Source organism: Brevundimonas sp., from assembly GCF_016463485.1.
Taxonomy (GTDB): domain Bacteria; phylum Pseudomonadota; class Alphaproteobacteria; order Caulobacterales; family Caulobacteraceae; genus Brevundimonas.
In genome coordinates, this window is sequence record NZ_JAEMRD010000015.1 from 1 (window position 1) to 41,157 (window position 41,157).

Annotated in this window: 33 protein-coding genes and 2 pseudogenes; 18 read left to right on the plus strand and 17 right to left on the minus strand. The window is 60.8% G+C overall.

Going from position 1 to position 41,157, the window contains the following annotated elements; translation table 11 throughout:
* The first annotated feature begins 958 nt into the window (after positions 1 to 958).
* From JHC99_RS04150 to JHC99_RS04160, 3 genes are all read left to right on the plus strand, one after another.
* On the plus strand, positions 959 to 1,600 hold the full coding sequence (locus tag JHC99_RS04150) for a TetR/AcrR family transcriptional regulator (RefSeq protein WP_292152199.1): 642 nt from the start codon (positions 959 to 961) through the stop codon (positions 1,598 to 1,600).
* 70 nt (positions 1,601 to 1,670) lie between these two features.
* Positions 1,671 to 4,094, plus strand: a complete 2,424-nt coding sequence (locus JHC99_RS04155) for a membrane-bound PQQ-dependent dehydrogenase, glucose/quinate/shikimate family (protein WP_292152229.1) — start codon at positions 1,671 to 1,673, stop codon at positions 4,092 to 4,094.
* Between the two features lie 73 nt (positions 4,095 to 4,167).
* Positions 4,168 to 5,313, plus strand: coding sequence for a Gfo/Idh/MocA family oxidoreductase (locus JHC99_RS04160; protein ID WP_292152200.1), 1,146 nt, complete (start codon positions 4,168 to 4,170; stop codon positions 5,311 to 5,313).
* On the opposite strand, the pseudogene JHC99_RS18740 reads toward JHC99_RS04160, so the two are convergent.
* The 7 genes and pseudogenes from JHC99_RS18740 to JHC99_RS04185 all read right to left on the minus strand — a co-directional run.
* Positions 5,253 to 5,561, minus strand: a pseudogene (locus tag JHC99_RS18740) (IS3 family transposase); the annotation flags it as partial. The gene JHC99_RS04160 and the pseudogene JHC99_RS18740 sit on opposite strands and share 61 nt — an antisense overlap.
* Before the next feature lie 202 nt (positions 5,562 to 5,763).
* On the minus strand, positions 5,764 to 6,423 hold the full coding sequence (locus tag JHC99_RS04165) for a nitroreductase (protein WP_292152201.1): 660 nt from the start codon (positions 6,421 to 6,423) through the stop codon (positions 5,764 to 5,766).
* A 101-nt stretch (positions 6,424 to 6,524) separates the two neighbouring features.
* Positions 6,525 to 7,001 (minus strand): MarR family winged helix-turn-helix transcriptional regulator, encoded by a 477-nt coding sequence (locus JHC99_RS04170; RefSeq protein ID WP_292152202.1) that lies wholly within the window; start codon positions 6,999 to 7,001, stop codon positions 6,525 to 6,527.
* A 104-nt stretch (positions 7,002 to 7,105) separates the two neighbouring features.
* A complete protein-coding gene (locus JHC99_RS04175) occupies positions 7,106 to 8,443 on the minus strand; it encodes an NtaA/DmoA family FMN-dependent monooxygenase (RefSeq protein ID WP_292152203.1) in 1,338 nt (445 codons plus the stop codon).
* A 13-nt stretch (positions 8,444 to 8,456) separates the two neighbouring features.
* Entirely contained in the window at positions 8,457 to 8,720 is a 264-nt protein-coding gene (locus JHC99_RS04180) for a hypothetical protein (protein ID WP_292152204.1), read from the minus strand.
* Between the two features lie 165 nt (positions 8,721 to 8,885).
* Complete coding sequence (locus JHC99_RS18745; protein ID WP_366927706.1) at positions 8,886 to 9,386, minus strand: MerR family transcriptional regulator; 501 nt, start codon at positions 9,384 to 9,386, stop codon at positions 8,886 to 8,888.
* Positions 9,387 to 9,425: 39 nt separating this feature from the next.
* On the minus strand, positions 9,426 to 10,523 hold the full coding sequence (locus JHC99_RS04185; RefSeq protein WP_292152205.1) for a CaiB/BaiF CoA-transferase family protein: 1,098 nt from the start codon (positions 10,521 to 10,523) through the stop codon (positions 9,426 to 9,428).
* Positions 10,524 to 10,695: 172 nt separating this feature from the next.
* Between JHC99_RS04185 and JHC99_RS04190 the strand changes: the two genes are divergently transcribed.
* Positions 10,696 to 11,601: a LysR family transcriptional regulator gene (locus JHC99_RS04190; protein WP_292152206.1), complete on the plus strand. Its 906-nt coding sequence runs from the start codon at positions 10,696 to 10,698 to the stop codon at positions 11,599 to 11,601.
* A 54-nt stretch (positions 11,602 to 11,655) separates the two neighbouring features.
* On the opposite strand, the gene JHC99_RS04195 is transcribed toward JHC99_RS04190, so the two are convergent.
* The 6 genes from JHC99_RS04195 to JHC99_RS04220 all read right to left on the minus strand — a co-directional run bounded on the left by JHC99_RS04195 (position 11,656) and on the right by JHC99_RS04220 (position 19,818).
* Positions 11,656 to 13,818, minus strand: a complete 2,163-nt coding sequence (locus tag JHC99_RS04195) for a TonB-dependent receptor (protein WP_292152207.1) — start codon at positions 13,816 to 13,818, stop codon at positions 11,656 to 11,658.
* Positions 13,819 to 13,999: 181 nt separating this feature from the next.
* Complete coding sequence (locus tag JHC99_RS04200) at positions 14,000 to 14,902, minus strand: SDR family oxidoreductase (RefSeq protein WP_292152208.1); 903 nt, start codon at positions 14,900 to 14,902, stop codon at positions 14,000 to 14,002.
* Between the two features lie 71 nt (positions 14,903 to 14,973).
* The gene (locus tag JHC99_RS04205) at positions 14,974 to 16,119 is read right to left on the minus strand and encodes an acyl-CoA dehydrogenase family protein (protein ID WP_292152209.1); all 1,146 of its coding nucleotides are present in this window, start codon (positions 16,117 to 16,119) and stop codon (positions 14,974 to 14,976) included.
* Positions 16,120 to 16,150: 31 nt separating this feature from the next.
* A complete protein-coding gene (locus tag JHC99_RS04210; RefSeq protein ID WP_292152210.1) occupies positions 16,151 to 17,389 on the minus strand; it encodes a thiolase family protein in 1,239 nt (412 codons plus the stop codon).
* Between the two features lie 43 nt (positions 17,390 to 17,432).
* Positions 17,433 to 18,227 carry an enoyl-CoA hydratase/isomerase family protein gene (locus tag JHC99_RS04215; RefSeq protein ID WP_292152211.1) on the minus strand — a complete coding sequence of 265 codons (795 nt, stop codon included), beginning with the start codon at positions 18,225 to 18,227 and terminating at the stop codon, positions 17,433 to 17,435.
* Between the two features lie 46 nt (positions 18,228 to 18,273).
* Entirely contained in the window at positions 18,274 to 19,818 is a 1,545-nt protein-coding gene (locus tag JHC99_RS04220; protein ID WP_292152212.1) for an AMP-binding protein, read from the minus strand.
* A gap of 293 nt (positions 19,819 to 20,111) precedes the next feature.
* Here JHC99_RS04220 and JHC99_RS04225 point away from each other — a divergent pair.
* Positions 20,112 to 20,363, plus strand: a pseudogene (locus JHC99_RS04225) (transposase); the annotation flags it as partial.
* A gap of 256 nt (positions 20,364 to 20,619) precedes the next feature.
* On the opposite strand, the gene JHC99_RS04230 reads toward JHC99_RS04225, so the two are convergent.
* Genes JHC99_RS04230 through JHC99_RS04240 form a run of 3 tightly spaced genes read right to left on the minus strand, consistent with a single transcriptional unit; the run spans position 20,620 to position 22,541 of the window.
* Positions 20,620 to 21,120: an Lrp/AsnC family transcriptional regulator gene (locus JHC99_RS04230; protein WP_292152213.1), complete on the minus strand. Its 501-nt coding sequence runs from the start codon at positions 21,118 to 21,120 to the stop codon at positions 20,620 to 20,622.
* Positions 21,117 to 21,635 carry an Lrp/AsnC family transcriptional regulator gene (locus JHC99_RS04235; RefSeq protein WP_292152214.1) on the minus strand — a complete coding sequence of 173 codons (519 nt, stop codon included), beginning with the start codon at positions 21,633 to 21,635 and terminating at the stop codon, positions 21,117 to 21,119. The genes JHC99_RS04230 and JHC99_RS04235 overlap by 4 nt, the downstream gene beginning before the upstream one ends.
* A gap of 9 nt (positions 21,636 to 21,644) precedes the next feature.
* Positions 21,645 to 22,541 (minus strand): alpha/beta hydrolase, encoded by an 897-nt coding sequence (locus JHC99_RS04240; RefSeq protein WP_292152215.1) that lies wholly within the window; start codon positions 22,539 to 22,541, stop codon positions 21,645 to 21,647.
* 435 nt (positions 22,542 to 22,976) lie between these two features.
* Here JHC99_RS04240 and JHC99_RS04245 point away from each other — a divergent pair, with 435 nt between their 5' ends.
* The 6 genes from JHC99_RS04245 to JHC99_RS04270 are packed head-to-tail and all read left to right on the plus strand — an operon-like array spanning position 22,977 to position 30,939.
* Entirely contained in the window at positions 22,977 to 24,080 is a 1,104-nt protein-coding gene (locus tag JHC99_RS04245) for an NAD(P)-dependent alcohol dehydrogenase (RefSeq protein ID WP_292152216.1), read from the plus strand.
* A gap of 5 nt (positions 24,081 to 24,085) precedes the next feature.
* Complete coding sequence (locus JHC99_RS04250) at positions 24,086 to 25,492, plus strand: aldehyde dehydrogenase family protein (protein WP_292152217.1); 1,407 nt, start codon at positions 24,086 to 24,088, stop codon at positions 25,490 to 25,492.
* A 58-nt stretch (positions 25,493 to 25,550) separates the two neighbouring features.
* Positions 25,551 to 27,368 carry an NAD(P)/FAD-dependent oxidoreductase gene (locus JHC99_RS04255; RefSeq protein WP_292152218.1) on the plus strand — a complete coding sequence of 606 codons (1,818 nt, stop codon included), beginning with the start codon at positions 25,551 to 25,553 and terminating at the stop codon, positions 27,366 to 27,368.
* A 19-nt stretch (positions 27,369 to 27,387) separates the two neighbouring features.
* Positions 27,388 to 28,929, plus strand: a complete 1,542-nt coding sequence (locus tag JHC99_RS04260) for an acyl-CoA synthetase (protein ID WP_292152219.1) — start codon at positions 27,388 to 27,390, stop codon at positions 28,927 to 28,929.
* On the plus strand, positions 28,917 to 29,939 hold the full coding sequence (locus JHC99_RS04265; protein WP_292152220.1) for an NAD(P)-dependent alcohol dehydrogenase: 1,023 nt from the start codon (positions 28,917 to 28,919) through the stop codon (positions 29,937 to 29,939). The genes JHC99_RS04260 and JHC99_RS04265 overlap by 13 nt, the downstream gene beginning before the upstream one ends.
* Before the next feature lie 22 nt (positions 29,940 to 29,961).
* A complete protein-coding gene (locus JHC99_RS04270; protein ID WP_292152221.1) occupies positions 29,962 to 30,939 on the plus strand; it encodes a nitronate monooxygenase family protein in 978 nt (325 codons plus the stop codon).
* 10 nt (positions 30,940 to 30,949) lie between these two features.
* On the opposite strand, the gene JHC99_RS04275 is transcribed toward JHC99_RS04270, so the two are convergent.
* A complete protein-coding gene (locus JHC99_RS04275) occupies positions 30,950 to 31,681 on the minus strand; it encodes a helix-turn-helix domain-containing protein (RefSeq protein ID WP_292152222.1) in 732 nt (243 codons plus the stop codon).
* Positions 31,682 to 31,839: 158 nt separating this feature from the next.
* On the opposite strand from JHC99_RS04275, the gene JHC99_RS04280 reads away from it, so the two are divergent.
* From JHC99_RS04280 to JHC99_RS04310, 7 genes are all read left to right on the plus strand, one after another.
* Complete coding sequence (locus tag JHC99_RS04280) at positions 31,840 to 32,745, plus strand: SDR family NAD(P)-dependent oxidoreductase (RefSeq protein ID WP_292152223.1); 906 nt, start codon at positions 31,840 to 31,842, stop codon at positions 32,743 to 32,745.
* A gap of 3 nt (positions 32,746 to 32,748) precedes the next feature.
* On the plus strand, positions 32,749 to 33,621 hold the full coding sequence (locus tag JHC99_RS04285; RefSeq protein WP_292152224.1) for a MaoC/PaaZ C-terminal domain-containing protein: 873 nt from the start codon (positions 32,749 to 32,751) through the stop codon (positions 33,619 to 33,621).
* A 154-nt stretch (positions 33,622 to 33,775) separates the two neighbouring features.
* The gene (locus JHC99_RS04290) at positions 33,776 to 35,059 is read left to right on the plus strand and encodes an OB-fold domain-containing protein (RefSeq protein WP_292152225.1); all 1,284 of its coding nucleotides are present in this window, start codon (positions 33,776 to 33,778) and stop codon (positions 35,057 to 35,059) included.
* Position 35,060: 1 nt separating this feature from the next.
* Positions 35,061 to 36,266 carry an acetyl-CoA acetyltransferase gene (locus JHC99_RS04295; RefSeq protein ID WP_292152226.1) on the plus strand — a complete coding sequence of 402 codons (1,206 nt, stop codon included), beginning with the start codon at positions 35,061 to 35,063 and terminating at the stop codon, positions 36,264 to 36,266.
* A gap of 12 nt (positions 36,267 to 36,278) precedes the next feature.
* The gene (locus JHC99_RS04300; protein WP_292152230.1) at positions 36,279 to 37,433 is read left to right on the plus strand and encodes an acyl-CoA dehydrogenase family protein; all 1,155 of its coding nucleotides are present in this window, start codon (positions 36,279 to 36,281) and stop codon (positions 37,431 to 37,433) included.
* Complete coding sequence (locus tag JHC99_RS04305; RefSeq protein WP_292152227.1) at positions 37,430 to 38,284, plus strand: enoyl-CoA hydratase-related protein; 855 nt, start codon at positions 37,430 to 37,432, stop codon at positions 38,282 to 38,284. The genes JHC99_RS04300 and JHC99_RS04305 overlap by 4 nt, the downstream gene beginning before the upstream one ends.
* A gap of 253 nt (positions 38,285 to 38,537) precedes the next feature.
* Positions 38,538 to 40,952 carry a TonB-dependent receptor gene (locus JHC99_RS04310; RefSeq protein WP_292152228.1) on the plus strand — a complete coding sequence of 805 codons (2,415 nt, stop codon included), beginning with the start codon at positions 38,538 to 38,540 and terminating at the stop codon, positions 40,950 to 40,952.
* Positions 40,953 to 41,157: the final 205 nt, after the last annotated feature.

A 41,157-nucleotide genomic window follows, 5' to 3' on the forward strand; every position in this document is an offset into this window, starting at 1 on the left:
TATTCCCACTCGATTACTTGAAAGTCAAACAAGTAGTTGACGACATTAGCTATTTTGCATTGAAAGATTTACGATACCCGCCAATCAGCCGTCGGATTTGATGGCCGTTGAAAAACCTGAAGAATTAGTCAGGATCAAAAATCCGTGATGACTGTATCTTTCGAGACGTTTTGGAGCAGCTTAGGCCAAAATGACGCACCAAAGGCAGTATGGATAATTCAAATCCCAACTTACATCTCTTCGTGAGAGCATCACGGCGAGTCGTGTAAGTGCGCCTTTCTGTCCCCTCTATAACTATCGGCGGCGCTCGCGACCGGTGAACTCATTCCCAATGCGTGCTGACATCTGATAGCAGAGGGCCGCCGATCGGACGACAAACCTTTGGCGGGGAGCAGTCGGAGTGGGGTCGCGACACCATCCTAAATCTACTGCGCTCGCAAAAGACGCGATGAGAACGATACAGGACTTTCTTGACCAACTGCGTGCGCACGGCTTATCCGCCACGACCGTGGCTGTGTCGCAGACTAAAGGCGCCGGCACGGCTGCACCAACGAACTTCAACACCTGCTACCCGTCGGTGACGTACCCGCAGTGGGGCATGCTGGTGGTCCATGGTGTGCTGGCCCCCGCTGCAACTCGCAATCCTGAACGAGGAGATCGCCAGCTACGCGCCGCTGGCCCAAGCCGGCATTTCTGTCCCCCGGGTCGTTGGCGCTGCGGAAGTTTTCGCCGATTGCACTCCATGAGGCATCGCACCCGGGTTTGTGATCGAGCATGTCGACGGGCTTGGTCCGTTCAAAATGAGAACGGGCTTTCCAGCACTCCAGGCAAAAGCTCTGGCTCAGGGCAGCGTCCTCGCGCATCCACGCACCACGACTTGCACATCGGACCACCTCCTGCCAGTCCCACTTGATCGAGCCACCTGTTCTAACTCGCCTCAGGCTCGGAGCTCACAGCCATGCCTACTTCGCCCCCTACCAAGCGCCGAGGCCGCCCCAGTTCGAAGCAGGCAGCGGAGCTTACCTCAAGCATCATTTCTACCGCGCTGCTGATGTTCCTCGAACAGGGCTACGAGACGACATCCATGGACGCGGTCGCCGTCGCATGCCGAGTGTCCAAGCACACGGTCTACCGGCGTTATCCATCCAAGGCCTTGCTGTTCCAGGACGCACTGGAACTGCACACCCAAGAGCTAGTCAGCGAACTGCAAACAGCGGTGCCGCGTGACGCCGATTCGATCGAAGCGATTCGGCAGGCTGCCAAGGTGGCCTTAACGTTCGCGACGTCGCCGTCTGCGATCCAAATGTTCCGCATATGCATCGGAGCGGTAACCCGCTTTCCGGAAGTCGGGGCGCAACTCGCCTCCGTTGAGGAGCGCATTCTCGACTTTCTCGAACCTCACGTGCGGCACGCTCAGGATGAGGGTCGGATCCATCCGGGACCGTCCCGACGCATAGCGACGCATCTCTACTACGCACTGACTGGCGAAAGCTGGTCTCACGTTCTGAACGGTGCAGCGGTTCCCGAAGAGGTTCTCTCCGACGAGGCCTTCGAGGAAGCCTGGGTCATCGCCATGAGAGGTTTTGCTGTCCCAGCATAAAGGCACGACCTTGTGCTTTATTTTGACGGGATCTACGTTGGCTGAAAGGTAGCCGCGAGACACCGCCATGATGCAGCAACATTTGACGCCAGGTTCCGCTTGGATACGGCGAGCCTACGCCGCCCTCCTTATCGCGATAGGCGTGTTCCTGGCGGGTGGCGGCGGCTGGCTCGTGGGTCTAGGCGGATCACCCTACTACCTCTTGACTGGCCTTGCTGTGATCGCAAGCGGCATGCTGCTGTGGCGAGGGGATCGACGCGGCGTGTGGGTCTACGCCGCTATGCTGATCGCCACTATTGGCTGGTCGCTCTGGGAGGTCGGCTTTAATCCGTGGGGCCTCGTCCCGCGTTTGGTTGCACCAACAGTCTTGGGCCTTGGCCTCCTCGTGCCGGCCATCGGTCGACTGCCCAGTCGGGCGAACACTGCCGCGTTGCGCAGACGTTGGGCATCGCCGAAATTGGTCGCCCTCGGGGGTCTCGTGGCGGCGATCGTGCTCGGCTCAGGTCTTCATGCTCTGAAGCCGCCGGTCATCGACCCGATCTTCCAGGCAGGGACTCAGGAGAGACTTCCACAAGCAATTCCAGCGTCCGCTGGAGACGCCTCCGGCGACTGGCTCCATTGGGGCGGCGATCAGGGCGGATCGCGTTTCAGTCCGTTGGACCAACTCACGCCCGACACGGTTAGCGGGCTGAAGGTGGCCTGGACCGCTGACCTTGGTCCCGCCCCGGGGGGCAAGATGGGCAGTCTCGAAGTAACGCCGCTCAAGATCGGCGATACCCTCTATGTCTGCACCCCCTATGATACCGTCATCGCCCTCGACGCGGAGACGGGTCAGCGTCGCTGGACTCACAGCGAACAGGCGGCCGACGGGGCTGCGTCACCGGGCGTCTGCCGTGGGGTCGCCTATTATCGACTGCCCGACCCTGCGGCGACCGGCGCCTGCGTCGAACGCATACTGTGGGTGAGCCGCAAGGCCAATCTGCTCGCCCTCGACGCCCGCACCGGCGCGTTGTGCCCTGGCTTCGGCGACGACGGCAGGACCAGTCTAATGACCGGCTTGGGCGAGGTTAAGCCCGGCTACTACTACGTCAGCTCGGCCCCCCAGATCGTACGCGGCAAAATTGTTCTCGGCGGCGCCGTGATGGACGGCCAGTATTGGGGAGAGCCCTCGGGCGTGATCCGGGGTTACGACGCCGTCACCGGTCGCTTTTCCTGGGCCTATGACGTCGGCCGCCCCGGCGAGCACGGCGAACCGGAACCGGGCGAGCACTACACCCTGTCGACCCCGAACAGCTGGGCGCCGATCAGCGCTGACGAGCAACTGGGCATGGTCTATCTGCCGATGGGCAACGCCGTGCCGGACTACTACGGCGCCCAGCGGCGACCGTTCGACGAGGACATCACCTCCTCAGTTCTCGCGCTCGACGCCCAAACCGGCGAACGCCGCTGGCGCTTCCGCACTGTCCATCACGACCTGTGGGATTATGACCTCGGCTCGCAGCCGACCCTGATTGACCTTCCCCTAAACGGCCAAGTCGTTCCGGTCCTGATTCAGCCGACCAAGCGAGGAGACGTGTTCGTTCTCGATCGCCGCACTGGCCAGCCCGTTCGCGAGGTGCGCGAGCTCCCCGTCCCGCAGGGCCCCATCGCCCCCGGCGAGCGGCTGTCGCCGACCCAGCCCTTCTCGGTCGCCATGCCCTCATTCCGGGGACCGCTGATCACCGAGGCCGACATGTGGGGCGTCACCCCGCTGGACCAGATGATGTGCCGCATCAAGTTCAAGCAGGCACGCTACGAAGGCCTCTTCACCCCGCCCCAGATCGAGCGGCCCAATCTGGTCTCGCCCGGCTATCTGGGCGGCAGTGACTGGGGCAGCGTCTCGGTGGACACCGACCGCATGGTGATGATCGTAAACTCCAACCGGATGCCCAACTACGATCAACTGATCACGCGTGCGGAGGCCAACCAGCGCGGCGTGGGCATCGTCGGTGTCGATCCACACGCCAACCCGGCGCTGGCCCAGGCGATGTTGAATACCCCCGTTGCGGCTGATATCCAGCCCTTCCTCGGCGTGCTGAAGACGCCGTGCAACGCTCCGCCATGGGGTCTGATCACCGCGGTCGATCTTCGCTCCGGCAAGGTCATCTGGAACCGGCCCCTCGGAACGGCGCGAGACAGCGGGCCGATGGGGATCGCGTCCCAACTGCCAATCACGATGGGCCTGCCCAACGTCGGCGGCTCGGTGGTTACGCGCGGCGGCCTCGTCTTCATCGCCGCCGTTCAGGAGCGCACCTTCCGCGCCATCGACATTCGGAACGGTCAGGAAGTCTGGAGCGCTCGCCTTCCCGCCGGCGGCCAGGCCAACCCGATGACCTATCGGTCAAACGCCAGCGGACGCCAGTTTGTCGTGCTCGCCTCGGGGGGCCACGTGCCAATGGGCACCAAGTTGGGCACGTCGCTCATCGCCTACGCCCTGCCCGAGAATGGCGAGTGACCTCTCTGTCTGTTCTGACGCGCCCAGGGCTCGATGAACCGGCCTGGTCCAATCCAGCTTACTGGAGCCTTTCATGACTGACACCCCGATCCGCGTCGGATTCATCGGCCTTAACCCCGGCGCCCACTGGGCCGCCACAGCCCATATTCCTGCGCTGAAGGCCTTGCCAGACAGTTATGAAGTGGTCGGCGTCGCCAACACCAGCTTGGCCAGCGCCAGGAACGCCGCCGACGCCTTCGGCCTGCCGCATGCGTTCGAGAACGCGCAGGCGCTGGTGAATTCGCCCGCGATCGACCTTGTCGTCGTCACGGTCAAAGTCCCGCATCACCGCGAACTGGTGACGGCGGCGCTGAACGCCGGCAAGCACGTCTATTGCGAATGGCCGTTGGGCAACGGTCTTGCCGAGGCGAAGGATCTGGCTGACCTGGCCGAGGCGAAGGGCGTGGTGGCCGCTGTCGGTACCCAGATGCGCGTCGCCCCGGAGGTCGAATACCTCCGCCAACTCATCGCTGACGGCTATGTCGGCGAGGTGCTCTCGACGACCTTGGTGGGCAGCGGCGGCCAGTGGACTGCAGAGACTGACGCCGCCCATGCCTACCTTCATGAGAGAAACAACGGCGCCACCCTGCTCAGCATTCCGCTGGGCCACACGCTGGCGGGTGTTCACGAAGTGCTGGGCGGTTTCAGCGACCTGGCCGCGCGCATGATCAATCGCCGAACCACAACTCGTGTTACCGATACGAACGAGACGATTCCCATGACTTCACATGATCAGGTCCTGGTGCAGGGCCTGCTTGAAAGCGGCGCGGCGGTCTCGATCCACTATCGCGGGGGCCTGTCGAGAGGAACCAACCTGTTGTGGGAGATCAACGGCACGCAAGGCGACCTCCAGGTGACGGGCGTGACCGGCCATGCGCAGATCGTCCAGCTGTCGATCCGGGGGGCCAACGGCGAAACGAGCGAAATGGCGCCGCTGACGCCGCCTGCCTCGGCCTATGACGGCTGGCCGGACAATTCGGTCGCCCGCAATGTCGCCCACCTCTACGCCTTGATCGCCCAGGACATCCGATCAGGCACGCGCACGGCGCCCAGCTTTCGCGACGCCGTAGCCTTACATGAGACGCTCGACGCCATCGAGCGGTCCGCAGCTCGGAATAGTCACTGGCATGGTCGCTCGAACGTTCCGCCTGCAGCGCTCCGCACGCCCGTCGAATGCTGACTTGCCAGGTCGCCGGCAGATGATCCACGAGCTGACGACACCGGGCAGGTCCTGGCTTTTGGCCGATGATCCTGCAGCATCTTCCGATCCAGCGTCAGATCCGCCACAATGCGTATTAGCCAGCCGTTCTCGTCCCCAAGCTGCTTCAGCCGCCCCATCTCCGATGGCGTCCGGTTAGCGTACGTCTTGCGCCAGACATAGAACGTCATTTCGGAAATCCCGGCCTTGCGATAGATTTCGCCGACCGTGGCGCCTTCGTCTGCCTACCGCAGGATCAAGGCCACCTGGGCCTCGCTGAACTTCGACCGCTTCATCGTCTCTCCTCGTTCGAAGGCCCAGGGGCAAAACGAGAAAATTGTAGCGCAGACTGGTCCAGTTTTTCAGGGGCAGGTCATGTGAGAACAGATCGGCGAGCATCGGGAAAGCAGGGTTCGATCGTCGTCATCCGGATCAGAAGCCCTGGAACGTCACATGCTCGGTCAGCGGCACGCGCTCGCGCTGGAAGCCGTTTGCCGGCGCTTTGGGATCACGCTGGCCGATGGCCAGGCCACAGAACAGCAGCGTATCGTCGGAGAGCCCGAGCTGATCTTTGATCGTGCGACCGTACATGCCAAGGACTTCCAATGGACAGGTGTCCAGGCCCTCGCCGCGCGCCAGCAGCATGATCGTCTGCAGCCACATGCCCATATCGGACCATTGCGCGGACTTCATCATCTTGGGGAAATGACACAGCAGCAGTACCGGCGCATCGAACGCCCGAACGTTGCGCCTCCCCCAAGCCGCACGCCCTTCGGCGTCGTCGCGCGCGATGCCGTTCGCGGCATGCATCGCTGATGCAAACGTCGTCAGTCTCGACTTGTACTTGTCCACCTGCCCAGGTGCCGCAAAATCATACTCCTGAGGATCGTCGGGCAGGCTGGCCATTAAGCGCTCCCTGAGCGCCGTGAGCGGTGCGCCCGTCAGCACCGTCGCTTCCCAAGGCTGGAAATTGCAGCCGGACGGCGCCCAGCGCGCCTGCTCCATGACATGCCTGATCGTATCAAACGGGATGGGCTCGTCCGTAAAAGCACGGATCGATCGCCGGCTGGCGACGGCTTCGGCAACGGTCATCGTAGGCGCCTCGTGGCGAGGTTCGGCCGCGATCGGCGAGGGTCGGTCTTCGAGGTTTAATATCATCCGGTTTTTCCACATCGATAGGGAGATTGAAAAGATCAGGCGGTCTGCAAGCTCGGCTCTGTCGGGTCGGCGATCGGCACGGCCGGACGTCCCAACTGGTCGAGCTCCTCGCGAAGATTGTCCGCCCGCTGTTCGGTCATCCGGCATGCCGAGGCAATCCGGTCGGGCACTGCCCAGACGGCGTTCTGCAGTGCAGCTCCTGCAGGCGTCAGTTCCACGAGAACGCGCCGTTCATCCTGCGAGTCACGCTTCCGGGTAACCTGGCCGAGCTGTTCCATCCGTTTGAGCAGCGGCGTGATCGTGCCGGTGTCCATCCCGAGCCTGGCGCCCAGTTCACCCACGGAGCGCGAGACACTGTCAAGCAGTTCGACGATCACCAGATATTGCGGAAAGGTCAGCCCGAGCGGCTCGAGCAACGGCTTATGCATCCGCACCATTCGGCTTGCGGCGCCATACAGCGCGAACGACAGCTGTTTATCGACCTGCCGCCGGGAAGAGCTTTTCCGAACCATGCCGGTTCTCTAGCAGGCCTGTATCTTGCACACTAGATAGTCCGAGCGGTCGACTAATCTGATGAGTTCTCCGCATGCAGACTTCTTTGCGAAAATAGCTAAGCTCAGGCAGAGGTCGTTGATAGACGGGAATCTATCCCGATCTGGTCCCGAAGCCCGAGGTGGTCGCGCAGGGTAGCGCCGCGGTATTCGGCCGGCCGTAGACCGCGGCGGCGCAGGATGGGGACGACCTGATCCACAAAGTCATCAATGCCGTCCTGCTGGCTGTCTGGGACGATGGTGAAGCCATCGCAGACGCCTGCCCCGAACCACTGCTGCAGAAGATCGGCCGCGTCCTCAGGCGTGCCCACCAGACCGGGATTGGGATCAAAGACGCCGTGAGCGATGATGTCGCGCGGGGACCAGCCCTCCCGCGCGAGTTTGACGGCCTTGGCCGCAGGGGGAGCAGCAGCGTGTGCCTGTATCTCGTCCACCTGTCCCGCGGTCAGTGGCGCGTCGGCCCGCTCGGCATCGAGGCGAACCCCGAGCATCATGGACAGACGGGACAAACTTGGCGCCAGGCCGGCGCGCTCGTCCAAGGTGCGTCGACGGTCCAACGCCTGACGCTTCGTGGCGCCCAACCCGAAGCTCATGAACGGCACGAACTTCATCTCGTCCGCATCGCGGCCCGCCCGTACGGCCGAGGTCCGGACGATATCCCGCTGGGTGCGGCTCTCCTCAATCGTCCTCGGCATGGCCAGGATGCCATTGGCATACATTCCGGCCGCCTGAAGCCCGCGGCCGCTTGCCAGCGGCATGAAGATGACCGGCTGCCCCTGTTCCGAAGGCGGGATCTGAAGCGGCCCACGCGCGCCGACATGTCGCCCCTGCAGGTTGACCGGCCTGATATGCGCCATGTCCGCAAACCTGCCTGCCTGCGGATCAGGCAGTCCGGCCTCGCGCGCCCAACTGCCCCACAGCGCCTGCGTGATCTGGATCACCTCGTGTAGACGCTCGTATTTCTCGTCACCCGAAGGCACCGGGCGTCCATGGTTGGCAAACGCCTCGGGCTCATAGCTGGGGATGGCATTCCAACCGGCCCGGCCATGGCTCATCACATCAAGCGCCCTGAACTGGCGCGCCAGGGTATAGGGCTCATTGACCGAGGTCGATGCTGAGGCGACCAAGCCGATACGTCGGGTCTCCCGGGCTACTGCCGCAAGGACGAGCAACGGCTCCATCGTGAACATGGGTGGGGCGGCCAACAGATCCCCGTGCAGGAAGACGCGGTCCGGGAAGAACACGAAATCGAGCCCCCCCCTTTCGCCTGCGCGGGCGCCGCGCACCTGCACGTCGACGTTCGTGTATGCTAGGGGGTCAACCCCGGGCATGCGCCACGCGCCGGGGTGGACGCCATAACTTTCGCCGAGCGCCAGGCCCAAGATCATCGGTGTGTCGCTCATGTGAACTCTCAGCCTAGCCGGGGGTCAATACCGCACTGGCCAGGGACGCGGTCAGATAGCAGATGCCGGCCACGCACATCAAAACGCCGATGGCGCACGGCAGATGACTGAGCGCCAGATCAGTACACCGATCAGCAGGCAGGCGGCGCCCAAGAAGATCAAGGCGATGTTGATAGGCGCCGGCTGGGGCTCCGTTGGACGCCAGCGGAAGGATCATGAACCGGAACAGCTTGCTGACTCCCTCTACCGAAAGCGAGGCGAGGTTTAGCAGGAACAACAGGGCGAGCCCCGCCCGGCGTGGCACAACAGCATGGACTCGACCCGGAACTGCACAACGGCGCTGAGGGGACGACAAGCGCGGCTACGCAGGGACTGGCATTTGAACCGAAGAAGGAGAGGGTCTCGTCAACCCACAGGGCTCCCAAGGCCCATGCCGACTAATTTAATCCGACGGAACTAGGCGGGCCTCATCCAGTTGGCCGGTCGGCTCCACTTGTGCGAAGCGACCCGATCCGAACCACTCGCCAAGAGTAATATTCACCTCTTCCAACTGCTTGGCTAAGGTCGCAGCTCTGGCTTCCAGTGCGTCGCGCAAGTCAGCAAGCCGCTCGCGGTCAGAACGTACGCAATCCAGTATTAAGCGAATCTCGGAAACAGGCACGTCAAGCCTGCGCATAAGAACGATCGCGGTGGCTACGTCACACTGGTGGGGAGAAAAAAGCCTCTTGCCGGCGGCTGTCCGAGCCGGCCTCAGGAGGCCTACCTCTTCGTAGTAGCGTAGCGCTCTGCAACTGGCCCCGGTCAGCGTCGATAAGCGCGAGATGCTAGTGAGAGCCAACGTGATGGACGACGTTGTTATGCGGTTCGGCAAAAGGCCGGGATCTATAACCATAGGCTGTTCAGACATTTGGGAGATTTCGGAGCGCGAGTATTTATCAGGCATCCGTAAGAAATCTTCGGAGTTGCGGGCAACCACCGCAGTTCAAGCCCAGCTTTCAAAAATGCTGGCAACGTTCAAACGACGCATCGGAACGCTCTCGCCGGTAGAGACTGGTGTTGCCGAAAAGCGGGGCGCTGGCATGGCCTGAAGGACACCGTCCACTTCTTGATAGACGCCCCGGGCGACCATGTGGGGGTGGGTCGAGGCCTCCAGAGGATCAAGCACTGGGGCGAAGCAGGCGTCGGTCCCTTCGAGCAGGTTGCACCACTCTTCCCGAGTTTTGCCCGCGAATACCTCGCTAAACCGCTGCCTTAGATCCGGCCATCTCGTCCTGTCTGCGGCAATATCCAGATCAGGGTCCGCAGTCAGCCCAAGTTTATCCAGCAGTAGAGCGTAGAATTTGGGTTCGACCGACCCCAAGGAAACAAAATGCCCATCCAGACATCGATATGTTGCATACCAGTGCGGGCCATCCAGTAGGCTTTCGCCGCGTTGCTCGACAAACTGCCCTGCGGCTCGAAGGCTCAGAAGGAGATTGGTCATATGTGCGCTTCCGTCAACGATGGCGGCATCGACAATCTGGCCCTTTCCGGTCGTCTTGGCGTTTGTTACAGCAGCCAATACTCCGACAGCGAGATAGAGGGCGCCGCCCCCGATATCGCCAATCAGACTTGGGGGCGCCATCGGCGCGTCGCCGGCCTGTCCGGAATACCAAAGCGCCCCGGAGAGTGCGATGTAGTTGATGTCATGACCCGCGGCCTGCGACAGCGGACCAGTCTGACCCCAGCCCGTCATTCGACCATAAACCAGCCGAGCGTTTCGCTGGATGCAAACTTCCGGCCCCAAACCAAGCCTTTCCATGACGCCGGGGCGCATACCTTCAATCAAAGCGTCGCAATTCTCAATTAACTTGAGAAAAGTTCCAACATCTTGATCCGATTTCAGATCGAGCGTTGTCATTCGCTTTCCGCGGTTGATGATTGTGTCAGGTGCCAGCTTAAATCCATCAGAACTGGATGGAGGGCGGTCGACCACAACGACGTCTGCACCCAAGTCGGCCAAGAGCATTCCGCAGAACGGTGCCGGGCCGATGCCGGCCACTTCGATCACGCGAAGACCGGCAAGTGGACCAAATGTCATTTCGCTAACTCTGCTTGCGCAACCGCCATCCGAGCTGACGGCGGAATGCGGGTTACGGCTACGCCGGACAAGGCGTCTCTCCTTCGGCACAACAATGCTAAAAAGATTGCCAAGCTATCGCCACGAGCGCTAGTTCATTATTGTATGTTCCTATTCCATCGGGGAATGAAAAATGTTGGACTCTCGGCTCAAACACGCCGTTTCCGTCGGGAAATTGAGTTCTTTTTCCCGGGCGGCGGAAGCCTGTGGCCTGTCCCAGTCTGCCGTTAGCAAGAGCGTCGCAGACCTCGAGCGCCAACTCGGATACTTGCTTTTTCATCGCACGTCACGCTCGGTCATGATGACGGAGGAGGGTCGAGAGTTCATTGACCGAGCCGCTCGTCTGCTCGCTGACAGCGCAGAGCTACTGGGCGGTGTCGATCAAAATGCAAACCCCTACGCTGGCCCTCTGCGGGTTGGGCTATTTCCAGGCTCGCTTGATGGATTGCTGACTGACCCCTTGATTCGCCTGCTACGTCGCCACACCGACGTACGATTTGAAATCGTGGTCGGAGATAGCGAAAGAGGAACGCGACTACTCTCCCGCGGCGATATCGACATTGCCTTTGGGCTAGAGGCCGCGTTGTCCATATGGCCTGAATTCAAGTGCGAGCGCGTCGCCACGATCGAAATCGTACCCTTCGTCAGGCTTGGCCATCCGCTTTTATCCCAGGGTCCCGTAGGCAGAGATGCATTGGTTGAATACCCATTCATCGTTCCTTCCTCTTCGGAACCGTACACTTCCATTATTGAACAGTTGTACGAAGACGCAGGCCAGCGACCAGGAAGCAAAATTCACGTGACCGATCAGTTTTCGCACGTGCGCCAGATTGTGGCGTCGTCACAGGCCATAGGTATGATCGCCCGGCAGTTTACAGCGAAGCCTTGGTTTGACCAAGGCTTCGCCACCCTGGAGGACACTGAGATTCTTGACCCGCTGACACTTTGCTATGCCGTTCGAAAACGCTGGCCTGTAAAGCCTGCTGCGCGCGCGCTCGTTGGCTACATCCGTCAAGATTGGACCGGTCAGTCAGGGTAAGTCTTTTTGCGCGAACGAGTGCGCTGACCTGGCGGTCAACGCACTCAAACTCCGCTAGAATCGCGCTGCGACTTCAGCGCCGAACACACGGCCTCGATTCAATGGCGACAGGCTAGCTCCCACACCACCAAATGCCGCTGACAACGGGGTGTCGCCACCGATCGTCACTTCATCAAGCAGATTTCGTCCGTAGACCGACAAACGCCAGTTCGCACCGGTATTGAGCGTCAAACTAGCGTCGACCATCTCGGATTCATCCAGAAATCCGACATTATTGTCCGTGAACGCAGAGCCGTCACGGTATGTGTAGTTTACCCTGGCCGTGACCGTACCCCACGATCCTGCGTCGCGGTCATAGGTCAGCCCCGCACCGTAGGTCCAAGGCGACAGGCGAGGCAGCTCTAAAGCCAGATCGGTGCTGTTCACTACACCATCGCCGGTGAGATCAAATCGGACATCAGTGTATTCGCCGTCCGTGTAACCCAACTGCGCGGTAAGCACCAGACTTGAAAGCAGCAAGAACTGCCCTTCGGCCTCGACGCCATTAAATTCCGCATCGGCCGTGTTGCGAATGACCTGGCTGACGCCCAGGGGGCCCGGAACAATAATCTCCCGCTGGAGGTCGTTCACAGTGTTGTGGAAAATAGCGATATTGGCACGGTGCGGACCGATCTGCTTTTTGGCTCCGATTTCGAAGCTGTCCTGCGTTTCCTGGTCAAACGGACCGGGCGGCACCGCAGGATCGGTGTTTCGCAAATTGTAGCCGCCGCTGCGGAATCCCCGCGTGTACAGCCCGTAGATTTGCGTGTCCTCGTCCGGTTCCCATTGCAGACCAATCTTGGGAGTAAAGCCTTCCCAACTCGCATTGTCAGCGAAGTTGACAGCGCACGTTACGGTGTCAAGATTACATTGGTCGGCACCAAGCGTCCCGACTGCGGCCTCTTTTCTCTCCCAAGTATAGCGGCCGCCGAGGTTGATCGTAAGCTTGTCAGTCAGATGCCAGTCGGTCGACACAAAGACACCCCACGTCGTTTGGTCTTGGGTGCCGCCACCAGAAATGACACGGGTTCCACCGAGCAATTCTCGTAACTCGGCGTAGTTGAGGTCCTGCGTGAAATAATAAAGTCCGCTGGTGACCTCGAAGTCGCCGAATGTACCAGCGTAACGTAATTCGTTGCTGAACTGGGATTGGTCGATACTGAAGTATGCGTGGAAGAACGAAAGCGGCGTTCCGTCAAGGTCCCCTGCCGATCGCGAGCTGAACTGCCGATAGCCGGCGATGTTAGTTAGCACGCCATCGCCAAACCCAACGTCAAGATTGGTTTCGAAGATCGCCTGATTCCAGTCCGCCTTATAGAAACCCGGAAAATTGATCGAAATATCGAAGGTACTGTTGCGCGGAAAGATGGCATGGCTCTGAAACGGGGGGCCATCGGCATCGACCTCCCCGTGCTCGTAGCGAAGATCCATTCGAAGACTGTCGCTGGCTTGGAAAGACAGAGCGGGTCGGATTATCAAGTTTTTCGATTTGCCGAATTGGCTGTCGGTGAAGCTATTATGGAAATAGCCGTCGTCCTCGCTGTAGTAGACAGCCAGTTTCATCGCGAGAACATCGTCGACGATGGGGCCTGTCAGCGTCGCGCTAGCGGTAACCTTGGGTCCCGACTCGATGGACGCCTCGGCGTTGGCACGCCTGTCAAAGCTCGGGCGTGTCGTACGAACGACTACCGCCCCGCCCGTGACGTTTCGTCCGAACAACAGACCTTGCGGCCCGCGGAGGATCTCGACGCCCTCAAGGTCGAAATTGTCTAGAACAACGCCGGCATTGATGCCGAGATAAATGCCGTCTACAAAAACGCCGACGGTCGGGTCGATCGATGGAATGGTGCTGTTGATGCCCAGGCCACGGATCGTAAAGTTGGCATATCCTGGTGCCGTACCTACGTCCTCGAGCTGAACGTTAGGAACTTCGTAGCTGAGGCCTTGAAGGTCTTGCACGAATTTGGCATCCAGTTGCGCAGCACCGAACGCCGTGATCGCCATCGGCACGTCCTGCACGTTTTCGCCGTATCCCCTCTTGGTTGCGGTGACGATGATCTCATCAAGAAGCGAAGCCGTCGAACCCGTGGACTCCTGTGGGGGGGCGGTGGCAACCTCTTGTGCGACGGACGATCCGGCACAGAAAAGCGCCGCCGATGCCAGTAAGAATGTTTTCATAGAACAGCTCCCTAAGTTTTTTTTGTTCGATATTTTTTGGAAAGTTCTGGCCCAGCGTCCAATGCAAAATTCGACCCACTTATTCCTAGCCCTCATCACGAAGAGCGGTTGTAGGTGGGCGATTGATTGAAGCGACGTGGAAATCCGACGAATGACGCTTCATGTCTTTCTGAATCGAGTACTAGGCCTTCAGAGCTCTTGAGATGGCCTCTAGGCTAGCGTCGAGGTCTGTAGGGTGTTCGGCGTCAGTGAAATCAGTCACGCTGTCCCACTCACGCGCAACATCTTCGATCGAGAACGATGTGCTGGACCCGAAACAGTGACCCAGCGAACGCTCCCAGCGAAGCTTGGCGATATAGCCAGCCCCTACTTCGAACAGGCCCTTGGTTTCCGTGCATCGATCGTGCGCCAGCCAGCCCACCAACGGACTGATCGCCTCCGGTCGAAGGTTATCGAGAAACTCGGGAGAGAAGGCCGTTGCGGTCATGCGCGACGCTGCGATCGGGGCGATGGTGTTGACCAGGATGTTCTTCGAGCGACCTTCTTGCGCCAACGCATTGGCTAGGCCCAGAATGCCGAGCTTGGCCGCTGCGTAGTTCGCCTGGCCGAAGTTGCCGTAAATCGCCGCAGCCGAGGTCGTCATGACGACGCGGCCATAGCCCTTGTCACGCAGGATCGGCCAAGCCGCCTGCGTCACCGATCGTGATCCGTTCAGGTGCACGTTCTGGACAAGAGACCAGTCGCTCTCGGTCATTTTATGAAACGAGACGTCGCGCAGGATGCCGGCATTGTTGATGACCACGTCGACGGTCCCGAAGGCATCGACGGCCGTCTGAACGATGCTCGCACCGTCAGTCACCGAGGCGTGACTCGCCACCGCTTCGCCGCCGAGCTTGCGGATTTCTTCAACGACCTTGTCGGCGGCGTCTGCGGCCTGCCCGTTGCCCTTTTCATCTCCACCCAGATCATTGACGACAACCTTGGCGCCGCGTGAGCCGAACATCAGCGCGTGCTGTCGGCCCAGGCCGCCACCCGCACCCGTAACAATCACGACCTTTCCATCGAAACGAAGAGTTGAAATCATAATCCGTCCTTCTTGCGCCATCGCGCGAGGGCCACGTCGACCGAGTGCAAAAAAATCGTCTGCCGTACCGACTATCGAAATGCCTGGATGCCGGTCAGCGACCGCGAGATGATCAGCTTCTGAATTTCAGTCGTGCCATCCGGGATCGGGCAGATGATCGCCTCTCTAACAAGACGCTCCACAATGAAATCCTTGGTTACGCCATTGCCGCCGTGGATTTGAAGCGCGTCACGCGTCGCCTCAACCGCCATCTCAGTGGCGTACCATTTTGCCATTGCGCATGCCGTATCCCCGCGCTTTCCGGCATCGACCATCATGATCGCGCGATAGGTCAGAAGGCGCGCAGCATCGATCTTCGTCGCCATGGACGCGATCTTGTCGGCGACAAGTTGGTGGCCAGCGATTTTTTTCCCGTGCTGGGTTCGCTCGCGCGCATAAGCGATGGCTTCGTCCATCGCTCGTCTCGCGATTCCGATGCTCCACATCGCCATATGGCAGCGAGCAATCTCGAAGACCTGGAGGGTGTTGCGCAGGCCGTCACCGACGCGGCCGAGCGTGTTGGCCACCGGCACGCGGCAATCTGCCAGAAATATCTGCGCCGTCGACTGGCCATTAAGTGCCATTTTTCGAATATCGCGGACCTCATATCCACTTTCCTCGCGGTCGATCAGAATATGCGAGACTTCGCCCTCACCTGTCTTGCAGGTGCAAATCAGAAGGTCGGAATAGGCACCATTGGTAATCCAGGTCTTTTCGCCATTGATCACCCAGTAATCGCCATCGCGAACCGCACGCGTGGCGACCGCGGCGACATCAGATCCGACATCCGGTTCGGAAATGCCCATGGCAATGAACTTTTCGCCCCTAATGACGTCGGCTAGATAACGCTCTTTGATTTCCTCCGACGCGAAACGCCGCACCAGATCGGCGCCGACCGCGTTGATGAAGCCCGGGATCGCTACGTCGAGCGATGAGTAGACGACCTCTTCAAACACCAGCAGATGAGTCAGCCAACCCATTTCGAAACCGCCCCATTCGGCAGCCTGCGGCGCGGTGATATGGCCGTAATCGGTCAGCGCCTGCGTCCATTTTTTCATGAGCGGCTTTGGAATGAACCCTTCGCCATGCTTGCGGATTTCAGGTTCGAGGTCAGTGTCGAGAAAACGGCGTATATTCTCCACCGTCATCCGCTGCTCGTCGGACATATCAAGGTTCATGCGGGTATCCTGATTTGCTGTGTTGGAGGCGCTAGCGCCCCAATATCGTCACGGCGACCACGGCTTCTTCGATCCCGATAACGCCTCCACCATTTTGCGCGATCGCAAGACGAGCATCCGGTACCTGTCGCGAGCCGGCTTCCCCGCGCAGTTGGAGCACAAGTTCATAGACCTGACCGAGTCCGGTAGCGCCGATGGGATGGCCCTTGCACTCCAGGCCTCCTGACGGGTTGACGGGAATGCGTCCGCCAAGACCTGTCTCTCCGCGTTCGGCCGCCAGCCCACCCTCGCCAGGGGGCGTCAGACCGATCGCCTCGATCTCGATCATCTCTCCGACCGCAGTCGCATCGTGGACTTCAGCGACGTTCATTTCGCCCGGACCCACACCAGCTATTTCGTAGGCTGTTGTCGCAGCTAGCTTGCTGACGTGACGGTCATAGTCGGTGGGATCACGCTCTGTCCCGGTTCTGAGAACCGAGGCCAGGATCTTGATCGTCCTGTCACGCGACGCTCTCAGCTTGCGCACACCGGCTGCATTGCAGACGATCGCGGCGGATGCGCCGTCACTGATCGGCGAGCACATAGGCAACGTGAAGGGAAAGACAATCGGCGGTGCGGCCAGCACACCGTCTACAGTGAATGGCATGCGGTATTGCGCGAGCTCGTTGTGCACCGAATGCATATGGTTCTTGGCCGAGATCGCGGCGATCTGAGCCTGCGTTGACCCATATTTCGCCATGTGCGCGCGGGCCATTCCGGCATAAACGTCCATGAACACGCTATAGGGTTGATCCGATGTGCTCCCTGTCGGGACATCGACGCCCTCGCCCATGACCAGCAAACGATCGCGGGTGCTGTCCACCTCATGCACATCCCATGCGCCGTCGAACGCTCCGAACATCAGGGCCTTATCAGGCGAGAACATTTTCTCTGCGCCTAACGCGAGGACAATGTCCGCAGCGCCCGAACGGACGTACGCCGCCGCCATATGCAAGGCGGTCGATGCCGTCGCGCAGGCGTTCTCGACATTCACCACAGGAATGCCGCCGATGCCCATGGCGCGCATCACGATCTCTCCCCGGATCATGTCCTGGCCTTCCATGTGGCCCTGAACGCAGTTGCCGAAAAAAACGGCTTCCACGGCGCTGGCTTCACAACCCGCATCCGCTAGGGCCAGGACCGTGGCGTCGGCGCACAGTTGCTTCAAGCTGGTGCTTAACTGTTTGCCAAAGGGGGTCATGCCGACCCCCGTGATGAAAATATCGCTCATCGTTCGACCTCTGTCTGTTTGTCTAGGGAGGCGATCACACTTGTCATCGATCCGTAAATTGGGGTTTCCGCTTTTCGCGGAACGCGGCCAGCCCTTCGGCCATGTCGCCGGAAGATGAGTGAGTCTGCATGATCTCAAGCTCGCGGCGTAGGCTCGTTTCAAGCGAAGCGTCCTGGGCCGCCAGGACCATCTCTTTGATCAAGGAAAGGCCAGGTCTGCTCTTTTCCGCCAAAGTTTCAGCCAGCGCCTGAGCCCGCTGCACGAGATCTTCGGGCGCGGCTAGTTCGGCCACAAGGCCGGCTTCTTTCATTTCCGCAGCCGACACGCTCTTGCCCGTCATCATCAGATAAGCCGCGCGCGGCATGCCGATCTTGCGAGGCAGCCGGACTGACCCGCCCCCGCCCGGCAAAAGTCCGTAGTTCGCATGAGCATCACCAAACTTCGCGTCGTGGCTGGCGATAACCAGATCGCAGCAGAGCACGAGCTCCAGTCCGCCGGCTAAGGCCAACCCGTTCACTGCTGCGATGACGGGAAGAGGAGACGCTTCGATCCGGCTGAAAACCTTGCCGAGCTCATTTAGAAACGCGCCCAAGGAAACATGGGGCGTATCTCTTTCGGCATTTCCGCCAATCGAAATTAGATCGGCTCCTGCACAGAAGGCCCGACCCGCGCCCGAGAAAACCAAAGCATGCACGGCCGGATCGGACTCGCCCAACTCGATCGCCGCGCCGATTTCCGCTGCCAATTCCGAGGACAGGCTGTTGAGGGCATCTGGCCTGTTTAACGTGATCCAGAGAGCCGGCCCCTGCTTCTCGATCAGGATATTCTTGTAGGGCATTATTCCTCACGCACCGATCGGTGTCTGGTTCGGGCTCGAAGCAGCGTCAGGCGCCCGAGATGCGCTGGGCCCGACCGACCCAGTACGGTTCTCGAAGCTTGGAGCGCAAAACCTTGCCGACGTTGCTGAGCGGCAAAGGATCGGTTGTGAATACGATCTGACTGGGCTTTTTCGCGGAACCCAATCGTGCTGAAACGATCGCTACCAGCTCAGCTTCGGTGACTTGGGCGTCCGATCTTACGCGTACAGTCGCAAGTGGGGTTTCGCCCCATTTCTCATGCGGAATGCCGAAAACCGCCACCTCGAGCACTGCGGGATGGTCGGCGATGACGCTTTCAATCTCCGTTGGATAGATGTTGAAGCCACCAGACACGATCATGTCGTTGCTGCGATCGAGCAGATACAGAAACCCGTTTGCGTCGATCGTGCCGACGTCGCCGGTCTTTATCCAGCCATCGACCATCCGGCTTGCCGTCTCCTGAGGATCGTCCCAGAAGCCATCCATCTGCGCGCCGTCGTATCGGGCGACGATCTCACCGGGCTCGTTTGGCCCAAGAGTTTTCCCATCCTCGTTGCGAATTTCGACATCCACACCGCGTTTTGGCCGACCGACGGCCCGTAGTGGTGTGGACCCTTCGATCTGGGCAAACCACTCGTGCGGACCCATGGTCGCAATCGGCAGGATCTCGGTCTGGCCATAGCCCGAATGGAGGACGTGATCACCGAAAATCTCGCGTGACTTGCGGATCGTGGCTTCCGAAATCGGCGCCGAGGCGCTGAACAACCATTTGAGCCTCGGAAAGCTTCGGCCGAAAGACCCTTCGTAATGTGTCAAAGCGTTCAGCATTGTCGGAGCAACAAAGCCGTGCGTGATCTCTTCCCGTTCAAGCAGGTCGAGAAATGACCTTGGGTCGAAGCTGTCCATCATCACCGTCCGGGCTCCGCCGTACCAGCCGGGCAGAAACATAAAACCCGAAGCGTGGGAAAGCGGACCGACATGCAAAACGGCGTCGCCGGGGTGAATGCTTGGCCCTCCCTCGATGAACGCCGCACAGATCATCATCCATGCGCGATGGCGATAGGCGACACCCTTTGGTTTGCCGGTAGTGCCGCCGGTGTGACGAATGACGCAATAGTCGTCCGGCGAAACGACTGGATCGGGGTCCCTATCTGACGCGGACGCCAGCCAATCTTCGTAACCTTCATCTCGAATGACGATCCGTTCCAACAATGCGATCTCGGTGTCGAGGCCCGCAACTTCGGATGCCAGATCGGAGTCTACCAGTGCCAGCCTACACCCGGTGCTCTGCATCATGTGGCCGTGCGCTTCGCGTCGATTGCGAGCATAAAGCGGGACGCGAACGAAGTTGCCGATGGCAGACGCAATGAAGCTGTCGGCTGCCGCAATCGAGTTCTTCTCAAGCGTCGCAAACTTGTCGCCCGGCTTAAGTCCCAACGCCGCCAAGGCATTGGCAAGACGAACGCCACGCGACCAGGCTTCTGCAAACGTCAGACGTCGCTCGTTGTGAACCAGTGCAACTTCGGACGAAAAATAACCGGCTGCACGTCGCAGTTGAGTACGGACCTCCATTAAACGTCACCCGCACAAACCCAAGAGCCTCGGAATAGAACCGCCATTACAAGATGATTAGGCATGGAGCTCCTCTCCCGGTCAAAGACTTCTCGCCTTGTTGAAACCCACATTTCGCCAAAAATTGATATGTGTCCAACTCGATAGACACCATATCTATTCCTTTTATTCATAGCTCGCTGGTTGGTGGTAAGAGGTCGTTAGGTCACAACCTGACTCCCGAGAACTCCTTCCGGAACCTCTCGAGTCCGCCCCGCGAAAGGACGCGATCACGGTTCACAGCAGAATAGAACATTCTGGGCAAGCAGGAGTCTGGTGTTCAGGTGGCGGACCTATGCAGGAAGCATGGCCTGAGCTCGCCGACCTTCTACAGTGGAAGGCCAAGTGTGGCGGCACGGACGTGTCGGAGGCTTGGCGGCTGAAGGCGCGGGAAAATGAGAACGCCAAGCTGAAGCGGATGCTGGCGGACTCGAAGCTGGACAACGTCGCGCTGAGGGATTCGCTAGGAAAAAGTGGTGACGCCGCCAGCGCGTCGAGAGGCGGCGGCGCCTGCAGTTGGCCTACGAAATGATCCTTGACGCCTATGACGACGTGTTGGACCTCTTGGTCGACAGCGTCCCGATCCTGCAGAAGCGGGGCTATGTCACCGCGACTACGAGGGCGCGATCTTGCGCGAGCATCTTGGTGCACGAGCCCAGTACCGCATCGACCCCCGTCGATGAGCAGTTAAAGGGGGTTGACGCTATCCGGCCTGGGTAATGAGGGCGATGATCCAACCAGTATCGAGATGGAAGGCCCTGTCTAAATGGATGCCACTCGCCATCGATCGATGTGTTCGCTCTGCGACAGGATGACGTACTCGTAGCGGTGGCGCGTATGCCCGACGGTGGGGCGAAAATGCGCTCCGATGACACCGTCACGACCGAGAAGTTCCTCGAGGTGAAACGCCATTGCCGCGGCGGTCTCGGCATAGACGTAGGCTCTTATTGCCCATTCGCCCGAGGTGATCGCGCAGAGAACGCACTGGTCCGACCCCGCCAGTAAGTCGGCGACTTCCCTCGCATGGCCCGGCTTCACCTTGACCTTCAACCAGCCCGCAGAGGTCATCCCAGACGCACTGACGTCGACAATCAGGCCGTAGGCGATCGCGTTGGCATCGATCATACGCTTGAGCCGCTTGCGAACGGCGCTTTCGGAAAGATCGAGTTCGCGGCCCACCGCACGATTGCTCATCCGACCGTTGTCTCGCAGCAGCGCGACGATTTTCTCGTCGGTCGCATCTAGCGTGATTTCTATGGTCAAAGCTGGCCGATCCCCGGGCGTATGAACAACATGTCCATGAAGACTGAAGTGTCCGCGCGCGCGACCCCGTCGATCAATCCGATGTCGTGCTCCACCAGATGGTTGAAGTGCGGCAGGTCCTTTGCTGCGAACAGCGCGATGATCTGCGGATCGTCGACAGTGATGGTCACGGCGATGGCCTCGGGCATTTCGCCAAGGGCTTCGGCAACGTTTTGAACGGATGTTCCCCTGACGAATATTTCGACCGTCCCAACAACTGCATAGCCCGAGGTGCGGATATCTTTCTGCACCGTCAGTTTGATGACGCCGTCAACGATCAGGGACTCGATCTTCGACGCAACGGTAATCTCGGAAACCCCCAGCTCCTCTGCCATATGGCGATTAGGGATCTGGGGGTTACGAGATAGGATACCGATTATCTGCCGATCAAGCGCGCTGATACGCCTCAAGCCGTCTCTGCTCGGGGTGTGGTCGGCCGTCTCGTTGGCAACAGGCTTGCGTCCTTCCCGTTTCAAACTCTGTTCCTATGCCGATATTACCCGCTTCCGAATGAACTCGGCACCGCGACCCAAGGCTTCTCGACCCTCTGGCAGTGCCGGAAAGAAGAACGGCCAGACGTGCAGCATGTCCGGCGCGATTTCCAGCGTAATCTCGACTCCTGCCTTTCCTGCGCGCTCCGCAAGACGGATAGCATCGTCCAGAAGGATTTCTGCAGATCCCGCTTGGATCATCATAGGGGGCAGGCCCCTAAGATTCGCGAACAGGGGATTGGCAAGCGGATCCTGGCCTGACCGGCCGCCCAGATATCGCTCGGCCTGGACCAGCAGGAAGTCACGGCGAAGCAGGACATCTGCGTCTGCAATGGAGTCCATGCTTTCGCCAACACATTCGAGGTCGACCCAAGGCGACTGGCAATAGGCGCACGAGGGATTAGGCAACGCTTGGTCGCGGATCGCGACAAGGGCATCGATGACCAGTCCGCCACCCGCGCTGTCGCCCGCCAGGACGATTTGCTCAGGCTTATAAGTCAGCAACAGGTCACGATAGGCGGCAACGGTATCGTCGGTGCTTGCCGGGCACGGATGTTCAGGCGCAAGGCGGTAATCGAGGACGATCGCTACTCCACCCGTCAGGAATGCGACCTCTGCCCCGACATGACGGTGCGTCTTAGGAGAGCCGATCGTATAGCCGCCCCCATGAAGATAGAGGGTGACTGGAGCGCCATTCGCCAAGGCAAGGGCACGGTCGCCGAAGATTTCGCACGGCCTGCCTCCTAGTGTCGAGAGTTCGGCGACGATGCCATCCCGGACCGGAAATTGGCCGCCGAGCGCGTCATACTGAATCCGTGATTCAATCAGGTCATCCGGGAATGGCTGGGCCGCAATTTGGCGCTTCAGTTCAACAAGAGCTTGGCTCGCCATCAGATGGATCCCCGCACAATACGGCCCGGTATCACATTGCAGGAATTCATATTTATCGTCCCTATTTTTGATAAGTGGGACGCGTTATCTGCTCCCATTGGATTTATACCTCTATATGCGCACCATCCTGTCAATATGTGTCGCCGAGAAATTACATGAAGACACGTCGGCCTGCCCAGCCAGACGCTTAGCGAGTCCGCAAAGATGCTAGTTCTTCGTTAGATATATAACTATGCGCACATTTATGGGCTTGACGAGAGCGCATATTGAGATTTCATTGATGGAACGGCGGGATCACAGGACCGCGTCGCATTTCGGCAATGAGAAGCGAAGCTTCCGGTCCAGGGACGAAACAATGACGAGCGAGACGGAAAGCTACGTTTCATCGCAGACGGCGAGACCAGGGCTCCCGGCGTTTGACCTCGGTGCGATCAGATGAAGATCACCGCAGCGCTGGTCGCAGCCAGCGGGGAAGACTTCATACTGTCTGACGCCCTGCTTGACGACCCACGTCCTGATGAAATCTTGGTGGAGATCAAGGCTGTTGGCGTGTGCCACACTGACATTTACGCTCAGCATGGGGGATTCCCCGGCTTCAAGCCGCCCGCTGTCCTGGGGCATGAGGGCGCGGGCATTGTCGTCGCGACCGGAGACGCCGTTTCCAAGGTGACGGTCGGCGACCGTGTCGCCCTGACGTTCAGACATTGCGGCGCATGTCGAAAATGCAAAAGTGGCCACCCCGCCTATTGCACGACGATGCCGAATCTTAACTACGCCGGCAGCAGGCCCGACGGGACGCAATCCATCTCCGTTGAGAGTGTTGCAGTCAGTTCAAGCTTTTTCGGGCAGTCCAGCTTTGCAACTCACGCCCTGACCTATGAGACCAATGTCGTCCGGCTCGACGGGTGCACCGATTTCTCGCTGGCCGCGCCGATGGGATGCGGCTTTCAGACCGGGGTCGGCGCGGTGCTGAATTCGTTCTGCTGCAAGGCGGAGTCCGCCCTGCTGGTGGTGGGTGGAGGAGCGGTTGGGCTTAGCGCGGTCATCGCGGCGAAATACGTCGGCTGCGAAACCATCATGGTCGTCGAGCCTGTCGCCGCCCGGCGCGATCTGGCGATGGAGCTGGGCGCGACCCTGGCGATCGATCCGCTTGCCGAGCATGACTGGGTCAAGATCGCCAGGAAGAAACGCCCGGAAGGTCTGGACTTTGTGCTGGACACGACAGGTCGTGCCGACGCACTGGAATCCGCCATGCAGGCCTTGGGGCCTCAGGGCGTTCTGGGCTGCGTCGGCATTCCGCAAGGCGGACCGCCGCCCGGCGATATCAAGGCCATGGTCGTGTATGGCCAGTCGATCCAAGGCATCATCGAGGGCGACAGCCTGCCCGACGTGCTGATCCCTCAGATGATCGCCTTGTGCGCGTCGGGCCAGTTGCCGCTGGATCGGCTGATCACGACCTATCCCTTTTCGCAAATCAATCAGGCGGTCGCTGACCAGGCCGCGGGTCTCTGCGTCAAGGCCGTCCTGACGCTGGATTGACCACGATGACCTTCAAGATGACGATCGATGGCCAGTCCGTCGCCGGGCAAAGCGCCCTGCGAGTGGTCAACCCGGCGACGGCAAAGGTGTTCGCCCAGGCGCCCGATTGCACGCGAGCCGAACTCGACAGCGCGGTCGATGCCGCCCGCAGGGCTTTCCCGAAGTGGGCCGCGCGGCCCCTTGAGGATCGACGCAATTTGATGATCGCCTTTGCCGACGCGATCGCAGCCCGGGCTGACGAGTTGGCCAACTTGCTGACCCGCGAACAGGGCAAGCCGCTGAACGATGCACGCAGCGAGGTCGCCGCGTTAGTCGGGGTTATCAAGACGCACGCTCGCATCGACCTGCCGGTTCATGTCGCAGAGGATGGGCCGGATCGCCGGGTCGAGACACGCCACCTGCCACTGGGGGTCGTGGGCGCGATCTCGCCGTGGAACTATCCCCTGCTGCTGGCGGCCTTCAAGATCGCCCCGGCCTTGCTGACGGGCAACACCATGGTTCTTAAGCCCTCGCCATTCACGCCGCTGGCGACGCTTCTGGTTGGTGAGATTTCCGTTGGCATTCTCCCGGACGGGGTCTTCAACGTCGTGTCCGGCGGTGACGATCTGGGCCCCTGGATCACCGAGCACCCGGGTATCGACAAGATCAGCTTCACCGGATCGACCCAGACCGGTCGACGAGTCATGGCAAGCGCCTCGTCGACCCTGAAGCGGTTGACGCTGGAACTGGGCGGCAACGACGCAGCCATCGTCTTGCCGGACGTCGATGTGGAGACCACGGCGGAAAAGCTGTTCTGGTCAGCGTTCATGAACAACGGGCAGGTCTGTATCGCGACCAAGCGTCTCTATGTCCACGACGCGATCTATGACCGGATGGCCGAGGCACTGTCGGCCTATGCTGCAAACACGCCCATGGGCGATGGCGCCACGCCCGGCGTTCGCCTGGGGCCGATCAACAATCGACCCCAGCATGACCGGATCGCAGGCCTGATCCGCGAAAGCCATGCCGAAGGTCATCGTTTCCTGACGCCTTGTGGTCCGCATGAGGGCGACGGTTTCTTCAGCCCCGTCGTCCTGATCGACAATCCGCCCGACACTAGCCGGCTGGTCCGGGAAGAACAGTTTGGGCCCATCCTCCCTCTGCTTCGCTATCACGACATCGATGAAGTTGTGGCTCGGGCGAACGACGTCGATGTTGGGCTCGCCGGTTCGGTCTGGGCCGCCGACGATGAGGTGGCCATCGGCGTGGCAAGGCGGTTGGACACTGGCACGGTCTTCATCAATCACGGGCAGTACCTTTCACCCTTCGCGGCCTTCGGCGGACGCAAACAGTCCGGCATCGGCGTCGAGAACGGCGTCGACGGCCAGAGGGAATACGTCAGCCCCCAGACCTTCGTGATGGCGAAGCGATAGCCATCTGCAGTTCCCAACGACACGCGCGATCCATCGCCGCCGCCCCCTGCGAGAAGACATGAACGACACAGTATCAAAGACCGTCGAACTGGCCACGCCCGACCTCGACCAGTTGCGTGCGCGATATGCCGATGAGCGCAAACGCCGCACCGAACAAGGGACGTACGGCGACTACATCGAGCTGAACGGCGCTTTCTCGCGGTTCACCGACGATCCCTATGCGCAGGACGACCTGCGCCGCGATCCTGTGTCGGAAGATGTCGACGTCTTGGTCGTCGGCGCCGGTTTTTCTGGACTCCTGGCCGGCGCGAGGCTGCGCCAGGCCGGGATCGAGAACTTTCGCATCATCGACAAGGCGTCCGACTTTGGCGGAACCTGGTACTGGAACCGGTACCCAGGCGCGGCCTGCGACGTCGAAGCTTACATCTATATGCCGCTGCTCGAGGAGATGGGCTATGTCCCCTCCGAGAAATACGCCAAGGGGCCAGAAATCCTGGAACACAGCCGGGCGATCGGCAGGAAATTTGGCCTCTACGACAAGGCCTATTTCCAGACCCAGGTCTCCGATGTCCGCTGGAACGACGAGCAACGGCGCTGGACGGTCTCGACCAATCGCGGTGACAAAATCCGGGCGCGGTTCGTTATGCTGGGAAGCGGCCCGCTCAACAAGGTGCGCGTACCCGATATTCCCGGCATCGAAAGCTTCGAGGGCCATACATTCCACACGTCGCGGTGGGACTATGACTACACCGGCGGCGACTCTGCCGGTAACATGGAGCGGCTGGGCGACAAACGTGTCGCCGTCATCGGAACGGGTGCGACGGGCATCCAGTGCATCCCACACCTCGGTGCGTCGGCCCAGCACCTGTATGTCTTCCAGAGGACGCCCTCTGTCATCGAGTCGCGCGGCAACGCCCCGACCGATTCCGCGTGGTTCGCCGCTCAGGCACCCGGTTGGCAGAAGAAAAGGATGGAGAATTTCGATCTCCTCATGGCCGGCATTCCCCAGCCCGAGGACATGATCGGCGATCGCTGGACGTCGATCTGGGCGACCCAGCCGCTTGTGACCGAGGCGGAAGCCGAAACACTGAGCTTTGCCGACCAGATGGAGCTGACAGATGCTCGCAAGATGGAGGGCGCGCGAGCGCGGATCGACGCGATCGTCAACGATCCTGAAACCGCAGCAGGCCTGAAGCCCTACTTCGGTCGTTTCTGCAAACGCCCCTGCTTCCACGACGGCTATCTAGAGACCTTCAATCGTCCCAACGTCACTCTGGTCGATACTAAAGGGGTAGGCGTCGAGAGGGTGACGCCGACTGGCTTGGTGGCCAACGGCAAGGAATATGAGGTCGACTGTATCGTCTTCGCCACCGGCTTCGAGTTAGGAGCACGCACCGACAAGTCCGGTGGCTTCGGCCTGCATGGACGCGACGGCGTGGCGCTCGGGGACAAGTGGGCCAATGGCGTGCAGTCCGTTCACGGCATCCTGACCAACGGCTTTCCCAACCTGTTCGTCATCGGTGGGCTTCGCCAGGCTGCGATCACCATTAACCTGCCGTATATGTTCGGCGAGCAGGCCAGCCATGCCGTGGCCATGATCAAGGACGCGCTGACCTCAGGGCGTGAAACGATTGAAGTCACTCAGGCCGCCGAAGCAGCCTGGGGTGAAGCCTTCGCCGCTAAGTCCCATTACAGTCCCGCCTATACTCTGAGCTGCACTCCCGGCAGCTACAACGGTGAAGGCAAGGCCGGGAGCGATCCCCTGTTCGCCGGCGCCTATGGCGGCGGACCTATCGAATACGTCGGTCTGCTGGAGGAATGGCGGCGTTCCGGTATCCAGAACGACCTGTTGCCGACAAGCGCGCCCAAGACCTGAATCGGCTCCAGAGACAAACATGCACCCCTCGATTGTGGCGCGGAGCCATCCTGACAAGGTCGCCTACATCATGGCGGCGACCCGAGAAGCCGTTACCTATCGCCAGCTTGATGAGCGATCCAATCAGGGAGCCCATCTGTGGCGATCCCTTGGCCTGGAAATCGGTGATGTCATCGCCTTTTATTTCGACAACCACCCCCGTTTTCTGGAGCTGATCTGGGCCGCGCAGCGTGCAGGGCTTTACTATGTGTGTGTCTCCAACCGTCTGACGCCCGCTGAAGCGGGTTATGTCGTGATGGATTCCGGCGCGAAGGCGCTGATCGTCTCCGCCTCGGCAGGCCCTAACGTTCACGCCTTATCAACAGAGATGCCGGCAATCGCCCTGCTCGCAGTCGGCGGCGCAGTGAATGGCTTTCGCGCCTTGGAACCGGTGATCGCTGATCTTCCGACCACCCCGATCAGCGATCAGCACCCAGGTCAGGATTTTCTCTACTCTTCAGGGACAACCGGACGACCAAAAGGCGTGAAGACGGCGTTGTCGCCATCTTCGGATCTAGGCGCGGATCACCCATACACCGGCCGGCTGATCAAGCTGTACGCCATCGATGGAGACACGAGATATCTTTCGCCAGCCCCGATCTATCATGCGGCACCTCTGCGGTGGGCGATGGCGGTCCAGCGTGTCGGCGGCACGGTCGTGATCCTTGAGAAGTTCGATCCCGAGAACGCACTGTCGCAGATCGAGATCTTCAAGGTCACGCACTCCCAGTGGGTGCCGACCCATTTCATCAGGATGCTGAAACTGCCCGCCGAAGTCCGGGCTCGTTACGACCTGTCGAGTTTGAAAGTCGCCCTACACGCCGCCGCGCCCTGCCCTATACCGGTCAAGGAGGCCATGCTCGCGTGGTGGGGGCCCGTCATCTATGAATATTACAGCGGCACCGAGGCGATCGGGATGTGCGCTATCTCCCCCTACGAGTGGGTGACACATAAGGGTTCCGTAGGACGAGCCATGCTTGGCAAACTGCGGATCTGCGACGATGCTGATGCCGTGCTCGGACCAGGCCAGGTGGGCGACGTCTATTTCGAGGACGGGCCTGCATTCGAATACAGCAATGCGCCGGAAAAGACCGCATCGAGCGTGAACAGCCACGGCTGGCGGACGATGGGTGACGTCGGATACGTCGATGCCGAGGGCTTCCTCTACCTGTGCGATCGCAAGGATTTCATGATCATCGTCGGGGGCGTCAATGTATATCCCCAGGAGATCGAGGATGTTCTTGTCGAACACCCATCGGTGGCGGACGCCGCGGTGATCGGTATGCCCGACGATGACATGGGCCAACGGCCCCTGGCTATCGTGGAACTGACACCGAGCGCTGCGCCTGGGGACGCGCTTCGCGAAGAACTGATGGCGTTCATGAAGACGCGCTTGAGCACCGCAAAGATGCCTGCGGCGCTCAGGTTTGAGCCCTGCTTACCTCGTGAACCAAATGGAAAGCTGATGAAACGCCGCCTACTCGCACCGGCACAGCAAATGCAGAAAGAATGGTCACGATGATCGAGGCCAGAATCGGGCAGCCAGCGACCATTGATGGCTTGATGATCGGCGCGTCAAATCGCAGCGCTCCTTGTCCAGGGGAAGTCACCTTGGAGATTCACGCGAGTTCGCTGAACTACCACGACTTAGCCGTTGTCAGGGGCATGTTGATCGCAGAAGCGGGGCGTATCCCACTGTCAGATGCTAGCGGTGTTATCGTGGAGGTGGGTCGCGGGGTGACCAACGTTCAGATCGGCGACCGTGTCACGAGCACCTTCTACGCTGACTGGCAGGATGGTTTGGGCCGCCAAGAGCGCCACAGCATTATGGGCGATCACCGGGATGGGTACGCCCGGTCTTACGCCAATGTTCCTGCCCGATGCGTCATGCGAGCCCCCGCAGGTTACAGCCATTCAGAAGCTGCTACTCTACCTTGCGCGGCCGTCACGGCGTGGCGAGCATTGGCAGTCAACGGCCAGGTGAAGCCGGGCGATACTGTGCTGGTGCAAGGCAGCGGCGGGGTCTCCTGCTTTGCTCTCCAGTTCGCGAAGGCGATGGGTGCGACCGTGATTGCCACCTCATCTAGCGACCAGAAACTGGAGCAGTTGCGCGCCATGGGGGCTGACTTCGGAATCAACTACCGCGACCAGCCTGACTGGGCCAAAACGGTGTACGAATTGACCGACGGGCAAGGTGTCGATCACATCGTCGAAGTGGGGGGCAGCGGAACCTTTGGGCAATCTCTCCATGCCGTGCGAAACAACGGACATATAGCGGTAATCGGTGTTCTGACCGGTCGATCTGCAGAGATTCCCACAGCCCTCATAATGCGCAAACAGGCGCGCTTGATCGGCCTGACGGTCGGAAGTCACCAGCATCAGCGAGACATGATCCGCGCGATCGAGGCGACCGGCATTCGTCCGGTCATCGACCGCCATTTCGATTTGGCAGACTTGGCGCATGCCTTCCGGCATCAGGCCGCCGGCGCTCACGTCGGCAAGATCATTATCGACGTCAATCCGGTCGGTTGACGCCGCACCGAAGGGGATCCGTATGGCTATTCGTACACGCATCACCGAACTGCTTGGCATCGAGCATCCCATCGTCCAGGGCGGCATGCAATGGGTGGGCCGGGCCGAGCTTGCCGCGGCGGTGTCGAACGCCGGCGGCCTGGGCCTACTGACGGCATTGACCCAGCCAGACCCGGACGCCCTGCGTGCCGAGATCGCGCGCTGTCGGGACATGACCGATAAGCCTTTCGGCGTAAACCTGACGATCCTGCCCTCGATCACGCCGCCGCCCTATGCGGCCTATCGGGACGCCATCATCGAAAGCGGCGTCACCATCGTCGAGACCGCAGGTTATGCGCCTCAGGAACATGTAGAGCATTTCAAGCAGCACGGGGTCACGGTAATCCACAAATGCACGGCCGTTCGCCACGCTCTCTCGGCCGAGCGCATGGGCGTGGATGCGGTGTCGATCGACGGTTTCGAATGCGCCGGGCATCCCGGCGAGGACGACATTCCCGGGTTGATCCTGATACCCGCCGCCGCCGCCCGCATTCGCATCCCGATGCTGGCGAGTGGCGGCTTCGGTGACGGGCGTGGTCTTGCGGCCGCCTTGGCCCTGGGGGCCGACGGCATAAACATGGGCACACGGTTCTGCGCCACGCGCGAGGCCCCCATCCATCAGAACTTCAAACAGGCGATGGTCGATGCGGACGAACGTGCGACAGACATTATCTTCCGCACCTATCGCAACAGCGCACGGGTGGCCCGCAACAGCATCAGCCAGCAGGTCATCGCGCTGGAACGTGAAGGCAAACCGTTCGCCGAGGTGGCCCATCTGGTTAAGGGCGCAAGGGGGTTGGAGGGCCTGACAGGAGGGGACACGGAACACGGCGTCTGGACGGCCGGACCGGTGATCGGCCTGATCGACGACATTCCCACGGTCCACGATCTGGTCGCACGGATCGTCAGCGAGGCCGAGGCGGTGATCCATCAGCGTCTCGTACCGATGATCCACCGTTAGCGTATCCAGACTATAGGCGCGCCTCTCCTTGCCTGGCCAACTCGGCGGTGCGCTGGCCGAGTGTCTCCAGTTCCGACGTCGTGAGTTGTCCGGCGAAGGCGATGCTGCTGATGCAATGGGACACGCTGTCGGGCGACGGTCCGAGCGCTGCTGCGACGGTCGTGACGCCACGCATGTAGGTCCCGCTGTCTATCGCCCATCCCGTCCGCGCGGACGCCTGAACTTCGGCCCAGTGGGTCGCCGGATCGGGAGCCTGCTGCCAACGCAGCCCCTTGATCGCCTCGGCAGTCTGCTCGCGCGTCAGTCCCTTTCGGGACGCGATGCAGCGCCCCATCGCGCCGATATAGGTGGGCAGCCGCTGGCCGACAGAAAGATGGATCCGCGTCGACAATGGGCTATCGATCACTTCGACCAGAACGACGTGGTCGAACTGCAACCGCCACAGGCCGCAGGTGATGGAATAATCCTTCGCCAAGGCCGCGAGCTCTTCGCGCATCCAGTCGGTCCACTGGATGGCGCCAGGCTTTTGTCGGAATAGCCGCCCTGGCTCCTGCCCCAGTGAATAGGTCTTGGAAACCGGATCGAAGGCGACGAAATCCTCGACTACCAGCGTTTTCAGGATGTTAAAGCAGGTGCTCGGCTGCAGGCCCAACTCTCTCGCGATGGCGTTGACGCCCGATGGCTCGATGGTCGTGAGGTGCCGCAGGATCGCGATGGCATTGGTTACCGAGCCGACAGCCATGAGATCTCCGAAACGCGCGTGGGGTCACCCCTCATACGACCAGAGCCCGCAGGCGCCAATCGCGCGTCATTCTTTATGCGGAATGATCCTATTCGGTATATTGAATAACCGAATGCGGACACGTAGAAGGCTTTCAACAAGAAGCGTGGGAGGCGGATATGCTGCAGGATAAGGTTGTCGCCGTTACAGGAGGCGGGCGCGGTATCGGGCGCGAGATTGCTCTGCTGGCCGCCAGTCGCGGCGCTTGCGTGGTCGTCAACGACCTTGGCAGCTCCACCGAGGGCGGTGGCCAGGATCGGGGCCCTGCCCAGTCCGTGGTCGACGAGATCGTCGCATCGGGTGGCCGGGCCATCGCCAACACTGCCGACATCTCTGATCCGAAGGGGGCAGACTCCATCATCACCGATGCGGTCAGCGCCTTTGGCCGCATCGACAGCCTGATCAACAACGCCGGCATCCTGCGAGACCGCATCTTCCACAAGATGAGCCAGGTGGACTGGGATGACGTCATTCGGATTAATCTGAACGGCTATTTCTACACCTCGAAGGCGGCCTGCCTGCAATTCCGCGAACAGGGCTCGGGCGCGTTCGTGCACTTCACCTCGACCTCGGGTCTGATCGGTAACCTAGGCCAGGCCAACTATGCCGCGGCCAAGATGGGAGTGGTTGGCCTGTCAACGTCCATCGCTCTGGACATGGCGCGCTCGGGCGTGCGTTCGAACTGTATAGCGCCCTTTGCCTGGAGTCGCATGACGGCATCAATCCCGGCAGAGACGGACGCCGACATCAGGCGTGTGGAACGCATGAAATCGATGTCGGCGGACAAGATCGCACCCCTGGCCGTCTTTCTGGCTTCAGACGCCGCCAAGGATGTCACCGGACAGATCTTCTGTGTCCGCAAGAACGAGATCTTCCTGTTCTCGGTCCCGCGCCCGATCCGATCGACGCATCGATCGGAAGGCTGGACCCCCGAAACCATCGAATCCGACATGCTTCCGGCGCTGCGCCCCAGCTTCCACGACCTCCAGCGGACCGGCGACGTCTTCTCCTGGGATCCGATCTGATCCATGGCGATCGATCCTCACTTTTTGGTGGGTTTGCCGCCCAGGATCACCCGGCACGTCGTCTCGCGGCGCGACACGGTTCTCTATGCCCTGGGCGTCGGCGCAGGATCAGATCCGGAGACGCGCGATGATTTGGACTTCGTCTACGAAGAGAGGCTTGTAGCCCTTCCGACTATGGCGGTCGTCCTGGCCTATCCCGGCTTCTGGCAGCGAGAACCCCTGTACGGCATTGGCTGGAAGGCTCTGTTGCAAGCAGAGCAGTCGATTACCTTGCACGCCCCCCTGCCGGTAGAGGGCGAGGTCCGAGGCGAACTGATCATCGAAAGCGTCGTGGACAAGGGCGTGGACAAGGGTGCGCTCCTGACCAGTCGCCGGGATATCTTCGACGAGGCCAGTGGCGCGCTATTGGCTAGTGCAAGACAGGTTTCAATTCTCAGGCACGACGGCGGGTGCGGCAACGCAGGCAATCCCCCGGCATCCCGCACGGCCGAACCCATGCCGCAGGGCAAGCCGGACAAGATCAAAGCCCTCACAACCCGACCTGAGCAAGCCCTGATCTATCGCCTGTCCGGTGACCTTAACCCCCTCCACGTCGATCCGGCGATCGCGGCCGAAGCAGGTTTCTCACGGCCAATCCTGGCCGGGCTTTGTGTCTATGGCGTCGTGGGCAAGGCATTGCTGAGCTTGTTCTGTTCGAATGACCCGGGGCGGTTACGCCAGTTGGACTGCCGTTTCACCAGCCCGGTCTATCCCGGCGAGGACATGGAACTTCAGGCCTGGCGCATGGGTCCGGGGCGCGTGCGGTTTCGCCTGTGGGTTTCCGGACGCGACGTGATGGCGCTCAACAACGGACATCTTGAATACGAGGAGGCCTGAGATGGCGGGCATAGCTGCAATTGGGGCCTATATTCCCCTGCTTCGCCTTCAGCGAAGCGCCGTGTTCGAGGCCAATCGCTGGTTCGCCCCGGGCCTGAAAGGTCTGGCCAAAGGCGAGCGTGCGATCGCCAACTGGGACGAAGATGTGGTGACCATGGCGGTCGAGGCCGCGCGGTCGTGCCTTCAGGCAGCGCCGGTGGCGACCGGTGATCTGATCCTGGCATCGACCAGCTTTCCCTATGCCGATCGCCAGAATGCGGGGATCGTCAAGGAGGCGCTCAATCTGGGGGACGACACGGGCACGCTTGATGTCGGCATGAGTCAGAAAGCGGGTACGGGCGCGCTTCTACAGGCCTTCGCCACCGCGACCGCCAGCGAGAAGGCCGTGCTGGTCATCGGCTCGGAGCGTCGACGCGCTCGACCTGCCTCCGAAGACGAGTTGACGAATGGCGACGCGGCCGCAGCCCTGTTGGTCGGGCCGGAAGACGGCATCGCCAGACTGATCGGGTCCTTCAGCCTGTCGGTGGATCTGGTCGATCATTTCCGCGGCGAGAATGACGCCTACGGACAGGGTTGGGAAGCGCGTTGGGTTCGTGACGAAGGGTTGGCGCTGACAGTTAAGGCTATCCGCAGCGCGCTTGAACGTGCCGGCATTCAGGCCGACGCCGTGTCGAAGCTTATCGTTGGGATGCCCGGCAGGGGCGTGGGAATATCTATTGCGAAGGCGGTTGGGGTACCGGTTGCCTCGGTTGCCGACGACCTTTCATTGAGCGTCGGCCATGCCGGATCGGCTCATCCGTTGTTGCTTCTGGCTCATGCCCTCGAGGACGCAAGGGCTGGTGAGGTTCTGCTGGTCGTCGGCTTTGGACAGGGCGTCGATGTCCTGGTGCTAGAGGCCACGGACGCAGCTCGGCGGAAACCGGTCTCGGAGGCGCTCGCAAGGGCGCGCACGGACACGAATTATCTCAAATACCTGACCTTCACCGGGGCCTTGAAGCTGGAACTCGGCAAGCGCGCCGACTTCGAACAGAAGCCCGTGCTGACCGCTCTGTACCGCAACCGCAAGACCGTGCTGGGCCTGGTGGGAAGCCGTTGCACAGAGACCGGCGCGGTGCAGTTTCCCCGCTCTGAAATCAGCGTCTCTCAGGGTGTTGGGCGACGGGGGACGCAGGAAGACTACCCGCTGTCGGACAAGGCCGCACGGATCATGACCTTCACGGCGGACAGCCTGACCTACACGCCGGATCCACCGAATTTCTACGGCATGATCGAATTCGAAGGGGGCGGCCGGATGTGGTCCGAGTTCACCGACTGCGACGCCCACACCGTCAGCGTCGGCGCGACCATGCAGATGATGTTCCGCATCAAGGCGGCCGACGAGCGCAGCGGCTTCGTCAAATATTTCTGGAAGGCGGTCCCAACCGCAGGGAGCAACTGAGATGGCCAGTGGCATCAGGGACAAGGTCGCCATCCTCGGGATGGGATGCGCCAGATTTGGCGAGCGTTGGAACGACGACGCCGAGCAGTTGATGGTCGAGGCCTATCTGGAGGCGATCGGCGATGCGGGGATCGAAACGAGCCAGATCGACGCGGCGTGGCTTTCCGTCGGTTTCGACGCAATGAACATCGGCCCCTCCGGCGTCCCGGCGGCGATGGCGCTGCGGTTGCCGAACATTGCCGTGACCAAGGTTGAAAATTTCTGCGCCAGTGGGACCGAAGCGTTCCGTGGGGCGGTCTATGCGGTAGCGAGCGGGGCCGCAGACATCGCTCTTGCCGTCGGTGTCGAGAAACTGAAGGACACCGGCTACGGCGGCCTGCCGGTGCGCACGCGCGGCACCATGCTGGACATGATCGGGGTCGTCGGCTCGGCGCCGGGCAGCTTCGCCCAGCTAGGCTCCGCCTACCAGGCCAGGCACGCCATCGATCGTGCCGACTTGAAGCGGTCCATGGCCCATATTTCGGTCAAGAGCCACGCAAACGGCGCCAAGAACCCCAAGGCTCACCTGCGTAAGGTGATCGACATCGACACGGTGCTCAACGCGCCGATGATCGCCGATCCCTTGGGGCTGTACGACTGTTGCGGCGTCTCAGACGGTGCATCGGTGGCGATCGTCACCACGCCCGAGATCGCCCGCGCCCTGGGCAAGAAGGATCTGGTGACGGTCAAGGCGCTGCAACTCGCGGTGTCGAACGGCTGGGAACTGCAAGGCGCCGGCTGGGACGGCAGCTATGTCCACACGACACGGGTGGCGGCGACACGCGCCTATCAGGAAGCCGGCATCACAGACCCCGGCGCGCAGATCAGCCTGATGGAGGTCCACGACTGCTTTTCCATCACTGAACTGGTGACGATGGAGGATCTCCACATCTCCAAAGAGGGTCAGGGCTGGAAGGATGTTCTCGACGGCCGGTTCGACGCCGACGGGGCCAATCCGTGCCAGATCGATGGTGGGTTGAAATGCTTCGGTCATCCGATCGGGGCTTCGGGCCTGCGGATGATCTACGAAAACTATCTCCAGCTACTGGGCCGCGCCGGTGATCGGCAACGCAGCACACCTCCGGTTTTCGGCCTGTCACACAATCTGGGCGGCATGCCCAATCAGAACGTCGCGGCCATCGCGATCGTCGGTCTCGAAGGAGCATAGGTCATGTCATCGATGGACAAGGAAACTCTGGCGCATTTCGTGGACACCGTGCGCCGCTACACGCGCGAAAAACTGGTTCCGCTCGAGGAACAGGTCGCTGAACAGGACGCCATTCCGGACGAGATCATCGCTGACTTCCGGGAAATGGGCCTCTTTTCCCTGACAACCCCAGAGGAGTACGGCGGGCTTGGGCTAGGGTCTTCGGAAGAAATCGAGATCGTCAAGGAGATCACCTGGGCCTCGGCGGCGTTCCGAAACATCTTCGGCCTGAACCTGGGTCTCGGGTCCCAAGGCATCCTGATGGATGGCACCCCGGAGCAGAAGGCGTTCTGGCTTCCCAAGATCGCGAGCGGCGAGGTCGTCACCAGTTTCTGTCTGACGGAGCCGGACTCAGGCTCCGACAGTGCGGCGCTCCAGACGCGCGCCGTCCGCGATGGCGACGACTACATCCTTACGGGGACGAAACGATACATCACCAACGCCCCGGTCGCAGGACTCTTCCTGGTCATGGCGCGCACGTCTGAGGAGAAGTTGCCGAAGAACGGGCATATCAGCGCCTTTCTGGTCCCAGCCGGCACGCCAGGCATGCGGATCGGCAAGAAGGAGCGCAAGATGGGGCAACGCGGCGCGTTGGTCGCCGACGTCTACTTCGACGACGCGCGCATACCCGCCTTGGCGCTTCTGGGCGGACAGGAAGGCAAGGGCTTCATCACCGCGATGAAGACGCTGGATCGCGGGCGGATCAACGTGGCCTCGGTCTGCGTAGGTCAGGCTAGGCGAATCCTGCACGAGGCAGCGACCTATGCCGTCACGCGCCGCCAGTTCGGCGAACCGATCGGAAATTTCCAGCTGATTCAAGCCATGATCGCCGACAGCCAGGCCGATCTCTACGCTGCGGAATGCATGCTATCGGACGTGGCCCGCCGCTACGACAGCGGCGAGCGGGTTTCGCTTCAGGCTTCCTGCGCCAAGCTGTTTTGCTCCGAAATGGTCGGTCGGATCGCTGACCGGGCGGTGCAGATACACGGCGGGGCAGGATATATGACGGACAGCCCGGTCGAGCGGTTCTATCGCGACGTCAGAATCTTCCGGATATACGAAGGCACGACCCAGATCCAGCAACTGATCATTGGCAAGGAAGTGCTTGCACGGGCGGCCGCCGCGTGACGGATCCCGTTCCGTCCGCGGATGAATGCCTCAACTATTCGGTTGATCAGGGCGTCGCGCTGATCGAGTTGAACAGGCCCGCCCGATTGAACGCGTTCAACGCCGATCTGTATGAAGCGGCCGACCGAGCCTTCATCCGGGCAGGTCTGGATGATGACGTTCGTGTCGTCGTCCTGACGGGCGCAGGACGCGGGTTCTGCGCCGGCGCAGATGTCGAAAGGCTAGGTGATCTGTCATCGACCGGCGGCTCGACTTACAAGCGCCGCGGGCCGGATGATCGGGATCCGAAATTTGATGCGCTGGACATTCCGCAGCCCGAGACGGCGAACGGATTGGTCATCCCGATCGCCCTGCGCAAGCCGGTCATCGCGGCGGTCAACGGTGCGGCGGCGGGCATGGGGCTTTTGTTGGCCTGCGCCTGCGATATCCGGTTCGCAGCACAGAGCGCGGTCTTCCTTGCCGGCTTTACGCAAAGAGGCCTTGTCGCAGAATACGGCCTAGCATGGTTGCTCCCCCGGATAGTCGGCATGAATGCAGCCTCGGACATCCTCCTTTCAGGACGTCGCATCGATGCCCAGGAAGCTAGGGAGATCAACCTTATAACCCGGGTCATCCCCGACGAAACATTTAGGGAGGAGGTGATCGCTTATGCGCGCAAGATGGCCGCGACGGCTTCGCCACGCTCGACACGTCTGATCAAACAGCAACTCTGGACCGGACAGCACGCCAGTTTCGGCGACAGCGCGAGGGAGGCTCACGCCCTGCTCATCGACAGTTTCTCCAGCGCCGATTTCGCCGAAGCACTGCTTAGCGCGAAGGAAAAAAGGTCTCCCTGTTTCACAGGTGACTGACCTCGTTCGGCCCAGTCCGCGCTCACCCGATTACCGTCACAATCACACCATGTTGCGCCGCAAAAACTATAACGATGGGGGCGGATTCTAGTTTTTGCGCACCATATATGCGTTGACAGGATCGCAATTTGATCGTCAATGTCATCTGAACGCGCAGAGGTTGGACCGATCAGGCCACACTTGGATTGGTCATTCACAGCGTCAATGGAAGGCATCGCGGCAGAGAACGCGAGCCAATGAGAGGGAACACAGGATGCAAGGCTTCACGAAATTTGGGTTTTCACGCGCACTGCTCGCCACCGGCACGGCGATGGCGGCGATCTTGGGCTCGAGTGCCTATGCACAAAGCGCGCCACCGGCGTCGCCCCAATCTGCTCCGGAGCAGACCAGCACCGTGGACGACATCGTCGTCACGGCGCGCAGGCGCTCGGAATCGCTCGCCAGGGTCCCGGTGGCGGTTGCCGCCATCAGCGCGGAATCGCTGACTACGCAGAACATCACCACCCAAGCCGATCTCCAGACGGCGACGCCCGGCCTGATCGTTCGGTCCACTCAGGGCAGCAGCCAGTTTAACTACGCCGTTCGCGGCCAGTCGGTTGACGCATTCAGTACGTCACAACCCGGCGTGCTCACTTACGTCAACGAGTTTCAAACCACAGCCCTGAGCGCCGGCTCCTTCTACGACCTTGCAGGCGTTCAGGTCCTCAAGGGGCCGCAGGGCACCCTGTTTGGACGTAACACGACCGGCGGCGCAGTCCTGTACGCAACCGCCAAGCCGGAGTTCGATGAGGTTTCTGGATCCGTCCGCGGCCGGTTAGGCGACTTCAACCTCAGACAAGTCGAGGGCGCGGTGAACCTGCCCCTGAGCGACACCCTGGCTCTGCGCCTCGCCGGATCCGTGGAGCGCCGCGATGGCTTCGTACGAAACCTCATCACCAACCGAGACATGAATAATGTCGACCGCAATTCGGTTCGCGCGTCTCTGCGCTGGAAACCGACCGATGCCTTCGAGTCCACGACTGTCGTCGAATATAACGAGTCCCAAGGCGACGGCGATGCCCTTACCATCTACTCCGCCTATGCACCGGGATCGGTCGGGCCCGATGGGCGCCCCCTGAGTACGCTCGGACCAACCTTCTACAGCTCCATTCTCGACAGCCTTGCAGGTCCGGGCGCTTATGCAGCCTTGCTTGCGGCCAACCCCGGCACCACACAGGGCGGCCTCCTTGAAGCCGCAGCCCTCCAACGGGCCCGTGGTACCCGCTTCGCCTCGATCAACGGGCCGACCGGTCTGGACGCAAGCAGCTACTATATTATCAACACATCGACTTATGACCTGGGGCCGGACACCCAGATCAAGAACATCATCGGCTACAGCAACAATGAAAACATCACCTTGATCGATGAGGATGGAAGCGCCTTTCCTTTCTATCAACGCCTCGAAACAACCAACGAGAGCAAGGGTTGGTCCGAAGAATTGAATATCTCCGGCAAGGCCTACGCCGGAAATCTCGATTATATCGCCGGCGTTTATTACTCATACGAGAAGCGGCTTTCCGGTCAGGATTTCACCTATTTCGATCTCGGGCCGGTCGCGAACCCGATCCTCGGGCCGGTATTCGGCGCGCTATCGTTGCCGATCAGCAATCGCTTGTTCGGTGAAACGGAGACCGAAAGCATCGGCGCCTACGCTCAGGCATCATACAAACTCGATGCCTTCGTTCCCGGACTCGGCGTTACCGGTGGCATTCGTTACACGCAGGAAACCAACGATTTCACGGCCCTTTCCGGGTTTGCTCCCGTATTTCCCGGTCCTGTTGACGAAGATGTCGAAGCGTCGAAGCCCAGCTGGATCCTTGGCGTCGATTATCAGGCCACACCTGACCTGTTCTTCTACGCCAACTACCGGGGCAGCTGGCGCGGCGGCGGCTTCAACTATTCGGCCCCTCCGATCAATGCTCTCGCAACGGCCGGGGGTAACAAGTTCGACCCCGAGACCATCGAGGACGTCGAACTGGGCATGAAGTTCCGTGGCGAAGTCGGCGGGGTTCCTGTCCGTTTCAACGTTGCTGCCTATCAAAGCTGGGTCGATGACGTCCAGCGCGTGGCCTATGTCACCAACCCGACGTTTGGACCTTCGGCCGTGACCGTCAACGCACCAGGCGCCGAGTACAAGGGCGCCGAGATCGACGGGGATTTCCAACCAACGGCCTGGCTGCGGATCGGTGGCGCATACAGCTACACCGACGCCTCCTACACCGGCCCGAAATCGCTGACGATCTTCTCCACCTTCCTGGAGTTTTCGACCTTCGCAGATATCGCCGAGAATTCGGGTAGCGCCTTCGTCGAACTTAATGCACCGGTCGGACAGAACGGCAGCACCGTGAAGTTCAGGGCCGATGGCTATGCCCAGTCGTCCTCCTACTTCTCGAACTTCGGCGAGACGGGCGCACCGGGCACGGAGATTCCTTCTTATGCCCTCCTCAATCTGCGGCTCAGCATCGACAATCTGTTTGGTCGGGACATCGAAGCCGCAGTCTTCGCCAAGAACGCGACCGACGAGGAATACTATGTCGGCGGCATCGGTCTGGGCACGTTGGCGGGCTACAATCTGGCCGTCCCCGGAACGCCGCGCATTGTCGGCGTCGAGTTGGGCATGAAGTTCTGAGCCCCCGTCATAATGTCACCAGGGGAGGCCCCGGCCCATGCCGGGGCCTTCTTCGTGACGCCCACCCCTGATCAGCTCACTCTTGTGACGAGCGATTGATCGAAGACCAGCGCCTCCTCTTTTGGCAGCGCTACTGAGGACAGAGACCATGAAGATAACTTCCGACATATCGGCGGTGGTGACGGGTGGGGCTTCGGGTCTGGGC

Excerpts from the sequence above, each read along its gene's own strand:
- JHC99_RS04150 (WP_292152199.1), top strand. The coding sequence starts at position 959 with ATGCCTACTTCGCCCCCTACCAAGCGCCGAGGCCGCCCCAGTTCGAAG.
- JHC99_RS04155 (WP_292152229.1), top strand. The coding sequence starts at position 1,671 with ATGCAGCAACATTTGACGCCAGGTTCCGCTTGGATACGGCGAGCCTAC.
- JHC99_RS04160 (WP_292152200.1), top strand. The coding sequence starts at position 4,168 with ATGACTGACACCCCGATCCGCGTCGGATTCATCGGCCTTAACCCCGGC.
- JHC99_RS04165 (WP_292152201.1), bottom strand. The coding sequence starts at position 6,423 with ATGACCGTTGCCGAAGCCGTCGCCAGCCGGCGATCGATCCGTGCTTTT.
- JHC99_RS04170 (WP_292152202.1), bottom strand. The coding sequence starts at position 7,001 with ATGGTTCGGAAAAGCTCTTCCCGGCGGCAGGTCGATAAACAGCTGTCG.
- JHC99_RS04175 (WP_292152203.1), bottom strand. The coding sequence starts at position 8,443 with ATGAGCGACACACCGATGATCTTGGGCCTGGCGCTCGGCGAAAGTTAT.
- JHC99_RS18745 (WP_366927706.1), bottom strand. The coding sequence starts at position 9,386 with ATGCCTGATAAATACTCGCGCTCCGAAATCTCCCAAATGTCTGAACAG.
- JHC99_RS04185 (WP_292152205.1), bottom strand. The coding sequence starts at position 10,523 with ATGACATTTGGTCCACTTGCCGGTCTTCGCGTGATCGAAGTGGCCGGC.
- JHC99_RS04190 (WP_292152206.1), top strand. The coding sequence starts at position 10,696 with ATGTTGGACTCTCGGCTCAAACACGCCGTTTCCGTCGGGAAATTGAGT.
- JHC99_RS04195 (WP_292152207.1), bottom strand. The coding sequence starts at position 13,818 with ATGAAAACATTCTTACTGGCATCGGCGGCGCTTTTCTGTGCCGGATCG.
- JHC99_RS04200 (WP_292152208.1), bottom strand. The coding sequence starts at position 14,902 with ATGATTTCAACTCTTCGTTTCGATGGAAAGGTCGTGATTGTTACGGGT.
- JHC99_RS04205 (WP_292152209.1), bottom strand. The coding sequence starts at position 16,119 with ATGAACCTTGATATGTCCGACGAGCAGCGGATGACGGTGGAGAATATA.
- JHC99_RS04210 (WP_292152210.1), bottom strand. The coding sequence starts at position 17,389 with ATGAGCGATATTTTCATCACGGGGGTCGGCATGACCCCCTTTGGCAAA.
- JHC99_RS04215 (WP_292152211.1), bottom strand. The coding sequence starts at position 18,227 with ATGCCCTACAAGAATATCCTGATCGAGAAGCAGGGGCCGGCTCTCTGG.
- JHC99_RS04220 (WP_292152212.1), bottom strand. The coding sequence starts at position 19,818 with ATGGAGGTCCGTACTCAACTGCGACGTGCAGCCGGTTATTTTTCGTCC.
- JHC99_RS04240 (WP_292152215.1), bottom strand. The coding sequence starts at position 22,541 with ATGGCGAGCCAAGCTCTTGTTGAACTGAAGCGCCAAATTGCGGCCCAG.
- JHC99_RS04245 (WP_292152216.1), top strand. The coding sequence starts at position 22,977 with ATGAAGATCACCGCAGCGCTGGTCGCAGCCAGCGGGGAAGACTTCATA.
- JHC99_RS04250 (WP_292152217.1), top strand. The coding sequence starts at position 24,086 with ATGACCTTCAAGATGACGATCGATGGCCAGTCCGTCGCCGGGCAAAGC.
- JHC99_RS04255 (WP_292152218.1), top strand. The coding sequence starts at position 25,551 with ATGAACGACACAGTATCAAAGACCGTCGAACTGGCCACGCCCGACCTC.
- JHC99_RS04260 (WP_292152219.1), top strand. The coding sequence starts at position 27,388 with ATGCACCCCTCGATTGTGGCGCGGAGCCATCCTGACAAGGTCGCCTAC.
- JHC99_RS04265 (WP_292152220.1), top strand. The coding sequence starts at position 28,917 with ATGGTCACGATGATCGAGGCCAGAATCGGGCAGCCAGCGACCATTGAT.
- JHC99_RS04270 (WP_292152221.1), top strand. The coding sequence starts at position 29,962 with ATGGCTATTCGTACACGCATCACCGAACTGCTTGGCATCGAGCATCCC.
- JHC99_RS04275 (WP_292152222.1), bottom strand. The coding sequence starts at position 31,681 with ATGGCTGTCGGCTCGGTAACCAATGCCATCGCGATCCTGCGGCACCTC.
- JHC99_RS04280 (WP_292152223.1), top strand. The coding sequence starts at position 31,840 with ATGCTGCAGGATAAGGTTGTCGCCGTTACAGGAGGCGGGCGCGGTATC.
- JHC99_RS04285 (WP_292152224.1), top strand. The coding sequence starts at position 32,749 with ATGGCGATCGATCCTCACTTTTTGGTGGGTTTGCCGCCCAGGATCACC.
- JHC99_RS04290 (WP_292152225.1), top strand. The coding sequence starts at position 33,776 with ATGGCGGTCGAGGCCGCGCGGTCGTGCCTTCAGGCAGCGCCGGTGGCG.
- JHC99_RS04295 (WP_292152226.1), top strand. The coding sequence starts at position 35,061 with ATGGCCAGTGGCATCAGGGACAAGGTCGCCATCCTCGGGATGGGATGC.
- JHC99_RS04300 (WP_292152230.1), top strand. The coding sequence starts at position 36,279 with ATGGACAAGGAAACTCTGGCGCATTTCGTGGACACCGTGCGCCGCTAC.
- JHC99_RS04310 (WP_292152228.1), top strand. The coding sequence starts at position 38,538 with ATGCAAGGCTTCACGAAATTTGGGTTTTCACGCGCACTGCTCGCCACC.